Genomic DNA, 53,243 nt, shown 5'->3' with positions numbered 1-53,243 from the left:
TCGGCGTTCTTGTTTCTGTCTTTCCCGGGATTCCGTGAAGAACCAAAAAAAAGGGTGCCTCAAGGGCACCCTGTTTTGCGCACACAAACGTATTACTTGCGCTTCATCGACAAGAAGAACTCGTCGTTGGTCTTGGTCTGTTTCAGCTTGTCGACCAGGAACTCGATGGCGGCGATTTCATCCATCGGGTGCAGCAGTTTGCGCAGGATCCACATACGCTGCAGTTCGTCGTCGGCGGTCAGCAACTCTTCGCGGCGGGTGCCGGAGCGGTTGATGTTGATGGCCGGGAACACGCGTTTTTCGGCGATGCGGCGGTCCAGGGGCAGTTCCATGTTGCCAGTACCCTTGAACTCCTCGTAGATCACTTCGTCCATTTTCGAGCCGGTTTCAACCAGCGCGGTGGCGATGATGGTCAGCGAGCCGCCTTCTTCGATGTTTCGCGCCGCACCAAAGAAACGCTTCGGTTTCTCCAGGGCGTGGGCATCGACACCACCGGTGAGTACCTTGCCGGAGCTCGGGATCACGGTGTTGTAGGCACGGGCCAGACGGGTGATGGAGTCGAGCAGGATCACGACGTCCTTCTTGTGCTCGACCAGGCGCTTGGCCTTCTCGATCACCATCTCGGCTACTTGCACGTGACGGGTTGGCGGCTCGTCGAACGTCGAGGCAACCACTTCGCCGCGCACGGTGCGCTGCATTTCGGTCACTTCTTCCGGACGCTCGTCGATCAGCAACACGATCAAGTGCACTTCAGGGTTGTTACGCGTGATGTTCGACGCGATGTTCTGCAGCATGATGGTCTTGCCCGCCTTTGGCGGAGCAACGATCAGGCCACGCTGGCCTTTGCCGATCGGGGCGCACAGGTCGATCACACGACCGGTCAAGTCTTCAGTGGAACCGTTACCGGCTTCCATCTTCATGCGGACCGTCGGGAACAGCGGGGTCAGGTTCTCGAAGAGAATCTTGTTTTTCGCGTTCTCGGGACGGTCGAAGTTGATCGTATCGACCTTGAGCAGTGCGAAATAACGCTCGCCTTCCTTGGGAGGGCGGATCTTGCCAACGATGGTGTCACCGGTGCGCAAGTTGAAGCGACGGATCTGGCTCGGCGAGACGTAGATATCGTCCGGGCCGGCAAGATAGGAGGCGTCTGCAGAGCGGAGGAAGCCGAAGCCGTCCTGGAGAATCTCCAGCACGCCATCACCGGAGATTTCCTCACCGCTTTTTGCGTGCTTTTTAAGCAGGGAGAAAATCACGTCCTGCTTGCGCGAACGGGCCATATTTTCTATGCCCATGTCTTCGGCCAGCTGGAGCAGGTCGGTAATCGGCTTTTGCTTGAGTTCAGTCAGATTCATATAGGAATGACGTAATCATTTATGGAGGGGGAAATTAAGCTTTTGGCTTAATGAGGCCGCGCCGCAAAGAAGGCGACAGGATCGCGTACTAATCGAAAAGGAGTGCGTCGGCGACGGCTTGCAGGGGGCAGTGGAGAATCCAGTGCGGGGCCGAATGTACCACCTGAGTTTCGGAGCGTCTAGCCCTGTTTTACGAAAAAGCCCCGCGAATTTTGCGGGGCTTTTTTGACGACGTTAGATGTTCGCGTCGAGGAATGCAGCCAGTTGCGACTTCGACAGCGCACCCACTTTGGTGGCCTCGACGTTGCCGTTCTTGAACAGCATCAGCGTCGGGATACCCCGCACACCGTGCTTGGCAGGGGTTTCCTGGTTGTCGTCGATGTTCAGCTTGGCGACGGTCAGCTTGCCTTCGTACGTGCTGGCAATTTCGTCCAGGACCGGGGCGATCATTTTGCAAGGACCGCACCACTCAGCCCAGTAGTCAACCAGCACAGGGCCTTGGGCCTTGAGTACTTCTGCCTCGAAGGACGCGTCGGTGACGTGCTTGATAAGATCGCTGCTCATGGATGTCTCCGGATTGTAAGCAAAAAAAACGTGCTCCATCATAGCTGCCCTTCCCCCGTTCAGGAAGCGGCCACTGATTGAGTCTTGCTATGACGCGCAATGAGTTTGGGTATAACCCGGATCAGGGCGTGACCGGCGTTATAAAGGCGATACCCGTGCGCAAGGCCGCATTTCGTACGTGTTCCTGCATGGTTTTCTGCGCGGCGGCACTGGCGCGCCGGGCCAGGGCGCGAAGGATCTTGCGGTGCTCCTGCCAGGTTTCCATGGCGCGCTCCGGTCGGATGAACGGTAGTTTCTGGCTCTCCAGGAACACCTCGGCACTGGCGCTGAGAATACTGACCATCGCCTGATTGCCGCTGGCCAACAGGATGCGCTGGTGAAACTCGAAGTCCAGCCGGGCCGCCGCCTCGAAGTCGCCCGCTTTAAGCTCCCTGCGCATCGCTTCCACATTGTCTTCCAGGCTGTCCAACTCACCGGTGGTCAATGTCACCGCCGCCAACCCGGCCGCGAACCCTTCCAGCGCATAACGCAGTTGAAAGATATCCAGCGGCGTTGCCTGTGCGGTAAACGGCCAGGCGAGTGTTGAAGGCTCCTCACCTGCCTGTACGAAAACGCCTTTACCCGGCTGCACGCTGACCTCACCCAAGGCACTGAGGGACGACAAGGCTTCGCGCAACGACGCGCGGCTCACGCCCAATTGCTGTGCCAGGTCGCGCTGGGACGGCAACGCATCACCCGGCCCGAAGCCTTCTTCGGCGATGAGTTTGCGGATGGCCTGTAACGCCACCTCGGGTACGGCTTGGGCGATGGAATGCATAAAAACTCAAGTTTCCCGTTCACTGAGCGGCTAGTTGTAAAGCTATTCGCAACGCCCGGCAAGCCACGCCCCAAAGGGGCTCGCGGGGTTTTGGCAATGCGCCAAAAGGGTGCGATCGGCCCCTCAACTGTTCAGACCAGTAAGACCTGCGCAGCACAGCAAATCCCGGCCTTTCAGCCCACTATCAGCATGCTGGCATGGGCTGTGCACTGGCACTTTTCAGAAAATCCTTTCGCACTTCTCGGAGAGTTGCCATGACCAAGCGTTGCAGCGCACTGCTCACTGCCCTGTTTGCCAGCCTGATGCTGAGCCAGGTCCCCGCCCATGCCAACGGCCTGGATGACATCATCGCCCGCGGCACCCTCAAGGTCGCCGTGCCTCAGGACTTCCCGCCATTCGGCTCGGTCGGCCCGGACCTGAAGCCTCGTGGCCTGGACATCGACACCGCGAAGCTGGTAGCCGACCAACTCAAGGTCAAGCTGGAACTGACCCCGGTCAACAGCACCAACCGTATCCCGTTCCTCACCACCGGCAAGGTCGACCTGGTGATCTCGAGCCTGGGCAAAAACCCCGAGCGCGAAAAAGTCATCGACTTCTCCAACGCCTACGCGCCGTTCTACCTCGCTGTATTCGGCCCGCCCGACGCGCCGATCAGCACCACCAACGACCTCAAGGGCAAGACCATCAGCGTGACCCGTGGCGCCATCGAAGACATCGAGCTGACCGCTGTCGCCCCGGCCGACGCCACCATCAAGCGCTTTGAAGACAACAACTCCACCATCGCCGCCTACCTGGCCGGCCAGGTGGACCTGATCGCCAGTGGCAACGTGGTGATGGTGGCCATCAGCGAACGCAGCCCTAAACGTGTACCGGCGCTGAAAGTGAAACTCAAGGACTCGCCAGTCTACGTGGGTGTGAACAAAGGCCAGCCCGAGCTGCTGGACAAGGTCAACCAGATCCTGACAGCGGCCAAGGCCGACGGCAGCCTGGAAAAAAATTCGCAACTGTGGCTCAAGGCCCCGCTGCCGGCTGATCTCTGATTTGGCGTGACGAGGGTTACACATGGCCTATCAATTCGACTTTGTGCCGGTTTTGGCCAATACCGATCTGTTGTTGCGCGGTGCGTTGTTCACCCTGGAACTGACTGCCATCGGCGCTGTGCTGGGCGTGGCGCTGGGCGTCCTCGGCGCGGTGGTGCGGGCGTGGAAGATTCAGCCGTGGAGCTGGATCTTCGGGGTGTACGTCGAGTTGATCCGCAACACCCCGTTTTTGGTGCAGCTGTTTTTCATCTTCTTCGGCCTGCCGTCACTGGGGGTGAAGATCAGCGAATGGCAGGCAGCGGTGCTGGCGATGGTGATCAACCTGGGGGCCTACTCCACCGAGATCATCCGCGCCGGTATCCAGGCCGTGCCTCGCGGCCAACTGGAGGCGGCGGCCGCACTGGCAATGTCACGTTTCGAGGCGTTCCGCCATGTGGTGCTGATGCCGGCGCTGGGCAAGGTGTGGCCGGCGCTGAGCAGCCAGATCATCATCGTGATGCTCGGTTCGGCGGTGTGCTCGCAGATCGCCACCGAGGAGCTGAGCTTTGCCGCCAACTTCATTCAATCGCGCAACTTCCGGGCCTTTGAAACCTACGCCCTGACTACGTTGATCTACCTGTGCATGGCCTTGCTGATTCGCCAGTTGCTCAACTGGATCGGGCGGCGCTACGTGATGAGGAACAGTCGATGAGCGAGTTTTCCTTCTGGGACATTGTGAGCAACCTGCTGGTGGGTTTGCAGTGGACCGCCTTGCTGACCTTGGTAGCGTTTGTCGGCGGCGGCGTTATCGGCCTGCTGGTGATGACCCTGCGCATCAGCCAGAAGGCCTTCGCGCGCAACCTTGCACGAACCTACATCGAGCTGTTCCAGGGCACGCCACTGCTGATGCAATTGTTTCTAGTGTTCTTTGGCATCGCCCTGCTGGGCATTGATATCTCGCCGTGGCTGGCGGCCGCGATTGCCCTGACGCTCTTTACCAGCGCCTACCTCGCCGAGATCTGGCGCGGGTGTGTCGAGTCCATCGCCCACGGGCAATGGGAAGCCTCGGCCAGCCTGGCCCTTTCACCGTATGAGCAACTGCGCTACGTCATCCTGCCCCAGGCGCTGCGTATTGCCGTGGCGCCCACCGTGGGCTTTTCGGTGCAAGTGGTCAAAGGCACCGCCGTGACGTCGATCATCGGCTTCACCGAGCTGACCAAGACCGGCGGCATGCTTGCCAACGCCACCTTTGAACCCTTCATGGTCTACGGGCTCGTCGCGCTGGGTTACTTCCTGCTCTGCTACCCCTTGTCCCTCAGTACGCGCTACCTGGAAAGGAGACTGCATGCCTCTGCTTAGAATTTCCGCCCTGCATAAGTATTACGGCGATCACCATGTGCTCAAGGGCATCGACCTGAGTGTCGAAGAAGGCCAGGTGGTGGCGATCATCGGTCGCAGCGGCTCGGGCAAGTCCACCTTGCTGCGCACCCTCAACGGCCTGGAGTCGATCAACGACGGGGTGATCGAGGTCGATGGCGAGTACCTCGACGCCGCCCGCGCCGACCTGCGCAGCCTGCGGCAGAAAGTCGGCATGGTGTTCCAGCAATTCAACCTGTTCCCGCACCTGACGGTGGGCGAAAACGTGATGCTCGCCCCGCAAGTGGTGCAAAAAGTGCCCAAGGCCAAGGCCGCACAACTGGCGCGGCAGATGCTGGAGCGCGTGGGGCTGGGCGACAAGTTCGACGCCTTCCCCGATCGCCTCTCCGGCGGCCAGCAGCAACGGGTCGCGATTGCCCGCGCACTGGCCATGTCCCCCAAGGTGTTGCTCTGCGATGAAATCACCTCGGCCCTGGACCCGGAGCTGGTCAATGAAGTGCTCAGCGTGGTACGCCAACTGGCCAAGGACGGCATGACCCTGATCATGGTCACCCACGAAATGCGCTTTGCCCGCGAGGTCGGCGACAAGCTGGTGTTCATGCACCAGGGCAAGGTGCATGAAGTCGGCGACCCGAAGATCCTGTTCGCCAACCCGCAAACCGCTGAACTGGCCAACTTCATTGGCTCCACGGAACAGGCGGGCTGATCCACTCGAACGTACCCAGGCCTTCCAGCAGCATCTCGCGACGTACGGCCAACGCATCCGGCGCCAACTCGGCGTCAACCTCGACCTGGGCCGTCAAGTGGCGGCCCTTCACCGGCAACCCCGCGGCCTGGGCGAGTAACGTTTGCCCCGGTGCCAGGCGGGCATTCGCCGCACTTCCCGACAAATGCGCGCCCCCCCATTGCACCGCCTGCCCATCGACCCGGGCGTGCCTGAGGCTGAGGGTAAAGCGCCCCTGGTGTCCAAGCTGGAACCCCTGGGCATCCGCCGCCGGGCCGCTGAACCGCAGGGCCATGGCCGACGGGTCGGCGCAGAGGATATTCAGCTGCACGGTGCGGGTCCCCAAGGGCAGCGAGCCAAGGCGGACAAGACCGTAGTCCACCCGCGACTGGCTCAAAGACACCCGACAGTTGTCGGCGTGCGCTTCCCCGGCCATCAGCACCACCGACAGCAGCCAAGACAGCGACAGCGCCCGGCGCAGACGCTTGGCATTACGGGGCATGGCACACCGCCTTGGCCGTTTCATAAAGGGTGTCATCGTTGCGCTCAGGCTCGGGGGTCAGGTGAACTAGGCAGTTGCGTGCGCCCGGCAGTGAAACCTGCAGGGTTTGCGGCCCGTTCACGTTGTTGAGGAAGACTCGGCCCTCACCAACCACGCTGGTGATAAAGGCATTGTCCTTGCCAAATACGGGCGCACCTTGAGGCAATGGGCGGCCCTGTTCGTCTTCGACTTCCAGCAGCAGGCGGCGGACTTTCACCACCTCGAAGTCCACGGTGCTAAAGGAGCCACGCCCGGCCGTCAGGACTTTGCTGCCGTTTTTCAGGTCCACGCGTTTGGGCAGCGACGGGGTCTGCACCTCGACAAGGCTGCTGGTGTAGGCAGGCAACCCCGCGATCACGGCGTAGCCACGATAGTCGGTCCATACCGGGCCCTGGGACGTCGAGACTTTTGCAGCGCCAATATCCCCCACCGACAGCACGCCAAAGGTGTCCTGCACCGCATAGGGCGAGAACGTCAGCCCGTGCGCGTGCGCCACGATGCCGCCCTGCAACTGCCCGTTATACGTGGTGCCCAAGGGATCGCGGCTCACACCCAGCCCGACCCGGGTATAACGCGGCAACACGTCCACCTGACCGCGCAGGGTTTGCTGGCGATGGGTGAGGTCGCCTTCGACGCCGACTTCATAGTTCACGTAGTCGTTGACCCGTTCAGTGAGCGCGGCACCGGTATCAAGCCTGTCACCCCGGCGACTGACGTACGCACTGACGCGGCGGTTGTCCCCCCACGGGATGCTTACCTGCAGCCGAATCGACAGGCCGTCATCCAGCGGGTCTTCGCGCCGTCGCCGACCGGGCGTGCCCTGCCTGCGCGGCCGCGAGCCTCCCACCCGGGAATCGGCGATGAGCGCCACGTCGGCCCCGCCCACTGTCTTATTCCAGGAGGCGAACAAGTGCTCGGTGGAGCGCCCGTCAAACTGTGAGCTGCGGGTGAAGCTCAGGGAAAGGCCACCCAACGAAGGCTCAACCCAGTTCAAGCCCGCCGTGTACTGGCTCTTGAACCGCGCGTTGAGGTCATCACCCCTCGATGACAGGCCCGCCTCCAGCAACTCGCGATACCCGCGTGTCTGGTGGGTGACGCCAAGGTTCAGGTCAATGTCGGCGACCAGCGGGCTGCTCATCGACAGTGAACTGCGCCCTCCGGAAAGCTTGTCCAGGCCATCACGCGACTGGGTGTGGCGCACGCCCACGGAAACCCGGTGAAAGAACACCCGGCTCAAGGTGCCACCTGCCGCGTGATAGTCCTCGGTGCTCAACAGGCCGACACCCACCGACATGGCCTGCCCCAGGCCCCAGGTGCCACTGCCCATCACGACCGTCGGCTGGGCACTACCGTCGATCGAGCGCTCGCGCACCTTGCCGACCGACACGTGATAGCCGGGCGTGACCGGCACGCCTCCTCGAAAGGAGGCTGCCGGCACCACAAAACCGCGCTTTGCGCCCCGTGAATCAATCACGCTCACGTCCAGATCGTTGACGCTGTTGAGCAACGCCAACCCGGTCAACCGGAAGGGGCCGTCCGGCACCAGTGTGGTGTGGATCAACACACCGCCCTGACGCACCTCGACACGTGACTGGCCCCGGGCCATGCCTTCGACCACCACCGCATTGCCGCCAGGGGGCTGGCGCGATTGGCCATCGGGAAAAAACTGCACGCCCGACAACTGCACCCCACCAAACACCGGGTTATTGCTGGAGATCTGGCCCACCTGGAACGTCGAGCGCAGTGCCGCAATGTCGCGCTGGGCGTAAGCATGCACATGCTCGGTGCGGGTCTTGCCATTGTCGGACACATAGAACTGGCGACTGCGCACAATCCAGTTCCCCAGGTTGAACCCAGCCTCGGTGTACGCCGACACGTAGCGGCTTGGCGCCGTGCGCGAGCGCGTGTCGAGCCCCAGCACGTCGTAGTTGAACACGGCCGCCGTGCCCCCGCGGGAAAAACTCCCAGGCTCCCACTCGGGCGCCCGCAACGCCTGCGTGGGCACCACCAGCGTGACCTCATCACTGCTCGGGCGCAGCCTCACCAACGTGGCCGGGAACTCGCCAAGGAAGTCATGACAGGCCTGGCCCGGCGCAATGCCTTCACGGGTGATGCGGGCGGGCTGCACTAAACCGGCTTTTTCCAGCAGCGCCGGGGTAAAACACAGCTGCCCCTGATAGTCGAAACGCGCGTCCACCAGCCCTAGCGGGTTGCCGTTCACCCGCAACCCCACTACGTGCACACCCTCACGAAAACGCGCGGTGCTGCGAAAGTACTCGGAAACCTTGGGGTCGATCCCGTGCGTGGTCAGGGCGGCCAGATCGAAGCCTTCCCCCAGCCCTATCGCGACAACAGGGCCGGGCAACCCGAACAAGGTCGCCAGCCCCACCAACAAGGTGGAACGCGATGACAGGGCGCAACGGGTTTCGCACAGGGCCTTGCGGCTCATTTTTTTCATGGGCAGCTCAAGGCGCACTGGCGACGAGGGGGGCCTGGTAGCTGTCTACCGAAAACCCGTAGACCGTGGCCGGTTGGATTAGCACAGCGGTGACGCCCTCCAGAGGGCCTTGCAGCGCGGCGGCGAGGACCTCCCCCGGGAGGATGTACGTGCGCGGCAATTTGGCCTGGCCAGCCGTAGGAAACAGTTGCACGTCGGGCGCCAGCCGCACGACATAGGCACTGTCGTTATGCACCGTCAGGCGCTCCCCCTCCCGCTTCCACACCAGCAGTTCCCACGGTGCCTGATGCCGGGGCAAGCCTTGGGGGTGCAGGATCAGCGGCAGGTCCTGGCGCAGGGTGATACCGATGGTCGCACCCCCGGGCGAACGCGCCTGGGGAATGCCCTCGAACGACACCCGCTTCAGACGCTGCACCTTGAGGGGGGCTTTGAGGGTGCTGATGAAGCGCACCAGTTGCGTGTCGCCACCCTCCACCCGGGTAATGGGCGGCGTCACGATCAACAGGGGCTCAAGGTCCTCCGGCACGTTGTCTATCACCGAATGAAGAAGCGCCGGCCCTGTATCGGTATTCTTGATATTGATAGTGGCTTCACCGTCTTCTTCGTAAAGCACGACGACAGTTGTTTCCGGTTGCATACCATCTGCCCAAGTCGCCCCGGACACATTGGCCAACAACAGCAATACCGCCATTATTTTTGACAGAACACTCACCACACTTTCCCCACGATAATCAACAGTGATAATCGGCCAACAAAGTTCCACGTAAAAACAGCCGACAAGACACTAAAGCCCCCTGACTGCTAAAGCGTTCTTATCGGCTGCCTTTAAGGGTTTAGATGTAACTCAGGACTAACGTGGCGCGACCGTCCAACGTGATATCCCGGGAAAGGTCCAGGTCCTGCCCGCGGTTGATCACGGCCTTGACTGCAACCACACCCGTCAGCTGGGCGATCGATGCGGGGGTCACTGCCGTGCCGTTGCGCCACGAGTACTGGCTGGGGCTTTGCGTGACGACACCGTCGCTGTTCTGCCAGGCGCCGTTGCTGACCCGTACGATCGGGCTCAGCACCGTCCCGGACGACCTCAGGTCTTTGAGGGTGACCGAATAGCCCCCGGTGCGGCGGGTGCCGACGATGCCCAGGCCATAGTTCTGTGCCTCGGTGAAACCGCTGCCCAGGATACCCGCGACCTTGCTGCCGGCCTGAAGGTCGGTAAGGCTCAGCCCGAACTTGGCAGGCGTGGCGCCACAGTTGATGACAAGGGAGGTGCTGCGCTCTTCACGCGGGTTGAAGGCGGTCTGGGACAGCTCGCCGGAACGGATCGTGCCGTAGTCGATGATGCCCCCGGCGCCCAGGCTGAGGTTGCAGGCGGCCGGGACGATGGTGCCCCGTACGACCAGTTGCGCCACGGTAGTGGCCTGGGCACCGATACTTGCTGCCAGACACACAACACCCATTGTCAAACCCAATATCTTCTTCATGTTCAACCTGTCACTGAAAGTTATCAGGCGTTTTTCATTTATTGCCCGGGCACGTGCGGCCCGGCTGAATATCTTCCTTGACACACAACACAATAAATAAATAACACCACGGCAACATTGCCGGGTGACAGTCTCGCTGTTTGAGCCGGTTAAAAAGAATAAGACAACACGCCAATTACTGTCGGAGCGATATAAGTTGTTTGTCGCTTTAACCCGACCAACAGGTAGTCTTTAACCAACATCCCATGGGAAGAACAGAATGATTGGATGTAGGCTAATTCGGAGAGCCAAATCAAATCAATTATACGGACTCATTCTTACAACCCCCTAAGACCCATCGCCACACGGCCAGAGAATCGCCTTACATTTCCCACAGATACCGCCCCCCTCCCCCCATAGAAAAATTCCCAAAGCACTACGCGTTGGCGTCAGCGGTTGATCGTGGCACGATGGCGGGGTTATCGACCGAGACCCCTTAACCATGCCGCAATCCCAAGCCAAGAATCTGTCCCTGATCGCCGCCATCGACCTGGGCTCCAACAGCTTTCACATGGTCGTGGCCAAGGCCCAGAACGGCGAGATCCGCATTCTTGAGCGGCTCGGCGAGAAAGTGCAGCTGGCTGCCGGGATCGACGACGAGCGCCAGCTCAATGAAGAATCCATGCAGCGCGGGCTCGATTGCCTCAAGCGGTTTGCCCAGCTGATCAACGGCATGCCCACCGGCGCCGTGCGGATCGTGGGCACCAACGCCCTGCGCGAAGCGCGCAACCGCGCCGACTTCATTCACCGCGCCGAAGAAATCCTGGGCCACCCCGTGGAAGTGATTTCCGGCCGTGAAGAGGCGCGCCTCATCTACCTGGGCGTGTCCCACACCCTGGCCGATACCCCGGGCAAGCGCCTGGTGGCCGACATCGGCGGCGGCAGTACCGAGTTCATCATTGGCCAGCGTTTTGAACCGCTGCTGCGCGAAAGCCTGCAGATGGGCTGCGTCAGCTTCACCCAGCGCTACTTCAAGGACGGCAAGATCACCCCGGCCCGCTACGCCCAGGCGTACACGGCGGCGCGGCTGGAGATCATGAGCATCGAGCACGCCCTGCACCGTCTCACCTGGGACGAGGCCATCGGCTCGTCTGGCACCATCCGCGCCATTGGCCTGGCGCTCAAGGCGGGCGGCCATGGCAGCGGCGAAGTGAATGCCGAAGGCCTGGCCTGGCTCAAGCGCAAGCTGTTCAAGCTGGGCGATGCCGAAAAGATCGACTTCGACGGCATCAAGCCCGACCGCCGCACCATCTTCCCGGCGGGGCTGGCGATCCTTGAAGCGATCTTCGACGCCCTCGAACTGCAACGCATGGACCACTGCGACGGCGCCCTGCGCGAAGGCGTGCTGTACGACCTGCTGGGCCGTCATCACCATGAAGACGTGCGCGAACGCACGCTGACCTCGCTGATGGAGCGCTACCACGTCGACCTGGAACAGGCCGCGCGCGTCGAGCGCAAGGCGCTGCATGCGTTCGATCAGGTGGCCGAAGACTGGGACCTGGAAGACGGCGTCTGGCGCGAGTTGCTGGGTTGGGCCGCCAAGGTGCATGAAGTGGGCCTGGACATCGCTCACTACCATTACCACAAGCACGGCGCCTACCTGATCGAGCACTCGGACCTGGCGGGCTTTTCCCGCGAAGACCAGCAAATGCTCGCGCTGCTGGTGCGCGGCCATCGCCGTAACATTCCCAAGGACAAGTTCGCCGAGTTCGGCGATGACGGCATCAAGCTGATTCGCCTGTGCGTGCTGCTGCGCTTTGCGATTCTGTTCCATCACATCCGCGGCACCCAGGCCATGCCACAGGTGGAACTGCGCGCCGTGGGCGACAGCCTGGATGTGGTGTTCCCGCTGGGCTGGCTGGATGAAAACCAGCTGACCCAGGCGGATTTCGCCCAGGAAGCCGAGTGGCTGACACGGGTCGGTTTCGCGCTGAACCTGCGCTAAACACCCCCTCCAGCCCCATGTGAGAGCAGGCTTGCCCGCTCTCACATTTTTTAGAGCGGTGCCTGCCGTTAGTTCACCGCCAGGATCGGGCTGCCCAGCTTCTCCAGCAAGGCGGCCTGTGCACTGCGTGGGTTCTGGTTGCCGGTGGGCGTATTGCGCACGTAGCGGCCGTCCGACTGCAGGCTCCAGCTGTGGGTGTTATCGGTCAGGTAACTTTCCAGCTCTTTCTTGACCCGCATGATCAGCTTCTTGCCTTCCACCGGGAAACACGTCTCTACGCGCTTGTCGAGGTTGCGCTCCATCCAGTCGGCGCTGGAGAGGAACATCTGTTCTTCGCCGCCGTTGAGGAAGTAGAACACCCGCGTATGCTCCAGGAAGCGGCCGATGATCGAACGCACGTGGATGTTGTGCGACACCCCGGCAATGCCCGGGCGCAGGCAGCACATGCCGCGCACCACCAGGTCGATACGCACGCCGGACTGGCTGGCCTTGTACAGCGCACGGATGATCTTCGGGTCGGTCAGCGAGTTGAACTTGGCGATGATGTGCGCAGGTTTGCCGTCGAGGGCGAACTGGGTTTCGCGCAGGATCATGTCGAGCATGCCCTTTTTCAAGGTGAACGGCGCGTGCAGCAGCTTTTTCATGCGCAGCGTCTTACCCATGCCGATCAACTGGCTGAACAGTTTGCCGACGTCTTCGCACAAAGCATCGTCGGAGGTCAGCAGGCTGTAGTCGGTGTAGAGCTTGGCGTTGCCGGCGTGGTAGTTGCCGGTGCCCAGGTGAGCGTAACGCACGATCTCACCGGCTTCGCGGCGCAGGATCAGCATCATCTTGGCGTGGGTCTTGAAGCCGACCACGCCATAGATCACCACCGCACCGGCCGCTTGCAGGCGGCTGGCCAGTTGCAGGTTGGACTCTTCATCGAAGCGCGCGCGCAGTTCGATCACCGCCGTGACTTCCTTGCCGTTACGCGCGGCGTCCACCAGCGCATCGACGATTTCCGAGTTGGCGCCGGAACGGTACAGGGTCTGGCGCACGGCCAGTACATGCGGGTCCTTCGCGGCCTGGCGCAGCAGGTCGACCACCGGGGTAAAGGACTCGAACGGGTGCAACAGCAGGATGTCCTGCTTGCTGACCACGCTGAAAATGTTCTCGCTGTTTTGCAGCAGCTTCGGGATCTGCGGGGTGAACGGCTTGTATTGCAGCTCCGGGTGGCTGTCCAGGCCGGTGATGCTGAACAGGCGTGTGAGGTTCACTGGGCCGTTGACCTGGTACAGCTCCGTCTCGCTCAGGTTGAATTGCTTGAGTAGGTAGTCCGACAGGTGTTTGGGGCAGGTGTCGGCCACTTCCAGGCGCACGGCGTCACCGTAGCGGCGCGAGAACAGCTCGCCGCGCAGGGCCCGGGCCAAGTCTTCGACGTCTTCGGAGTCCAGCGCCAGGTCGGCGTTACGGGTCAGGCGGAACTGGTAGCAGCCCTTGACCTTCATGCCCTGGAACAAGTCATCGGCGTGGGCGTGGATCATCGACGAGAGGAATACATAGTTGTCGCCCGCGCCCCCCACCTCTTCCGGTACCTTGATGATCCGTGGCAGCAGGCGCGGCGCCGGGATGATCGCCAGGCCCGAATCGCGGCCAAAGGCGTCGATGCCTTCAAGCTCGACGATGAAGTTCAGGCTTTTGTTCACCAGCAACGGGAACGGGTGCGTAGGATCGAGGCCGATCGGGGTGATGATCGGGGCGATTTCATCGCGAAAGTAGCGGCGCACCCAGGTCTTGATCTTGGTCGTCCAGTGACGGCGACGGATGAAGCGGACCTGATGTTTCTCCAGCTCCGGCAACAGGATGTCGTTGAGGATCGCGTATTGGCGGTCTACCTGGCCGTGCACCAGCTCGCTGATGCGGGCCAGCGCCTGGTGCGGTTGCAGGCCGTCGGCGCCGGCCTGTTCACGGGCGAAGGTGATTTGCTTCTTGAGGCCGGCCACACGGATCTCGAAGAACTCGTCCAGGTTGCTGGAGAAGATCAGCAGAAACTTCAGCCGCTCCAGCAACGGGTAGGACTCATCCAGCGCCTGTTCCAGCACGCGGATGTTGAATTGCAGTTGCGACAGCTCGCGGTGGATGTACAGGCTGCTGTCATCCAGGTTGGTCACCACCACCTGTGGCGCCGGTGCAGAGGCAGGCGCCTCGGCTGCCACCACAGGTGGCGCGGGCGCAAGCTCCGGCGGGGTTTCGGTGACTTGTTCAACCACCGGGTGAGCGTCTTTTACGGCAACTTCGGAGAGTCCTTCGGTATTCATCGAGTGTTCCTGTGAGGGCTAGTGTTGCTCTCTAAGCAATTGGGCGGCGCGGGCGGCAAAATAGGTCAGGATGCCATCAGCCCCCGCACGTTTAAAGGCAGTCAGGGATTCAAGGATCACCCCTTCACTCAACCAACCATTCTGGATCGCGGCCATGTGCATGGCGTATTCACCGCTGACCTGATAGACAAAGGTCGGCACCTTGAATTCCTCTTTGACCCGCCAAAGGATGTCCAGGTACGGCATCCCCGGCTTGACCATCACCATGTCGGCGCCTTCGGCCAGGTCCGCTGCCACTTCGTGCAGCGCTTCATGGCTGTTGGCCGGGTCCATCTGGTAGGACGCCTTGTTGGCCTTGCCCAGGTTGGACGCTGAGCCCACCGCGTCGCGGAACGGGCCGTAGTAGGCGCTGGCGTACTTGGCCGAGTAGGCCATGATGCGCACGTTGACGTGCCCGGCCAGCTCCAGGGCTTCGCGGATCGCCTGGACGCGGCCGTCCATCATGTCCGAGGGGGCAACCACCTGGGCACCCGCGGCGGCGTGGGACAAGGCCTGCTTGACCAGCGCGTCAACGGTGATGTCATTTTGAACATAGCCGTCTTCGTCAAGAATGCCATCCTGGCCGTGGGTGGTGAACGGGTCCAGGGCCACGTCAGTGATCACGCCAAGCTCCGGGAACCGCGCGCGCAGGGCACGGGTGGCGCGCTGGGCGATGCCGTCCGGGTTCCAGGCCTCGGCGGCGTCCAGGGACTTGATCTCGGACGGCGTGACCGGAAACAGCGCCAGCGCGGGAATGCCCAGTTCGACCCAGTGCACCGCTTCTTCAAGCAGCAGGTCAATGGTCAGGCGTTCCACACCCGACATCGAGGCCACCGCTTCCCGGCGATTTTCACCGTCCAGCACAAAAACCGGCAGGATCAGGTCGTTCACGGTCAGGACGTTTTCACGGACCAGGCGACGAGAAAAATCATCACGACGATTGCGGCGCAGACGGGTGGCGGGAAACAGGCGATGGGCGGGGGTAAAGCTCACGGCAGACTCCTGAGCCCGGCTTGACGGGCGAGCATGGCAGTTATAAGCGGCCATTATGACGAAGGAATTACAGTTGTGCTTACGCATGCGACCTGTAGTCGCATTCGTCGTTTATGTAGGAATTGTTCACTTCGTGACACATCTCGATACTTTCATGAATGTTCACGAAGGCGTAGGCTGCGCGTTCATTTCGCCAGCATCCAGACAATGCTCCAACAATTCCTACATGACTTCGGCTACTTCGCCCTGTTCCTTGGGACGTTCTTTGAAGGCGAAACCATTCTGGTTCTCGCAGGCTTCCTGGCGTTCCGTGGATACATGGATATCAAACTGGTCATGGTCGTTGCCTTCTTCGGCAGCTACGCCGGTGACCAGCTGTGGTATTTCCTGGGGCGCAAGCACGGCCGCAAACTGTTGGCGCGCAAACCGCGCTGGCAGCTGCTGGGCGATCGCGCCCTGGAACATATCCGCAAGCATCCGGATATCTGGGTGCTGAGCTTCCGGTTTGTCTACGGGTTGCGCACGGTGATGCCGGTGGCCATTGGCTTGTCGGGCTACCCGCCGGGGCGTTATCTGTTGCTCAACGGCATTGGTGCGGCGGTATGGGCCGCAGCATTGGGTGCGGCCGCCTACCATTTTGGCGCCGTGCTGGAAGGCATGCTGGGCAGCATCAAGAAATACGAGCTCTGGGTGCTGGGCGCCCTGCTGGTACTGGGCCTGGGCCTGTGGTTGCGTCGTCGTATGAAAAACGCCCGCCTGACCCGTGAAGCCTGCGCAGCAGAAAAAATTCGCCAGGCCAGCGGCGAAACCTCCGACACGCCTAAGACGCCAGTCGAGTAAGCCCGCCCCTGCACCCATAGAGGCCGACCAGGCTGAGCAGGGTGTAACCGAAAAAGACCGGCCAGCTCACGCTGCTGGCCGGCCACAGCCCGATCAGCGGCGCCAGCCACACCAGTGGCCCATTCAACGCCAGGCGCAGCAGCTCGGCCTTCAGCGCCCACCGGCGGTTCTCCAGGGCGGCGCCCAAGGCGAACAACCCCAGCGCGATCACGCTCCAGCCTAAGGTCAGCGCCGCCGTCGAAAGCGCCGCGCTGATGTTCATCAGGTAGCTGCCAACACCTACGTACACGGCAAATTGCAGGGCGATGTATACCTGCTGACGCCCTGCCAGCGGCACCTCGAATTTACGGAACCGGCTCAGGTCGGGTTTAGCCAACGGGTATTTTGCCTTCACATCGGCAGGGCGCCATCCGGTGCGCATGAACCAGATTCGTAGCTTGTCCCACCCTTTTTCCGCCCGCCGCGCGTCACGCCACAACTGCGCATAAAACTGCACGTTCGCCCACAGCGGGTTCCAACTGGCCAATGGCGTGGTCACACCAAAGATCACCGGCTCGTTTTCGTCCTCTTCCTGGAAGGTTCCAAACAGCCGGTCCCAAAGAATGAACACCCCGCCGTAATTGCGATCCATGTAAAGAGCGTTCTGTGCGTGGTGGGCCCGATGATTGGACGGCGTGACGAAAAACCATTCCAGCCAGCCAAGCTTGGGCACATGACGGGTATGCACCCAGAACTGATACAGCAAGTTGAGCGACGCCACACTGACAAACACCACCAATGGCACGCCCAGCACGGCCAGCGGCAGGTAAAAAATCCAGCTCAGCAAAAAGCCGGTGCTGGTCTGGCGCAATGCAGTGGTGAGGTTGTACTCCTCGCTCTGGTGATGCACCGAATGCGCCGCCCAGAGGATGTTGCGCTCGTGACCACAGCGGTGCAGCCAGTAGTAACAGAGGTCGTAGACCACAAAGGCGAACACCCAGGTCCACAGGCTGTGCGGTGGCAGCTGCACGACTGCCAGGTGCTGGAGCGCAAAGGCGTAGGTGAGAACGCCCACGCCTTTGGTCAACAGCCCCGTGGTGGTGGACAGCACCCCGGTGCTCAGGCTGTTGATGGCATCGGCCACCCGGTAATTGCGCTGGCCGCGCCGGTAGTCGGCGAGCAGTTCCAACACAATCAGGACGATGAAAAACGGCACCGCGTAAGGCACGAAGTCCATGGGCTAGTCCGGTCAATTATTGTTACATCTAGACTAGGTGTAGCGGCTACCCCTCCCCTTGGCAACAGGTGAAAAATCCATAGACCGTTAACGCCATGACCCCAGGAGAAACATCCATGAGCAAAAAAATTGCAGTGATCCTTTCCGGCTGCGGCGTGTACGACGGCGCCGAAGTCCAGGAAAGCGTACTCACCCTGCTGCGCCTGGATCAGCGCGGCGCTCAGGTTCAATGCTTTGCCCCCGATATCGCCCAACTGCATGTGATCAACCATTTGACCGGCGAAGAAATGCCCGAATCGCGCAATGTGCTGGTGGAGTCGGCGCGCATTGCCCGGGGCCAGGTCAAGGACATTCGCCAGGCCAACGTCCACGACTTCGACGCGCTAGTGGTGCCGGGAGGTTTTGGTGCGGCGAAAAACCTCTCCAACTTTGCCGTGGCAGGCGCCGCGTGCAGGCTCAACCCGCAGGTGCTGGAGCTGGCCGAGGCCTTTGCCGAAGCGGGCAAGCCGGTGGGGTTGATCTGCATTTCGCCGGCCCTGGCCGCAAAAATCTATGGGCCGGGCGTGACCTGCACCGTTGGCAACGATGCCGACACCGTCGCCGCGATGGACAAGATGGGCGCCACCCACCAGGAATGCGCCGTCGATGAAATCGTCGAAGACAAGGCCCGCAGGCTGGTCAGCACCCCGGCGTACATGCTGGGCAAGCGCATCGGCGAAGTGGCCTCGGGTATCAACAAACTGGTGGACCGGGTGCTGGAACTGACCCACGAGAACGACTGAACAGGCACCGCGCCTCGGTGTGGGAGCGCCTCGCCCCCACACCGACGATGCCCGCCCGCGTCAGGCGCTGGCCCGACGCTTCTCGGCCAGGCGGCTGCGGCCGTACAGCACCACAATCGCCACGATGGCCACGGCTTGCGCGCTCAGCGAATAAGCGTCGGCGTGGATGCCCAGCCAGTCGAAGTCAAAGAACGCCACCGGCCGGGTGCCAAAGATGCCAGCTTCCTGCAAGGCCTTGACGCCATGCCCGGCGAACACCACCGACAAGGCGCACAACAGCGCCGCATTGATGCCAAAGAACAACGACAACGGCAGTTTTGCCGAGCCCCGCAGAATCACCCACGCCAGGCCCACCAGCAGCACCAACGCGGTGGCGCCACCGGCCAGCACCGCGTTGTGCCCGCCGGGGCCTGCCTGCAACCACAGGGTTTCGTAGAACAGGATCACTTCAAACAGCTCGCGGTACACCGAGAAAAACGCCAGCATCGCAAAACCAAAACGCCCGCCGCCGCCCACCAGGCTGCTCTTGATGTAATCCTGCCAGGCCGCCGCATGACGGCGGTCGTGCATCCACACGCCAAGCCACAGCACCATGACCGCGGCAAACAGCGCCGTGCAGCCTTCCAGCAACTCGCGCTGCGCGCCGCTCACGTCAATCACATACGCGGCCAGCGCCCAGGTGGCGAGGCCCGCCAGCAACGCCAGGCCCCAGCCCACGTTAACGCTGCGCACCGCCGACTGCTGGCCGGTGTTACGCAAAAACGCGAGGATCGCCGCCAGCACCAGGATGGCTTCCAGGCCTTCGCGCAGCAGGATCAGCAAGCCCGAAATGTAGCTCAGCGACCAGCTCAAGCCATCGCCGCCCAACAGGCCGGCCGACTCGGTGAGCTTGCCTTTGGCCAGGTCCAGGCGCTGTTGGACCTGCTCGATCGGCAAGCCGTCCTGCAATGACTGCCGGTAGGCCATCAGGGCTTTTTCGGTGTCCTTGCGCACATTGGCGTCGACGTTGTCCAGCGAGCTTTCGACCAGTTCGAAGCCTTCCAGGTAAGCGGCCACCGACAGGTCATAGGCCTGCTCGTGCTCGCCGTTGCGGAACGCGGCGAGGCTCTTGTCCAGGGTGGCGGCGGTGTAGCCGAGCAATTGCGCCGGTCCGCGCTTCACTTGAGGCGGTTGCGCACGCTGGGCGCGGAAAGTGGCGACGGCCTGCACGCCTTCGGCGGCAAGTACTTCGTTGGGGGTCTGACGGGCAAGATCGGCGAGGTTATAGGACTTTTCGCCTTTGCCAGCCGCCGGAGCGGCGGTGAAGCCCGCGATGTAGGTGGCCAGGTCCCAGCGCTGACGATCATCCAGCTGATCGGCGAAGGACGGCATGTCGGTGCCCTCCACCCCCAGCCCAAGGGTGTTGTAGATCGCGTAGAGGCTTAAACGGTCCAGGCGCGTGGCATCGCGCAGGTTGGCGGGCGGCGGCGTCATGCCGACGCTTGCAGGACCATCACCGGCCCCCGCCTCGCCATGGCACACCGAACAATGCTGGGCGTACAGCGGCGCACCGCGAGTCGGGTCGGGAGTAATAGCCGGGGCCTGGCTCACTTCATAAGCCACTGCCAACCGGGCGCCCAATTGCCGGGCCTGTTTGGCCACCGCAACGCCGTCGGCGTGAGCGGTGACGGCTGCGAGCAATTGATCGACACCGCTTGCCAGCTCGGCACGTTCGGGTTTTTCTGGCAAGTCGGCCACCAGGCCTTTCAACACCCCCAGAAATTCGACCTGCTCCTGATATTCGGACTCATCGACCACCTTTCCCGCCACCACCGTTGGCGGGTAGTCCGCGCCAATGTAATCCAGTAAATGCAGGGCTTGCGGGGCGCCCTCTGCAGTGGCCGCCAGCGCATTGAGGCTGCACGACATCAACGCCGGCAACATCAACCCGGCGAGAAAACGAAAAGGGGCGATCATGAATGAATCCAAAGGGTAACGAGAAGTAATACATTGTTTAACGTTACGCCGCCTGACTCAAGCCAAAGCGGGTTTATTGGGCCAATAAAAAACCCTGTGAGGCGGTGTGCCCGCGCTCACAGGGTTGGTTCGCAGCGGGTCAGGCGGTGGCGCGGTGCAGGCTGGCAAGGAACCCGGCGGCGCCCACGAACAGCCCGGCGAAGGTACGGTTCATGCGTTTTTGCTGTTTTGGCGTACGCAATAAACGCAGCACTTTAGCGGCCAGGCCGGTGTAGCCGGCCATCACGATCATGTCCACGCTGATCATGGTCGCGCCCAGAATCAGGTACTGAGCCAACAGCGGCGCCTGCGGGTTCACGAACTGCGGCAGCACCGCCAGCATGAACACCAGAGCCTTGGGGTTGCTGGCGTTGACCAAAAACCCACGGAAGATCATGGCCAACGGCTTACCGATAGGGCGGATCGATGCGTCGCCTGCCAGGTCGGCGGGCAGTGCGCGCCATTGCTTGATGGCCAGGTAAACAAGGTACGCCACGCCAAACCATTTGATGGCATAGAACGCGGTGGACGAGGTGGCGAGAATCGCACCCAGGCCACCGGCCACCACTGCGATTTGCAGCGCCAGGCCCAATTGCAGGCCCAGGGCGTTCCAGTAACCGCGCAGAAAACCGTATTGCAGGCCGCTGGACATCGAGGCGATAGCGCCCGCGCCAGGAGAGAGACTGATGATCCAGCTGGCCAGGAAAAAGGCCAGCCATGTGTCGAGCGCCATTGCACACCTCAGGGGGAGAGTTTGCCGATAGGCCTTAAGCTAACTCCGCCGGTCGAGTCATGGCTATAAATTTTTACAGGATGTGAATGCTAGCGGTCGCCCGAGAAACCATCGCTACCGCGCCAGCGGCGCACCGAGCGCTGGAAGAACAGGCTGTTGGGCACCTGCACCATTACCCCGCCGGTCCCCGCCTCTTCGACTTCGATGAGCGTGGTGTAAAGCAGGTTGATCGCGACCACCCGGCCTTTCACGCCTGGTTTTTCCACCGTGTCCACCAGCTCGACCACATCGCCCAGGCGGAAAGGCCCTACGGTAAAGATCAAAATTGCGCACAACAGGTTGGACAGCACCGACCACATGGCAAAAAACGCCACCGCCGCCACCGCCACAAACCCCGAGAGCGCCGTCCACAGCACCGTGGCGGAAACCCCCAGGCGCTCCAGCACAAAGATCAGCGCGCTGCCCATGATCAGCCAGCGCAGCACGCCGCGCAGGGGCATCAGCAGTTGCGGCGGGAACGGGTAGCGTTCACCCAGGCGGTTCAGGCATTTGGCGACGAAACGCTGGGCCACGTAGCCGCCCAGCAGGATCAACAAAATTTGCACACCGACCCACAGCGGCGCGATCCATTGCGCCGGCACCGGCAGTTGCAGCGCTTCCATCAGGACAGCGCCTCCAGCTCCGCCTGCATGGATTCGAGCAGTTCGAGGGCGTGCATCCAGCTTTCTTCCAACTGCGCCTCGCGCACCTTGAGCTTGGCTTGCTCGGCCAGCAGGTCGCGCAGTTCATCCTTGCGCGCGGCCTCGTACACGGCACTGTCGCCCAGGCTGGCTTCTATCTTGGACAGCCGCTCGTGCACCTTGCCCAGCTCGGCTTCCAGCTTGTCGGCCTCGCGCTTGTGCGGCGCCAGTTGCTGGCGCAGCGCAGCGGCGGCCTGGCGCTGGGCCTTTTTGTCGGTCTTGTCCGGGTTGACCGGCGTGTTGCTGACCGGGGCCTGGCGCAGGCGGTAGTCGGTGAGCCAGCGGGCGTAGTCGTCGAGGTCGCCGTCGAACTCATCGACCTTGCCGTCGGCCACCAGCAGAAAGTTGTCGGTGGTGCTTTTGAGCAGGTGCCGATCGTGAGACACCACCAGCACCGCGCCGCTGAACTCTTGCAAGGCCATGGTCAGCGCCAGGCGCATTTCCAGGTCGAGGTGGTTGGTCGGTTCGTCGAGCAGCAGCAGGTTGGGTCGACCCCAGGCGATCAGCGCCAGGGCCAGGCGGGCTTTTTCGCCGCCGGAGAAGTTCAACACCGGCTCGTCGAGGCGCGCGCCACGAAAATCGAAACCGCCAAGAAAGTCGCGCAGCGTTTGCTCACGCTCGGTCGGCGCCAGGCGTTGCAGGTGCAGCAGCGGGCTGGCCTTGGAGTCCAGAGAGTCCAACTGATGCTGGGCAAAGTAGCCCACCACCAGGTTCTCACCGCGCATCAGGTGGCCGGACAGCGGCTGCAATTCGCCCGACAGGTTCTTGATCAGCGTCGACTTACCCGCGCCGTTCGGGCCGAGCAGGCCGATGCGTGCACCGGGGGTCAGTTGCAGCTTGACCTTCTCCAGGACGGTCTTCTCGCCATACCCCAGACGGGCGTCGGACAAGCTGAGCAGGGGGCTGGAGATTTTCACCGACTCGCGGAACACGAAGTCGAACGGCGAATCGACGTGGGCCGCCGACAGTTCTTCCATGCGCTCCAGTGCCTTGATCCGGCTTTGCGCCTGACGGGCCTTGGTGGCCTGGGCCTTGAAGCGGGCGATGTAGCTTTCCATGTGCGCACGCTGCGCCTGCTGCTTCTCGAACGCCTGTTGCTGCTGGGCCAGGCGCTCGGCACGGGCGCGCTCGAACGCGGTGTAGCCGCCGCGGTAGAGGGTGATTTTTTTCTGTTCGACGTGGGCAATGTTGTCGACCACAGCGTCGAGGAAATCCCGGTCGTGGGAGATCAGCAACAAAGTGCCCGGGTAACTTTTCAGGAAGTCTTCCAGCCACAGGATCGCATCGAGGTCCAAGTGGTTGGTGGGTTCGTCGAGCAGCAACAGGTCCGAGGGGCACATCAGCGCCTGGGCCAGGTTGAGGCGCATCCGCCAGCCGCCGGAGAAGTCGGCGACCGGGCGGTCCATCTGTTCGTTGGCAAACCCCAGGCCGGCGAGCATTTTGCGCGCACGCGCATCGGCGGTATAGCCGTCGGCGCTGTCCAACTCGGCGTGCAGGCGGGCCAGGGCGGTGCCGTCCTGAGCCTTTTCGGCTTCGGCCAGGTCGTGTTGCACCTGACGCAGGCGCAGGTCGCCGTCGAGCACGTAGTCGATCGCGATGCGCTCGAGCGTGTCGATCTCCTGGCGCATATGGGCGATGCGCCAGTCGGCGGGCAGCTGACAGTCCCCGGAATCGGGCGTCAACTCGCCCAGCAACAAGGCGAACAACGTGGATTTACCGGCGCCATTGGCACCGATCAGGCCGGCTTTGTGACCGGCGTGCAGGGTCAGCTCGGCGTCTTCGAGGAGACGTTGCGGGCCACGCTGTAATGTTAGGCTTTGAAGTCGGATCATAATGGCGGCGGAGTCTACCAGCTTCGTTGGCCGCTGGCTTGGGTGTGAATATGTGTGCTGACCTGTGGAGCTTCGCCCTCTCGATCTATGCCCGCCCGGGCGTGGAGAGCACGTGCCTGCGCTTGCAGGAACACGGGGCCGATGTATGCCTGTTGTTGTGCGGATTATGGTTGGAGCAACGCGGCGTGGCGCCAGAGCCTGCGCGGTTTGAGGCCTTGCGACAGCTTGCGCGGCCTTGGCAGCACGCGGTGGTGGAGCCTTTGCGCAAGGTACGCACGCAGTGGCGTGACATGGCGCAGCAGGATGTGGAACTGGGGGCTTTGCGCGAGCGGGTCAAGGCTCTGGAACTGGAAGCCGAGCGGCAATTGTTGTCACGCCTGCAGCAGCTGGCACAGACATGGCCGACAGATGACGCGACGGCGCCAGGGACGTGGCTTGAAGGACTGGCGAGCGAAGCCGCCAACCTCGACCGCGACGCGCTGCATCAGCTACGCGTCGCGGCCACCGGCACTTAAGAAGCGCTGGTTGGGGTGACGCTTGGTGCTGCCGGGGCAGGCGTGCTGCTGGCCGGAGCGGTGGCAGCAGGTGCAGCAGCAGGTGCAGCCGGTTTAGCGGCCGCTGGCTTGGCTACGGCTGGTTTGGCAGCAGCAGGTTTGGCCGCGGGTTTTGCAGCCGGTTTGGCAGCGGCAGGTTTGGCGGCTGGTTTTGCAGCAACCGGTTTAGCGGCAGGTTTTGCAGCAGGCTTGGTGGCTGGCTTAGCAGCAACTGGCTTGGCTGCGGGTTTGGCAGCGGCGGTTTTTGCGGCCGGTTTTGCAGCTGCCTTGGTGGCTGGCTTAGCAGCAACTGGCTTGGCTGCGGGTTTGGCAGCGGCGGTTTTTGCGACCGGTTTTGCAGCAGCCTTGGCAGCAGGTTTTGCGGCGGCTGGCTTGGCTGCGGGTTTGGCAGCAGCAGGTTTAGCGGCCGGTTTTGCAGCCGGTTTTGCCGGTGCTTTGGCGGCAGGTTTAGCCGCGGCTTTGGCTGGCGCCTTCGCTGCAACCGCTTTGCTCGCAGGTTTTTTTGCGGTGCTGGAAGCGGCGGCTTTGACCGGAGCACGTGTGCTCAACAATTTGCCCACGGCGTCTTTCACACGACCAACGCCTTGGGCCAGTTTCAGGCTTTCCTGGGCATCGCGCTTGAGTTGCAGAATGTAGGCGCGGGTTTCGGATTGGCGACCCTGAAGCGCAACGAGCAGGTCTTCAAGTTCCTTCACACCGCTCTTGGCTTTGGCTTGTGCCTTGGCTTTGCCAGCAGTCGCGGCGTCTTGCAGTTTGGTGCGGGACTTGTGCAGTTTTTCTTGAGCTTTGCCGCGTTGTTTTTCCAGCTTGGCGAGCAACTTCTCAGCATCAGCCAAGGCTTGGGAACAAGCGTTTTCCAAATGCTCGAGCAGGCTGCCCGAGAGCTGTTGGAGCAAATGCAACGGAGTATTTACAGGCTTCTGTTTGGCCGACATGGTTTACCTCCTGGCTGACGTGGGTGCGGCTCATACTAGCCCTCTGCTCTTACCGCCGCTAGGGCATGTTGACAGTATCGAAGACGATGCGTTGCAGCGCACAGAATTTCTTATCGATATAACGAAAAACCTCTCCACTTTTTAAGCCTTCACGCTGGCATAATCCGTCGCACTTTCGGTTGGAGAACGCCCATGCCGCGTTACCTTTTTTTAGCATTGAGCCTGGCGATCTGCGCCGCCAATGCGAGCGAACCATCCCCCGACAAAGACCGTCACGACCTGGCCTACAGCCTGGGCGCAAGCCTGGGTGAACGCCTGCACCAAGAGGTGCCCGACCTTGAGATCCAGGCACTCCTCGACGGCCTGAAACAAGCCTATCAAGGCAAGCCGCTCGCCCTCGATGACGCACGCATTCAAGAGGTGCTTGCCCAACACGAAGCGCAGAACACACCGGACGATTCAACGCCGCAAAGTGAAAAATCACTCGCCGCCGAACAACACTTTCTTGCCTCGGAAAAAGCCAAGAGCGGTGTGCGCGAATTGGCCGGTGGCATTCTGGTGAGCGAGCTGGCACCCGGCACCGGAAAAAAGCCGGCGGCCAATGAGCGGGTCCAGGTGAAATACGTAGGGCGCCTGCCCGACGGGACGATCTTTGATCAGAGCACACAGCCCCAATGGTTTCGTCTGGACAGCGTGATCAGTGGCTGGCAGACCGCGTTGCAGCAAATGCCGGTGGGCGCGAAATGGCGCCTGGTGATTCCATCGGCCCAGGCCTACGGTGCCGAGGGCGCAGGTGAGTTGATCCAGCCGTATACACCGCTGGTGTTCGAGATTGAATTGCTCGGCACCGGCGCCTGACGCCCACAAAAAACGGCGCGCCATGCGCACCGTTTTTTTGCCTTGCACCGCCGATCAAACCTGAGCGGCAGACTCTTCTTTGTGCGCGTTGTGCAGCACTTCGATCAGGCAGTCTTCCAGCTCGAAACGCTCGTGGAGCAGGCCACCCAGCTCCTTGAATTTTTCGGCAACACACTGGCCGGCGTCGCACAGGTCATTGAAGGCCAGCAGCTTCTCGGTGATGACGTCGATGCGCGGGTAGATCGTTTCGGCCAGCTCCAGGCCACGCTGATCGTCGAAAGCCTCGGCTTCCTTGGTCAGTTGCTCGTAGATCCCAAAGTGCCCCGCAGACACATAGTCCACCAGCACGCCACAAAACTCCTGCAAGGGTTTGCGGTTTTCGGCCAGCGCTTGCGGCTTGGCGCCCAGTGCGTCGAAGGCCCGAACCAATTCCTGACGTGCTTTCAACCAGCCATCGATCAGCTTGTGCACACCACCCCAACGTTCCTGAGCATTCTGACAACTTTCCAGCATGATGATCTCTCTTCCCTATTGGGGCCGGGCCACCCTGCCCGTGCAACACTTCAAGAACAAAGCAGCAACCGGACAAAGCCGCATCAAACAGTCTCTTTCGATAACGCGTGCGGGCCAGATTATGCCCGCATGACTATGGCATCAAGGTACGCACCAGAGAAAGTTCATACAAGTGTTTAATCCTTTCCTACAACTTTCCAAGCCCTTTCACTGCCTCACCCATGGCAACGGCTGGCTCAGAAATACGCGCGAAAACTGCGTGGCCCCCAGGATAAGCATCGCGATAAAGAACAACAGGCTCCACTCCGGCAGGCTCAGGTCGAACAGCGTCCAGTTGATTTCCACGCAGTCGACGGTGCCCTTGAATATCGGTTTCAATGCTTCTTGCAGCGGCAGGTGTTCGATCATGTATTGCAGGCTGGGCCAGCAGTCAGGCACTTGGTCGGGCGGGATATTTTGCAGCAGTACTTGGCGTATCGCGGTAATGGCGCCCAGCAGCGCGCACCCCATGCTGGCCAGCCAATACAGGTAAATGCCGGATCGCGCGGGCCCGTGAATGGCCGCGACCAGGTTGATAAGCGTGAAGGCAGCCAGCAGGCCGCGTTGCACCAGGCACAGGAAACAAGGGCGCAAGAGAACCCCGTACTCCAGGTAAAAGGAGGCGCCCAATGTCAGCGCACCCGCCATGAATGCCAGGAGGAACAAGGAACGTGAAGGGGCCAAGGACATTGTTTATCCGCAACGCAAAAGACAGGTGGCTACGGTAGAGGAAACGCCTTACCCCTTTCAATACGCGTTGCAGCAGACGATTCCGCGAGATCATAGGGATATCCCGTAAAGAACGGGAGGAATAAGCGAAATAGCGCGTAGGACTTTGCTGCGACCCTCTCTGCATCAGGTTATCGAGCGGTATTCAGCGGCTGGCTGTGGACAATTCCGAGCCAACCGCTGTGATATTTCCCACATTACGCCCGGGCAGGTACGGGCAACGGCGACGCCAGCAAACGCTTGTCCAGCAACCCCAGGCCTTCCTGGAACAACTGGTTGCTGCGCTCGGTGTCGCCCAGTTGGGCCAACAGGCGCGCCAGCTCGGCGCAGGCTTCGGGGTTGCGCTGTACCTGCAAGCTGCTTTCCAGGTAGTCCCGGGCCTTACCCCACAGGCTGTTTTGCAGGCACAGGCGGCCCAAGGTCAGCAGCAGGCTGGCATCGTCCAAGTGGTCCTTGAGCCAGCCCTCGGCAAACTTCAACTGTTTGGCCGGGTCGCTGCCGCGCAGCAGGCCATAGAGCCTGATCAGGTGGCTGTCGTACTCACGCTTGATCGCGCCCCGCAGCACTTCTTCGCCTTGGGCATCGGCGCCCAGCTGGCGCAGCTGTTCGGCGTAGGCCAGCACCAGTTGCGGCTCCTGGCGCTGGGCGCTGGTCAACTGCTGCCAGGCCCGCTCCAGCGACTGCTGGCCAGCCTCGCCGTGCGTTTCACGCTGCACGGCCAAACTCAGGTTTTCGCCCCAGGCGCGGCGCTCCAGGTCAGCCAGCTCGGCGGCCGGCAGGACTTTGTCCTTGCGCAACTCGGGCAACAAGCGAATCACCGAAGACCAGTCGCCCCGCTGCTGGTGCAGGCGCTGCAATTGGCGCAAGACCTGAACGTTGTGCGGGTGACGCTCATGCATGGCCTGCAAGGTAATCAGCGCCGCATCAGTGTCGCCACGGTCCATCTGCAGTTGCGCATGGCTCAGGGCAATCGCCAGTTCCGCCTGGGGCTGGCGCTCCAACGCACGCTCCAGGAGGCCATCGGACGCTTCATAGCGCCCAAGTTCATTGGCCGCACGGGCAGCGCCGAGGTAGTACAACAGCGGCTGGCGCTCCGCCTCGGCGGCACGGTGCAAGTGACGCTCGGCACTGGCCCAGCGCCCTTCGGCAAGGTCCATCTGGCCTTGCTCGATCGCGATCTGCACACGTCGGCTGCGGTTACGCCGCGACCACGGGTTGACCACGCCGGTAGACGCCATCACCAAACCCAGCAGCACGCGAACCAGGTAGATCGCCAGGCCGACGACAAACAACCCCACCAGCGACGACCACAACCCCGACTCGTAATTGAGCACATGGGGATAGGTGATCAACACGTAGCCTGTGTGCTTCGAAATACCCACGCCCAGCGCCAGGGCGATCGCAATTGCCAGCACCAGAATCACGTAGAAACGCTTCATAGGCTTTATTCCTGGGCCGCCGGTTTGCCAGCGGAAGCCTTGGCTTCGTCCGCAGACAAGTGGCGACGGTCAAGGTACGCCTGCACGGCCGCTAGGCTGGCGGCCAAATCCGGCGTCACCACCGAAACGGCCTTGGGCTCAAGCTCGCCGATACGGGCCAGCATGGCTTTGCTTTGCGGGTTGTCCTGGTTGAAGTTGTCTTGCAGCACGCTGCGCGCTTCGCTCAACGAGCGGCTGTACACCGCAGACTCGCCATTGAGCGCCGCCCATTGTGCCTGCTCGAGCGTCAGGCTCAAGGCCAGGCGCACCTGGTTCAGACCCTGGCCTGCCAGCAATGGGCGGATGTTGTCGTCCGGGTTGAAGTCGATGCGGAAATAGCGGGAGATCTGCGCCCACCATTGGCTCCAGCGGTTGTCGGTGTCGGTGGTCGGGCGCCCTTCGCTCGCGGCCTCCGTCAGCTGGTACTCCGGCGCGACGGCCGCCAACTGCACCACCTGGTCGCGCAGGGCGGCCAATTCCAGGTACAACCCGGTGCGGTCCGGTTGCTCGAGGCTGCGCAGCGCGACAAGGCTTTTGGCCAATTGCTCGCGGGCGGCATAGGCACCCGGATCACTTTGTTCACGCAGGATCTCGTCTGCGCCCTGGACCAGTGCCAGCGCGCTGTTGATGTCTTGCAACGCCGACAAGCGCAAGCTCGCCAGACGAATCAAGTGTTCGGCTTCGGCCAGGCGCCAATCCTGGCGGCTGGCGCCCAGCACGGTTTCCAGGCGCTGGCTCAGGCGCTGTTGGTCGCCCTGCAACTGCGCGACCAGGCGACGACGCTCTTCCAGCTCGTCAGCCCCCGGTAACTGGCCCAGGCGCGTGGCCAGTTGTTGCTGGCCCTGCTTGAGGCTCTGGGATTGGTCGTCCAGGGTTTGCACCTGACTCGACTGTTGCTGGCTGCTGGCTTGCAGCGCGCGGACCTGCCAGATCCCCCAACCACCGGCCGCAACACCTGCGGCGCCGAGCAGCAAGGCCACGATGGCCAGGCCATTACCCCGGCGTGGAGCGGGGGCAGGTGTCTCACGCGGCGCATCAAGCGCGGGCTGAGCTTCATCTTTAGGCAAGGCTGTTTCGCTCACGTATCCATCCTTCGCGTATCAGAGAGTGGGAACGGTATGACTCCGTAGCGCCACTAACAAAGCCGCGGCATTCGCGCCGCGACAATCCACAACAGTTTGCGCACCCGCCGCCCGCGCTATCTCGGCCACTCGCGGGCTGGGCACGAACAGCGGCAACCGTGCCACTTGGGGCCAGTCGGCACCCGCCAGGGCGTGCAGGTGAAAAAAACCCTGCCCACTGCTGACCACCAGGCCGTTCAAGCGTTCCACGTTTATGCGTTGGCTCAGCGCTGCCGGGGCGTATTCGGGCATAAATCGCCGGTACAGTTCCAGGTAGTCGACACTAGCACCTCTCTGGCGTAAACGCTCTGCCAGCAGGCCCCGGCCACCTTCACCCCGCAGGATCAGCACCCGGGCATTGGGCCGCGCGATAGCCTCGCGCAAGGCGGGCAGTTCAAGCAAGGCTTCACTGTCATCGGCCTGGGGCGGGTAGCGGACGTCCAGCCCATGATCCGCCAGCACCTGAGCCGTCGCGGCGCCGACGCTGAACCACGACAACCCGGGCGGTTGCGGCCAGTGTTGGGCCAGCAGTTGCACGCACTGCCGCGCCGCAGGTTTGCTCACCACGATGACTGCACAGTAGCGGTCCAGGTCGCGAAACGTGGCGTGCTGCTCGGCCGTGGTGGGCAATGCTTCGATGCCCAGCAACGGCAGGCTGCTGCTGAAGATGCCAGCGTCGGCCAAGGTGGCCGCCAGCGCCGCCGATTCCTCGGCGGGCCGCGTCAACAGCACACGCCAGCCCGTCACTGCGGGCCAGCCTCGCCGTAGACTTTTTGCAAGATGGCGCCGGCGCCTTTTGCCAGCAGTTCTTCAGCTACCATAATACCCAGGCTGACCGCCTCGCCACGCGGCGCGCGGCGCTCGGCGGTGAGGAGCAGACCGCCCTGCGGGTCACCCACCAGGCCGCGCAGCCAGAGGTTTTCACCCTCAAGCACCGCGTAACAGGCGATCGGCACCTGGCACCCGCCGTTGAGGCGCTTGTTAAGGGCACGTTCGGCAGTCACACGGGTGTCGGTGTCGTGGTGGTCCAGCGGCTTGAGCAAGGCGTGAATTTCGTGGTCTGCGGTGCGGCACTCGATGCCGACCGCGCCCTGGCCGCCCGCTGGCAAACTGTCTTCGACGCTGATCGCCGAGGTGATGCGGTCTTCAAAGCCCAGGCGGATAAGACCGGCCGCCGCAAGGATAATGGCGTCATATTCGCCCGCGTCCAACTTGGCCAGCCGCGTGTTGACGTTGCCCCGCAGGAAGCGGATTTGCAGGTCCGGGCGACGGGTCAGCAGTTGCGCCTGGCGCCGCAGGCTTGAAGTGCCCACGATGCTGCCCTGCGGCAGTTCTTCGAGCGACGCGTAGGTGTTGGACACAAACACGTCACGCGGGTCTTCACGCTCGCAGATGCAGAACAGGCCCAGGCCTTCGGGAAAGTCCATCGGCACATCTTTCATTGCGTGCACAGCGATGTCGGCTTCGTTTTCCAGCAGAGCGTTTTCCAGCTCCTTGACGAACAAGCCTTTGCCGCCGATTTTCGACAGTGGTGAATCAAGCAACTTGTCGCCGCGACTGACCATCGGCACCAACGACACTGTAAGGCCGGGGTGGGCCTGCTCCAGGCGTGCCTTGACGTATTCGGCCTGCCACAGGGCCAGGGCGCTTTTGCGGGTGGCAATGCGAATTTCGCGAGAGGACATGGATCAACCCGTACTGATATAGAGACGGCAGATCATAACAGCTCAGGTCAATGCGCTTTGATTTGAATCAGTAATCGCAAGGGCCTGCCTGGCCCTATCGCATCGGGACCAGAGACGCGAGCCGCCCCGCCCACGGGCTAGAGCTGCTGCATCATCTTGCGCACGCCGGCGACATGGCGCCGGCTGACGATCAGGGCGTCGCCATTGAGCCCCTTGAGGTACAGCTGAAAGTGCCCAAGCGGGGTGCGCTGCAACTTTTCGATACGCTCGCGGGCCACCAGGGCGTTGCGGTGGATGCGTACAAAGCGGTCGCCGAATTCGTCTTCAAGTGCCTTGAGGGGCTCATCGAGCAGCACCTCACCAGCCTCATGGCGCAAGGTCACGTACTTGTGATCGGCAATGAAGTAGACCACCTGGTCCAGCGGAATCAGCTCGATGCCTTTGCGGGTACGTGCACTGATATGGCTGCGCGGGCCGTTGCCGCTTTGCGCCGCGGGCAGGGTCAAGGCCGCGAGTTGCACGCGGTTGGGCCGCTCGGCCTTTTTGACCGCACGCAACAGGGCGTCCGCGCTCGCAGGCTTGACCACAAAGCTCGCGCCGCTGGCTTCAAGGGCCTCGAGGGAAAATTCGTCTTGCCCGACGCACAACACCACCGCAGGCGGTGATTCTCGCTCGCTCAAGCGGGCCGCCACCTGCAAGCCGTCAAGGCCGGGCATGCGGATATCGAGTAACACGACATCCGGCTTGAGGCTGTCGATCAAGGCCAGGGCTTCCTCGCCACTGGTGGCGCTGGGCTCAAGGACTGTGTACCCCTCGAGTTCGCCGACCAATCGGGTCAGCCGCTCGCGGGCTTGGGGTTCGTCATCAACGATCAGGACATTCATATTGCGCTGGATTCCTGCGTGAGTCTCGCACAAGGATAGCGTAGACAGGTGCGGTGACTTACGTCACGGCGATCCACGCTAAGACTGGCGCAAGCGGCAAAAAGTGCCCCAAAAGCGGCACCAATATTTACCCGGACCTGTTCAATCGTGCCAGAGGCCTGCTGCCCTCGGACATCGTCGTAGGGTTTGCTGATACACAATACGAACACCCCCCTCTACAAATGAATAGCCTGGAGTTCGACCGCACGGCCCGGCATTGGTGCACCGAGCAACGCTCTATCAGTGCAACTGTAGACGCTCACGAAGACGATATTGCTCAATTGACAAATATCGTTCCAATTAACCCCACTTTATTACCTCAAGGGCTCGCCGCTTTAAACCTCCTGCCCTCAAGTCTCGTCCTGCACGCGGTCGGCGGCAAGGCACTTGGCCACTTCGCAAACAAATAAAAATGCCCGACCGCCGTTCCATCGCCTCCCAGGGCAACCCTGTTATGATCGGCGCCACACTTTCACGCCTCTTTCCAGCCCATCACGAGCACATTCATGAGCACCGACAAGACCAACCAGTCCTGGGGCGGCCGCTTCAGCGAACCCGTCGACGCCTTCGTCGCCCGCTTCACCGCCTCCGTCACTTTCGACCAGCGCCTGTACCGCCACGACATCATGGGCTCCATCGCCCACGCCACGATGCTGGCCAAGGTCGGCGTGCTGACCGACGCCGAGCGCGACAGCATCATTGACGGCCTGACTACCATCCAGGGCGAAATCGAAGCCGGCACCTTTGACTGGCGCGTCGACCTGGAAGACGTGCACATGAACATCGAGGCTCGCCTCACCGACCGCATCGGCGTGACCGGCAAAAAGCTGCACACCGGCCGCAGCCGTAACGACCAGGTGGCCACCGACATCCGCCTGTGGCTGCGCGACGAAATCGACCTGATCCTGGCCGAGATCACCCGCCTGCAAAAAGGCCTGCTGGAGCAAGCCGAGCGCGAGTCCGGCACCATCATGCCCGGCTTCACCCACCTGCAAACCGCGCAGCCGGTCACGTTCGGCCACCATCTGCTGGCCTGGTTCGAAATGCTCAGCCGTGACTACGAGCGCCTGGTGGACTGCCGCAAACGCACCAACCGCATGCCGCTGGGCAGCGCCGCGCTGGCGGGCACCACGTACCCGATCGACCGCGACTACACCGCACAACTGCTGGGTTTCGACGCCGTGGGCGGCAACTCGCTGGACAATGTCTCGGACCGTGACTTCGCCATCGAATTCTGCGCCGCCGCCAGCATTGCGATGATGCACCTGTCGCGTTTCTCCGAAGAGTTGGTGCTGTGGACCAGCGCGCAATTCCAGTTCATCGACCTGCCGGACCGCTTCTGCACCGGCAGCTCGATCATGCCGCAAAAGAAAAACCCCGACGTGCCGGAGCTGGTTCGCGGCAAGAGCGGCCGGGTGTTTGGCGCACTGATGGGCCTGCTGACCCTGATGAAAGGCCAGCCGTTGGCCTACAACAAGGACAACCAGGAAGACAAAGAGCCGCTGTTCGACGCCGCCGACACGCTGCGCGACTCGCTGCGTGCGTTTGCCGACATGATCCCGGCGATCAAGCCCAAGCACGCCATCATGCGTGAAGCGGCGCTGCGCGGGTTCTCCACCGCGACCGACCTGGCCGACTACCTGGTGCGTCGTGGCCTGCCGTTCCGTGACTGCCACGAAATCGTCGGCCACGCCGTGAAATACGGCGTGGACACCGGCAAGGACCTTGCCGAAATGAGCCTGGAAGAACTGCGCACATTCAGCGACCAGATCGAGCAGGACGTGTTCGCCGTACTGACCCTGGAAGGCTCGGTAAACGCTCGCAACCACGTGGGCGGCACCGCACCGGCGCAGGTCAAGGCCGCCGTGGTGCGCGGCCAGGCACTGCTGGCCAGCCGCTAAAACGCCTCGCAGGCAAGCCAGGTGACGCTGGCCTGCCTACTTCTTGGCCGCAATCATCGCCATGAACGCCGGCATCGCCGCGTCCTTGTCTGCCGCTACTCGCCGGGCATTAGGCAACGCGTGCAAGCGCTCGAGCAGCGCCTTGGCCGCTGGCAGCTCGGCTAACAGGTCCAGCTCAACAGGTTTCGGGCCACGCCGCACGCGTTGTCCACGCTGTACATGAAGTACAGGTCTGCCAGGGTAAAACGCTCCCCCGCCACATAGGGCGCAAACCTGCCGTGCCGCTTCAAGGCACCGATGCCCAGCAGCAATTCAGTCCTGGATTTGTCCTTGATCGCCTCGGGCACCTGCATGCCAAAAAACGCCTCGGCAAAGCACGCCCGCGCGGGCAGCTCAATGTACAGCTCGATTTCCCGGCACAGCGCCAGCACCTGGGCACGCTGGAAGGGATCGCCCGGCAGCAGTGACGGCCCTTCCTGAGTCTGCTCAAGGTATTCGAGGATCACGCTGGTTTCATTGATAAAACCCTGACCGACGCCCAGCACCGGCACTTTGCCACGAGGGCTCACCGCCAACACTTCGGCGGTCTGGCCCGCGTAAAACGGGACCTCTTCAAAGGGCAATCCTTTCTCCAGCAGCGCCAGCTTGACCATGTTGTAGTAGTTGCTGACCGAAAAACCATAAAGTTTGAGCATCACGTGCCTCCTGGCCGGACGAGGGGTTGGCAGGGGCCAGTTATAGAACGCACGGCGGGATCTGGCCAGCGCCATCAGTGTGCTGAATGGGCGTAGACTGGCACCCTTTCCTTCAGGAGCCCCGCCATGAGCGAGCCAACCGACATCGACAACGACGAAGAAGCCTTCACCGAAACCACCTTGATCGACGCGATCGAAAACCAGATCGAAAGCGACAACCCGCCTGCGGCCAAAGCCACGTTCAACAAGCTGACCCTGGTGGGTTACGAGCGCGACGACATCCTGAACATGATGGCCCATGTGCTCGCCATCGAAATCGACGCCCTGCTTGAAGAAGACCGCGCGTTCGACACCCAATGGTACGAAACCGCCTTGCGCGCCCTGCCCGAGCTGCCACCGGAAAAGCCATAAGCACCGACTACGTCTGACTGGACAGCTCGGCAAAGTGGGTCCACCTTATGGACTGCTTGCGCCTAACAATTCCTAGAAAGTCTGGAGTCCTTATGTCGTATACCCCTGAGTTGGTTGCCGAACTGGAAATCCTTGCACTGTTTAACCTGGGCAGCTCCCAGGAAGGCCTGAAGGTTCATCAGACCGCCGCTCCTTCTGCCATCGCGGCTGCCCATCGCCTGTTCGACAAAGAATTGATCACCCAGCCAGACGGAGGCTACCTGACCAGCCTCGGTCGGGACGCCGCCGAACACGCACAAAGCCTGCTGACTATTCTGTCCACGCAAACCGAAGCCGCCTGACACACCGTATCGCCCACGGGGTCCCTGTTCCGGGGATTTCGCGGGCCTCTGTGTGCCAGTGATAAAATTTTGACGTCAAAAACAAATTCCCTCTAAACGTCCTACGCTACTGGCTGTAAACTCCTACGCGGCCGCCCATGTCGGGCCCTGCAAGCCAACGAGTTCGACATGCCCCTCACCCATGAAATACGCCCCGACCTGGACGAAGGCATCGACCGCAAGGTGCTGGCCCGGTTGCGCGCGCGATTCATGGCCCTGAACGAAGGCCGCATGGCCCGGGCACTGGAAGGCCTGACCCCGCGCCAACAAAGCGTGCTCACGCTGTTGCCGCTGTTTTTTCACGTCAATCACCCGTTGCTGCCCGGCTATGTGTCGGGCAGCACCCCGGCCGGGCTGTCGAATTTCGAGCCCGACGCCCAAGCCTTGACCGACGCTCAGCGGTTGACCCGCACCTTTTCCTACAAACCCCGGCGCGGGAACCCGCCCACGCCGATCCACGGCCTGTTCCTGATGGGCAGCCTGGGCACCCTGGCCCAGGCGGATCAGAGCGACATGGACGTGTGGGTCTGCCACGCCGCCGACCTGGGCGACAACGAACTGGCCGAGCTGCGCAAGAAATGCCAATTGCTGGAGGCCTGGGCCCTGACCATGGGCGCCGAGGCGCATTTTTTTCTGATCGAACCGACGCGGTTCGTGCTCGGCGAGCGCGACGCCCAGTTGAGTTCCGAAGACTGCGGCACCAGCCAGCATTACCTGTTGCTGGACGAGTTCTATCGCACCGCCATCTGGCTCGCCGGGCGCACGCCGATCTGGTGGATGGTGCCGGTGTACGAAGAAACCCGTTACGCCGAGTTCACCCACGCGCTGATTTCCAAACGGTTCATCCCCGCCGACGAAACCCTGGACCTTGGCCACTTGGCCCACATCCCGCCCGGCGAATTCATCGGTGCAGGCCTGTGGCAACTGTTCAAGGGCATCGAATCGCCCTACAAATCGGTGCTAAAACTCCTGCTGACCGAGGTGTACGCCAGCGAACACCCGCACGTGCAATGCCTGAGCCTGCGCTTCAAGCGCGCGGTGTTCGCCAACCAGGTGAACCTGGACGAGCTGGACCCGTACATCGTGGTGTACCGCCGGATCGAGGAATACCTCAAGGCCCGCAATGAACCCGAACGCCTGGAACTGGTGCGGCGCAGCCTGTACCTGAAGGTCAATCGCAAACTCACCACCGGCCAGCGCGGCGCCAGCTGGCAGCGCCTGCTGCTGGAGCGACTGGCCAACGAATGGGGCTGGGACCAGCGCCAGTTGGCCCTGCTGGACAGCCGCAGCCAGTGGAAAGTGCGCCAGGTGGCCTCCGAACGGCGCGCGCTGGTCAACGAGCTCAACTACAGCTATCGCTTCCTGACCCAGTTTGCCCGCACCGAGCAGACCGTCAGCCTGATCAACAAGCGCGACCTCAACGTGTTGGGCCGGCGCCTGTACGCGGCCTTTGAGCGCAAGGCCGGCAAGGTCGAGTTCATCAACCCGGGCATTGCCCCGGACTTGGCCGAAGACACCCTGACCCTGGTGCAATCGCCCAACCGCAAAGAGCCGGGCCAGCACCACTGGGGCCTGTACAACGGCAGCCTCACGGCCCTGGAATGGGAGCACTTCGCGCCGATCAAGCGCAGCCGCGACCTGCTGGAAATGCTCACCTGGTGCCATCGCAACGGCGTGATCGACAGCAGCACCCGCCTGGCCTTGCACCCCGGCACCAGCGACATGACCGAATTCGAGCTGTTCAACCTGCTGGGCAGCCTGCAACACACCATCAGCCTGCCGCTGGCAAGCGTGGATGAGGAAGCGCTGCTGCGCCAGCCAGTGCCCGAAGAGGTACTGATTCTGGTCAACGTGGGCATCGACCCGCTCAAGCATCATCGCGACCTCAACATCCTGATGACCACCGAGCGCACCGACTCCCTGAGTTACGCGGGCGTGCGCGAAAACCTGGTGCTGACCCTGGACCAGGTCACGCTCAACAGCTGGAACGAGGTGCTGACCAGCCGCTACGACGGCCCCTACGCCCTGCTCGACTGCCTGCGCGACTACCTCAACCAACTGCCCCCCAACCACCTGCCGCGGCTGAAGGTGCGCTGTTTCTGCCACAACCGTGCGCAGTTCATTGCCCGGCGCGTGGAAGAAATCTTCGACACGGTGCAAAACCTGCTGCTGGGCCAGGCCAATCACCGCTACCTGCTGCAAGTGCAGCAGCACTATCACGTGATGGAATTGACGCCCGGCCAAGCCAACCATGTGCCCCTGGCGACCCAGGACGCGTTGATCGCCTACCTCAGCGAAGAACTGGCCAGTTACAGCCCGCTGCACCTGGACGCCATGGCCCTGGAAGACCACGACCTGGCGCTGCTGCTGCCGATGGGCCTGCCCGATTGCGTGCAGGTGTTTTATCGGATCAACGAGGCGTTTGCCGAGCTGTACGTGCTCGATGAGTTCAACGCCCTGTGGCAACAACGGCTGCCGTTTCACGACGAACACAGCCTGCTGGTGCCGTTGCAGCGTTTCCTTCAATCGATCATTTACCGCCGCGAAGCGCTGTCGCCGCTGGACCCGCACCAGCCGTTGGGCGGGGTGCAGACTCTGTATTACCAGCTATTGCCGTCGGGCAGCGGTCGCGTGCGCCGAGCCGAACCGCGCCCCGCCCCGCAAACCCCGGCCAACAAGCCGTTCTACGATGTGCAGGCGATCATCGGCAAAGCCGCGGCAGGGCTGGTGGGCATCACGCTGTATTGCAATCAGCGCGAGTTTTCCGAGCTGGAATTTGGCGACCAGCTGTTTGCCGTGGTCGCCCGGGAAATCGTCGGGCAACGCCGGGAAACCGAGCGCTACCGCTGCTACATCACCGACCTGGACCTGTCCGGCCTGCTCGGCGATGTGCAGAGCCCTAGCAATCTGTACCTGCGCTACAAGGCCGAGCTGGAACAGGCGCTCAACGCCGCGCTGGCGCAGATTTAAAGCGGGAAGTCGCCGCCGTCTTTCGGCTGGCCATCCACACTGAGCAATTGCAGCTTCAGCGTTTTGCCACCCGGCGCTGGCCAGTCGATGTGCTGGCCAACCTGCAGGCCCAGCAGTGCGCTGCCCACCGGGGCCAGGATCGAGACTTTGCCTTCATCGGCATTTGCGTGCTTGGGGTACACCAGCGTCAGGTGGTAGTCCTTGCCGCTGCTTTGCTCGCGGCAATGGACGCTGGAGTTCATGGTCACGACACCCGCAGGTACTTCCTCGTGGCCGACCACGTCTTCGGCGCGGTCGATTTCGGCTTGCAACGCCAGGACACCGGGAGCGTCATCGCCCAGGCGGTCGATCAGTTGCTCCAGGCGCTGCACGTCAAGGCGGGTGAGAATGATGGACGGTGCGGTGGTCATGATTCAGGCAGACTCCTTTTTTCTGCACAAAAAAAGCAAAACCCCGCCAGGAAAAGGCGGGGTTCTCACAGACCTCGATGAGTTGAGGCGTAACCGGACACTACCACAGCGCAATAAATAAACAAGACGACCTCAGACGCAGGCCTTGCGCTCTGCGGCCTGGGCCACGATCACACGGCGGCGCTGATCGTCCGCCGAGCGCCATTCGCGGATGTCTTCAACGTGCCGGAAGCACCCCAGGCAGACTCTGTGTTCATCCAGCCGACACAAACTGACACAAGGTGACGGCACCGCCGGGCTCACGTTACTGAACAGCGGCTTGGGCGGGCGCGGGGCGACGGGCTCGGTCACGGCTCAGATCTCGTCGAAATCCAGCTCGACGCCGGCTTGTTCCAGGGTGATGCGCGCCAGCATTTCGCTGAGCAGCTCGTCGCTGGTGTCGTTGGCCCAGCGCTTTTCTTCTTGGTCGTAGTCAAAGTGAAAACCACCGGAGCGCGCGGCCAGCCACAGCTGGCGCAGGGGTTCCTGACGACTGAAAATCAGTTGGGTGCCGTTTTCGAACTTGACGGTCAGCACACCGGCCGAGTTTTCCAGGTCCACGTCCAGGCCGCTGTCGTCGAAAATATCTTCCAACGCTTGCTGGGTGGCATCCACCAGGTCGTGAAAACGGGCTTCGGTCAAACTCATTGTGGCAACCTCGAAAAGTGTCTGGTTCTGCTCAGGCGGCGCACGATACGGGCGCGCCTTGAGGATTGCAAAGGATACCGATTTCATCACCGGCAGCCGCATGAAATATCCTCAATCAACGTAGTCTAATTCACGGCCAACTCGGCAAAGCCCCGCCGGACGGGTATTTCATCGCATAGGCAAGCTGGCGGGTGGTGGGTATACTCGGGCGCAATTAATGCCTATTCAAGGATTTCGCCATGAAGCGCCTGATCTCTTCCTTAGCTGCGCTCGTCGCGGTCGCCTGCCTCGTTAGTGCCTGTGGTCAAAAAGGCCCGCTGTACCTGCCCGATGACAGCAAAGACCCGAACGAACAGGCGCAATCGTCGCAAACCAAAGCGCACAAGCACGACTCTTACTAAGGGAACTCCATGGACGCTTTTAACTACCGCAACGGCGAGCTGTTCGCGGAAGGCGTAGCCCTGTCCGCCATCGCCGAGCGCTTTGGCACCCCCACTTACGTGTACTCCCGCGCCCACATCGAAGCCCAGTACCGCAGCTTCGCCGACGCGCTGGAAGGCACGCCGAGCCTGGTGTGCTACGCGGTCAAGGCCAACTCCAACCTGGGCGTGCTCAATGTGCTGGCGCGCCTGGGCGCAGGTTTCGACATCGTGTCCCGTGGCGAGCTTGAGCGTGTGCTGGCCGCTGGCGGCCAGGCTGAAAAAATCGTGTTCTCCGGCGTAGGCAAGAGCCGCGACGACATGCGCCGCGCGCTGGAAGTGGGCGTGCACTGCTTCAACGTCGAATCCACCGAGGAGCTTGAGCGCCTGCAACAGGTGGCCGCCGAGATGGGCGTGCGTGCGCCGATCTCCCTGCGCGTCAACCCGGACGTCGACGCGGGCACCCACCCGTACATTTCCACCGGCCTTAAAGAAAACAAGTTCGGCATCGCCATTGCCGACGCCGAAGAAGTCTATGTGCGCGCCGCCCAACTGCCGAACCTGGAAGTGCTGGGCGTGGACTGCCACATCGGTTCACAACTGACTACCCTGGCACCGTTCCTTGATGCACTCGACCGCCTGCTGGCGCTGGTCGATCGCCTGGGCGAATGCGGCATCTACCTGCACCACATCGACCTCGGTGGCGGCGTGGGCGTGCGTTATCGCGATGAACAGCCGCCGCTGATCGCCGATTACATCCAGGCTGTGCGCCAGCGTATCGAAGGCCGCGGCCTGACGCTGATGTTCGAGCCGGGCCGCTACATCGTCGCCAACGCCGGCGTGCTGCTGACCCAGGTCGAGTACCTCAAGCACACCGAGCACAAGGATTTCGCCATCGTCGACGCGGCGATGAACGACCTGATCCGCCCGGCGCTTTACCAGGCCTGGATGGACGTCACCGCCGTGCAGCCGCGCGAAGGCGAGGGCCGCCCGTACGACATCGTCGGCCCGATCTGCGAAACCGGCGACTTCCTGGCCAAGGACCGTCAGCTAGCGCTGGAAGAAGGCGACCTGCTGGCCGTGCATTCGGCCGGTGCCTACGGGTTTGTCATGAGCTCCAACTACAACACCCGCGGGCGTGTCGCCGAGGTGCTGGTGGACGGTGATCAAGCGTTCGAAGTGCGTCGCCGCGAGACGGTAGCCGAGTTGTATGCTGGCGAAAGCCTGCTGCCGGAGTAAGCCATGCTGCTGCGTTTTACCAAGATGCACGGGCTGGGCAATGACTTCATGGTCTTGGACCTGGTCAGCCAGCACGCGCATATCCTGCCCAAACACGCCAAACTGTGGGGCGACCGGCACACAGGGATCGGCTTCGACCAGCTGTTGCTCGTCGAAGCGCCGAGCAACCCGGAGGTGGACTTCCGCTACCGGATCTTCAACTCCGACGGCTCCGAAGTGGAACAGTGCGGCAACGGTGCGCGCTGTTTCGCCCGCTTCGTGCTGGACAAGCGCCTGACCGCCAAACGCCAGATCCGGGTCGAAACCAAAAGCGGCGTGATCGAACTGGACATCCGCAGCGACGGCCAGATCGCCGTCGACATGGGTGCCCCGCGCCTGGTGCCCGCAGACATTCCCTTCCAGGCCAGCGAACAGGCCCTGAGCTACTCGGTGGACGTGGACGGCCAGCCCGTCGAACTGGCCGCCGTGTCCATGGGCAACCCGCATGCGGTGCTGCGCGTCAGCGATATCAACAGCGCGCCGGTTCACGCACTGGGGCCGAAGATCGAACACCACCCGCGCTTTCCGGCGCGGGTCAATGTGGGCTTCCTGCAGGTCATCGACCGTTCCCGTGCGCAACTGCGCGTGTGGGAACGCGGTGCCGGTGAAACCCAGGCCTGCGGCACCGGTGCCTGCGCCGCCGCCGTGGCCGCGATCAGCCAGGGCTGGATGGACTCGCCCCTGTTGATCGACCTGCCCGGCGGACGCTTGTCCATCGAATGGGCAGGCCCCGGCCACCCGGTGAAAATGACCGGCCCGGCCACACGCGTATACGAAGGACAGGTTCGTCTATGAGTGAGCGAAGCCAATGACCGACAAGCCTCAAGCCCCCGCCCCAGCATCCCCGAGCGACAGCCTGGAGGCCGCTGCCGTCGCGGCGTACCTTGAGGCTCATCCAGACTTCTTCGTCGAGCACGAAGAACTCTTGCCCGCCTTGCGCATTCCCCACCAGCGCGGCGACACCGTGTCGCTGGTGGAGCGGCAGATGAAGATCCTGCGCGAGCGCAACATCGAAATGCGCCACCGGCTCTCGCAGCTGATGGACGTGGCCCGCGACAACGACCGCCTTTTCGACAAGACCCGCCGCCTGGTGCTGACGTTGATGGACGCCAGCAGCCTGGAAGAAGCGGTGATTGCCGTGGAAGACAGCCTGCGTCAGGACTTCCAGGTGCCGTTCGTGAGCTTGATCCTGTTCAGCGACAACCCGATGCCGGTGGGTCGCTGGGTCAGTGGCAGCGAAGCGCAGACCGCCATCGGCGGGCTGTTGTCGGAAGGCAAAACCGTGAGCGGGATCTTGCGCGAGCATGAACTGGACTTCCTGTTCGGCGCCGAACAACGCAAGCAAATCGGCTCCACCGCCGTGGTCGCCCTCAGCCATCAAGGCCTGCACGGCGTGCTGGCCATCGCCAGCCGTGACCCCGCGCACTACAAAAGCTCGGTGGGCACGCTGTTCCTGAACTACATCGCCGAAGTATTGGGCCGCGTGCTGCCCCGCTTCACCAGCGCCCTGCGCGCGGTGCGCTAGCCATGGAACGGCAACTGGACGCCTACTGCGCGCACCTGCGCAGCGAGCGCCAGGTGTCGCCCCACACGCTGGACGCCTACCGGCGGGACTTGAACAAAGTCCTGGCGTTTTGCGAAAAACAACAGATCGCCAGCTGGCAGGCCCTGGACATCCAGGGCCTGCGCAGCCTGGTCGCGCGCTTGCACCAGCAAGGTCAATCGTCGCGCAGCCTGGCGCGGCTGCTGTCGGCCGTGCGCGGCCTCTATCACTACCTGAACCGCGAAGGCCTGTGCGACCACGACCCGGCCAACGGCCTGGCCCCGCCCAAGGGCGAGCGGCGCCTGCCCAAGACCCTCGACACTGACCGTGCCCTGCAACTGCTCGACGGCGCGGTAGAGGACGACTTCCTGGCCCATCGCGACCAGGCCATCCTGGAGCTGTTTTATTCCTCAGGCCTGCGCCTGTCGGAGCTGACCGCCCTCAACCTGGATCAACTGGACCTGGCAGACGGCCTGGTGCAAGTGCACGGCAAAGGCAGCAAGACCCGCGTCTTGCCCGTGGGCCGCAAGGCCCGCGACGCCTTGCAGCTGTGGCTGCCGTTGCGCGCCCTGAGCAACCCGCCGGACGAGGCGGTGTTTGTCAGCCAGCAGGGCCGACGCCTGGGGCCGCGGGCCATTCAGTTGCGGGTGAAAGCGGCGGGCGCGCGCGAGCTGGGGCAAAACCTGCACCCGCACATGCTCAGGCATTCGTTCGCCAGCCACTTGCTGGAGTCGTCCCAGGACCTGCGCGCGGTGCAGGAACTGCTCGGCCACTCCGACATCAAGACCACGCAGATCTACACCCATCTGGACTTCCAGCACCTGGCAACGGTGTACGACAGCGCCCATCCACGGGCCAAACGCAGTAAGGGCGACGACTCATGAGTATCAAGCTGATCACCTTCGATTTGGACGACACCCTCTGGGACAACGTGCCCGTCATCATCAGCGCCGAAGCGTCGATGCGCGAATGGCTGGCCGTCAACGCCTCAAAAGTCGGCGACCTGCCGCTGGAGCGCTTCGCCGCGTTGCGCCAGCAGACGGTGCAACGCCATCCAGAGCTCAAATACCGCATCAGCGTGTTGCGCCACCGGGTGTTGATGTACGCGTTTGAAGAGGCCGGTTATCCACAGCCCCTGGCGACGGAAATGGCAGACGCAGGCTTTGAAGCGTTTATCCAGGCCCGCCACCAACTGACGGTGTTCCCCGAGGCCGAACCGATGCTGCAAGCGCTGCGCCAGCACTACCTGCTGGGGGTGATCACCAACGGCAACGCCGACGTGCAACGGGTGGGCCTGGCTCACCACTTTCACTTCGCCCTGCGCGCCGAAGACCTGGGCATCGCCAAACCCGATGCACGGCTGTTCCAGGAGGCGCTGCAACGCTCGGGTGTGGAGGCCCAAGAGGCAGTGCACATTGGCGACCACCCGGGGGACGATATCGCTGGCGCCCAGCAGGCGGGGTTGCGTGCAGTGTGGTTCAACCCCGGCGGCAAAGCCTGGACAGCGGACCACCGGCCGGACGCCGAGATTGGCAACCTGAACGAACTGCCCGACCTGCTCGCCCGCTGGAACGGCTGAGCAAACGCCGCCCATGAAAAAGCCCGCAGCGACGGCGGGCTTTTTCGGCAAGCGGGCAGCGGGCCTCAGATAGGGCGGCTGCCGTACTTGTTATCGGGCTTCTTCGGTGGATCGGCCACCACGTTGGCCTCGACTTCCTGCACTTTGCCGCCTTTAGCGAGGAATTCTTCCATCGCACGGGCCAGCGCATCGCGCTCTTTGTTCTTGGCTTCAACGCTTGGCAGCTCATCCACCGAAACGGCAGCCTTGGCCTTGCCCTTGGCGGTCGGCGCCGGGGCGTCATCACCACCGTCGTCCTCGGCCACGTCTTCGGCGGCGGCCTCAAGGCCTTCTTCAGCTTCGTCTTCGTCGCCTACTTCGAGGTCGTCGTTTTCCAGATCATCGTCGCTCATGTTCTACCTCATGACTTGCGAAAAGCAGATTAGTTATAGCCCAGCTTCGCCGACTGTCGAAGGCTGCCGGGAAAAAATCAACGTCCACGAGAATAACCCGTGGCTTATGCCTCTTCACCGTGCAAGGTGGCGAGGACTTTACGAGCACCGCCATGATCACGGTGCTCGCCCAGATAAACACCTTGCCAGGTCCCCATCGCCAAGCGGCCGGCCCTTACCGGCAAACTCAGCTGGCAGCCCAGGAGACTGGCCTTGAAGTGCGCCGGCAGGTCATCGGGGCCTTCGTCGTTGTGTTCAAACCCCGCCTTGCCTTGCGGCACCAGCGTGTTGAAAAACCGCTCGAAGTCACGGCGAACCGCCGGGTCGGCATTCTCGTTGATGGTCAACGAGGCCGAGGTATGTTGCAGCCATAAATGCAACAGGCCCACCCGGCAGGCCTGCAGTTGCGGCAGGCCGGCGAGCAACTCGTCCGTTACCAGATGAAAGCCCCGGGGCTTGGCCCGCAGGGTTATCACGGTCTGTTGCCACATACAGATCTCCTGCCATCGGCGCGCATTCTAGCGCGCTCTGGAAAAAAACAAAGTGCCGAATACGCCCACATGGCTGTAAGACATTCGCACGCTCAAAAGTGCCGCGCCGATCCCATCACAAACGCGGCCAAAAAACCCATACACCTTTAGCCGCAGACAAACGCCAGACAAAAAAATGCCCGGCAAGCCGGGCATTTTTTTAACGCAGGCTTACAAGTTGTAACCGCGCTCGTTGTGTTCGGCCAGGTCCAGGCCAACCGCTTCTTGCTCATCGCTCACACGCAGACCCATGACGGCGTCCAGTACCTTGAGGATGATAAAGGTCACGATCGCGGTGTAGATCACCGTGAAGCCCACACCTTTGACTTGAATCCAGACTTGCGCACCGATGTCGGTGGTCGCGGCGTTGAAGCCACCCAGCGACGGGGCGGCGAACACGCCGGTCAGGATCGCGCCGAGGATACCGCCGATACCGTGCACGCCAAAGGCGTCCAGGGAGTCGTCGTAGCCCAGTTTGCGTTTGAGGGTGGTGGCGCAGAAGAAGCACACCACGCCTGCCGCCAGACCGATCACCAGCGCGCCCATCGGGCCCACGGTGCCTGCGGCCGGGGTGATGGCGACCAGGCCTGCAACCACGCCCGACGCAATTCCCAGCGCGCTTGGCTTACCGTGTGCGATCCACTCGGCGAACATCCAGCCCAGCGCGGCCGCGGCGGTCGCGATCTGCGTGACCAGCATCGCCATGCCAGCGGTGCCGTTGGCGGCTGCGGCCGAACCTGCGTTGAAGCCAAACCAGCCGATCCACAGCATGGCAGCGCCGATCAGGGTGTAACCCAGGTTGTGCGGGGCCATCGGGGTGGTCGGGAAGCCTTTGCGCTTGCCCAGTACCAGGCACGCCACAAGGCCTGCTACACCGGCGTTGATGTGCACCACGGTGCCGCCCGCGAAGTCCAGCACGCCCCAGTCGCCCAGCAACGAGCCCGGACCGCCCCACACCATGTGGGCGATCGGTGCGTAGACCAGGGTGAACCACACGCCCATGAAGATCAGCATCGCGGAGAACTTCATGCGCTCGGCGAACGCACCGACGATCAGCGCCGGGGTGATGATCGCGAAGGTCATCTGGAAGGTCACGAACACGGCTTCAGGGAACAGTGCCGCCGGGCCTGTGATGCTGGCAGGGGTCACGCCCGAGAGGAACAGCTTGGACAAGCCGCCGACAAACGAGTTGAGGTTGACGACGCCCGCTTCCATGCCCGTGGTGTCGAACGCCATGCTATAGCCGTAGACGAACCACAAGATAGTGATCAGACCGGTGATGGCGAAGCATTGCATCATCACCGACAGAATGTTTTTGGAGCGCACCATGCCGCCGTAGAACAGCGCCAGGCCCGGGATGGTCATAAACAGCACCAACGCGGTGGAGGTAAGCATCCAGGCCGTGTCACCCGAATTGAGGACGGGCGCCGGGGCTGGATCCGCCGCCATGGCCAGGGCGGGCATTACGAGGGACAACAGGGCTCCTAGCCCTGCGAATTTACGCAGAGTCATATTGTTTTCTCCTGGGGCTTGGGGGTTTGGCGGCTTAGATTGCGTCGGTATCGGTTTCGCCGGTACGGATGCGAATAGCCTGTTCCAGATTGACTACAAAGATCTTGCCGTCACCGATCTTGCCGGTGTTGGCGGCCTTGGTTATCGCCTCGATAACCCGGTCAAGATCCTTGTCGTCAATGGCGACATCAATCTTCACCTTTGGCAGGAAATCGACCACATATTCCGCGCCGCGATAAAGCTCGGTGTGGCCTTTCTGCCGACCGAAGCCTTTGACCTCAGTAACGGTAATGCCCTGCACGCCGATCTCGGACAACGACTCGCGTACATCGTCCAACTTGAACGGCTTGATGATGGCAGTGACTAGCTTCATGAAAACTCTCTCCCGAATTGGTGGACTTGCCCCAGGAAAACAAACCCGTCTCAAGTCTAAGCGCAGTGCCTGGCTTTGTAACGCTTCGTCGCCTTGGCCATTGCCATCGCGACGCTCGCTAACCACTGGTGACGAAACATGTACCCGGACCAACGGCGCACTGCATTCGTCACAGCGACTGCATCAGTGCATGGGTCATGATCGTCTAAGCAGAAACCTTGCCAGCTCCGCAAAAACCATTGAAATCAGGTGTTTGCCCTGCACCGCCCAGCGACGGGGCGCGTGGAACGCCAATTCGCGCACAAAAACGGTGCGCACCCGCCAACCCCCCTGCGCGAAAAACGTGCGCGGGCGAATGGAAAAAGTCGATAAATGCCCCGTGATACACTGCGGCCCGATTGTTTTTCCGGACTATTGCCCATGCTCGCGCCCAAAGATCTTCTCGACACCCTCAGCGGCCACGCCTCGCGCCTGTTCAACGGCGACACCGCGTTGCCCCGCCATGAAATCGAAAGCCAGCTCAAGGCCCTGCTGCAAAGCGGCTTCAGCAAACTGGACTTGGTCAGCCGGGAAGAATTTGATAGCCAGATGGTCGTACTGGCCCGCACCCGCGCGCGCCTGGAGAGCCTGGAGGCCAAGGTGGCGGAGCTCGAAGCGCGCCTGGCGCCTGCCGCCGAATGACCCCGGCAGGGGCAACGACGGTGTAACCCGCCTGCCCCGTTACGTACCGTTGTCAGCTCACCCGCTGATAACCGCCCACCAGGCCTTTTTTTGACAACACCCACTGCCACAGCTGGATATCCCGCGCACGAAAGGCCCCCGCGCAGGACAGCAGGTAGTAACGCCACATGCGGTAGAACCGCGTGCCAAACATCTGGGCGAACTCAGGCCACGCCGCCTCGAAGTTTTCACACCAGGCCATCAACGTCTTGTCGTAGTCGGCACCGAAGTTGTGCAGGTCCTCGGCCACGAACAAACCATCCAGGGCATCGCCAATCTGGCCGATCGACGGCAGGTCGCCATTGGGAAAGATGTACTTGTCGATCCACGGGTCCGGCGCGCCGCTGCGCTGGTTCTTGCCGATGGTGTGCAGCAGGAACAGGCCATCGTCCTTCAGGCAACGGTGCGCCACTTCCATATAGGCCCGGTGATTCTTGCGCCCCACGTGTTCAAACATGCCGACGCTGGCAATGTGGTCGAATGGCTCGTCCACATCGCGATAGTCCTGCAGGCGGAACTCGATCGGCAGGTGGGCGTATCTCAAGCGCCCCCAGTCGGCCTGCTCCTTGGAGATGGTCACGCCCACACACTCCACACCGTAGTGCTCGGCCGCGTGCGACATGAAACTGCCCCAGCCGCAGCCGATGTCCAGCACGCGCATGCCGGGCTTGAGCCCAAGCTTCTTGCAGATCAGGTCCAGCTTGGCGAACTGCGCCTGCTCAAGGGTGGTGGCGTCTTTCCAGTAGCCGCAGGTGTAGGTCATGCGCGAGTCGAGCATGCGCGCATAAAAGTCGTTGCCCAGGTCGTAGTGTTGTTCGCCGACCTGCCAGGCGCGCTTGCGGTTTTGCAGGTTCAGGAAGCGGGAGCAGAACGCGTGAAACAGCAACGTGGCGGGGTTGGCCTGCTCGACCACCCCGGAGCGCAGCAGCCGAAAAAAGAAGTCATCCAGTAGCTCGGCGTCCCACCCGCCGTCCATGTAGTCCTCCCCAAGGCCCAGATTGCCTTTGGCCAGGGCCAGGTCGAGCGTGCCGTTGTGGTGCAATTGCATATCGGCGGCCGCCGGGCCGTTGACCTCGATCTGTGCCTGCGCCAGCAACTGCCTTACAAACCGCTCCCCCTGGGACAGCTCATCGGTATCGGAAAAAGATTGATGTGTCTTGTTAAGCACGATTGCTCTCCACCCATGGTGTTGCCTTTCATACCCGCGAGAAGTCTGGCCACTTGGTCTTGAGCTGGGCCTTTCACATTAACTCCGGTACTGCCCCCGAACAGATGTAACAAATCTTATCCAGCCGATTTTTAAAGATATAATGAATTAATATTATCGAAATCATGCAAAATCGGAATGAATGATGGACATCAGGGCCCTGCGTTATTTCGTCGAAGTGGTGGACCAGCAGAGCTTCACCAAAGCCGCTGCCCAACTGCACCTGACCCAGCCGACCGTCAGCAAAATGGTGCAGCAACTGGAATCGAGCCTGGGCCTGACACTGCTCGACCGCGTGGGCAAAAGCTTCACCCTGACCGACGCCGGCCTGATCGTGCTCAAGCGCGCCAAAGAAATGATCGCGCTGCACGACGACATGAACACGGAGCTCAAAGACCTGCAGCAAGTGGAGCTCGGTGCCCTGCGCATGGGCTTGTCGCCCTCCACTCACGTCGCGTTGGCGCCCGTCTTTGCGGCGTACCACGCGCGCTATCCCAAGATCGAGCTGAAGCTGTTCGAGATCGGTGGCAGCACCACCATTCAGGACTTGCGCCAGGGCACCCTGGAGTTCGGCACCATCCTGGACTCGCCCCGCGTCGCTGACATCTGGGAGGAATTCGATTCAATGCTGCTGTTTGAATCGCCGATGTGCCTGCTCGCCCCCTACGACTCACCCTGGAAAAGCCGCCGCGCGGTGGACCTGTGCGAACTGCGGCACAGCGAATTCATCTTTTACGGCGACACCTTCACCCTCAACCAATTCGTGCTCGATGCCTGCGCCCAGGCGGGCTTCGAGCCACGCATCAGCGGGCGCAGCGGCCAATGGGACTTCATCGCCTCACTGGTACGGCTCGGGGTAGGCATCACCTTGCTGCCCATGGCGTTCTGCGAAACCCTGGACCCGAGCCAATTCACCATCGTCCCGGTAAAATCCCCCAGCCTGAACTGGCGCTTGATGCTGGCATGGCGGCGACACGGCAAACTGTCGTTTGCAGCGCAGGCGTGGTTGACGCTGGCCAAGGAACTGATGACGGCGCCGCCGGGGGCGAGTCGCTAGTAAGCGCCAAGTGGCAAACTCCGGCCATTGCCGGAAGGCGTTGCGTGCTTGGGCACTTTAAGCCCAAATCTTAAGTTATTGACTCATTAACACCGTCTTCCAGCACCCAGCCTGCGATAGCTTCTGCAAAACCTGCGCCCTCAACTACCCTTGAGCCACCGCAGGAAGCGGCCCGCCACTTCAAGGAACCGGCTAATCCCAGCTGAAACGGGGCCCGCCATGGTTGGGAGCGCCCTAAAACGTGGGTACGATCAGTGGAAATGGTGATTCAGCGTTGACGCCACGGCATGAAACGCTCGAAAACAAAACCGATAGCAATGGATTTTTGCGGATCAATCATGTTGGAGCCGCATAGCTGGAATCAGCTAATTACTGCCCCTTTCGGGCCGCTGGCAATCAGCGCAGCACCACAGGCGGTTTTCATGCCGTCAAGCGCGATGGGCACGCCATCGACGGTGTAGGTGCTACTGCCCTCCGCAATCGGGAAAATCCCCTTACACAGCGGGCAGCTAACCTTGTGACCGACCCCGGCAATCGGCTTGCCGTTGAGGTCGGTTCGGGAGAATGCTTCGAGCACTTTGCCACCGTGGGTGGTGGAGTCGCCCAAGCGTATGGCGTCTTTCATGTCGTCACTCCTTTGAGTTGTGAGCGGATGGCATTACTCCTCGCGTGTTGCTTCCGGGATAAAGCTGTCGAACCAAGCGATTAAAAGCATTTGAACAGCCTTGCAATCTGGCTTCTTTTATCATCGAATCGGGAGTAAAGCACTTGTACGTTTCATGCACTGCCTTCTTTGCTATGTCACCAAAACGCTTATTATCAAAATCACACTCAACAGTTGAAATCATATAGGAACTTTTTTTGGATCGCTGACCAAATCTTATTACGATCCTTTTGTCAAAAATCAGTGCACCTTCACTTTTATCTTCGGAAAAATAGAAAAAAATCCGATTATCGCCTATATGTCTCGCCGCTGTAGCAAATGGTTGCTTTCTTAAAAGAGAAGTCAGCCTCACCCCACATGCAACACCAAGGCCGCTCCCTAATTTCTCGCTCACAAAAAAATATTGCTTAAATACAACCTCTATTTTTCGACGTAAATAAGGAGCATTGTATGCCTTCTCGAAAAAATGAAAATCGTCCAGATCCCCGACCAACTCAAAATCTGCATTTATAAATTCCACCTCAGATAAACCCTTCAACCCAAAAATATTTGGCTGAAGATTACCCGCCCCGTCTAAAAACAGCGCAATCAACTTATAAAAATCAGTAGAAATCATATATTCCCTTATTTACGCGCTACCGGGTTCGTTCCAGCGGCATGGTGCCCACTCAGAATGGTACCGACCTGTTTCAGTTCCGGCACACGTGCAGAACTTGGATTTGCGTCGACTCCAGCCTGTGCAGCTTTGGTAAGCCGATAGGTTTGCCGAGGTATTTTAGAACACACTCACATGCCCTCTCCCATTGGGAATTGGGCATGCTGAAGTTGCCTTGTCGGCCGGTCCAAGTACAACACGGGTTCCCTCAGAGTTCGGTTGAACATCAATGTGACCACCGGCGGGAGGCAAGCCAGACGCGTTCACGTTAACGTGAACACCTCGAGCCAACACGTATAGATTTTTTGAACTACCCACTCAGAAAACAAGTTTACGCCTGCTCCAGTCCCGACTCTCGAAGAGTTATTGAGCGCTGATCCAAGCGGAAATTTTTTCCTTTATTTCGTCCAGTAAGGCTAGGTTGCCGATTACAACAAGCTCACATCCTGCCTCCTTGTCACGATATGAGCAAAGCTCATGAACATCCTCATCTAATACAACCCTAAGAATCTGTCCACTTACTTCATTTTTCGCGGAAAATATTGGATTACCATCCATAAATGGTAGTCCATTTGAAAAAAAAGTATTGTAACAAGGAGCCTTAAATACTTCGACGGCAGTTTTGCTCGCCTGAACCTTCAATCGGAAATAATCATAAAAACTCCGCTCCAATTCAAAATAGCAATCTTTATTAGTTAAATATTCATTAAACACTTTACTACTCCACAAAAGCTTTACCAGCTATTACTTCAATATCCACACGCTCACTTTTTGTGTCTTTTACCATGAACGTCCGACTGATGTGCGCATCTGCCCCGCCACACTTAACCGCATTGTCAATATATCTATCTGCTTTCTTAAAGGCATCCTGACGGGCGGCAAGATCCTTTTTATTTAGTTTTCCTTTTAACTCCTCGAGCTTTATCTTGGCATCGCTAGCGGTCAAAGGCGTGTCCTGGTTCCATGCTACCGACTCTTCAAGCTTGGCACCTTGAGCTTGAATACGTCCCCGATGCGCTGCCAACCCCAAAGGGTCGATCCAGCCCAAAGGATTAGGGGCATATTGATAGATATTTATACCACCCTCATAACTTAAGGGATCCTTACTGATGAACCGACCAACCCCCGGATCATAGTACCGATACCGGTTGTAATGCAGCCCCGTCTCATGATCGTGATACTGCCCCTGAAACCGTATCGGA

General features: G+C 61.4%; 56 protein-coding genes and 1 pseudogene. 22 read left to right on the top strand and 35 right to left on the bottom strand.

What is annotated here, in order from left to right; all coding sequences use genetic code 11:
* Positions 1-92: 92 nt before the first annotated feature.
* The 3 genes from rho to ACW9H9_RS21565 form a co-directional block, all read right to left on the bottom strand.
* On the bottom strand, positions 93-1,352 hold the full coding sequence (gene rho, locus ACW9H9_RS21575) for a transcription termination factor Rho (protein ID WP_457345116.1): 1,260 nt from the start codon (positions 1,350-1,352) through the stop codon (positions 93-95).
* Between the two features lie 234 nt (positions 1,353-1,586).
* Positions 1,587-1,916: a thioredoxin TrxA gene (gene trxA, locus ACW9H9_RS21570; protein WP_457345117.1), complete on the bottom strand. Its 330-nt coding sequence runs from the start codon at positions 1,914-1,916 to the stop codon at positions 1,587-1,589.
* A 121-nt stretch (positions 1,917-2,037) separates the two neighbouring features.
* Complete coding sequence (locus ACW9H9_RS21565; protein ID WP_457345118.1) at positions 2,038-2,733, bottom strand: FadR/GntR family transcriptional regulator; 696 nt, start codon at positions 2,731-2,733, stop codon at positions 2,038-2,040.
* A gap of 254 nt (positions 2,734-2,987) precedes the next feature.
* On the opposite strand from ACW9H9_RS21565, the gene ACW9H9_RS21560 reads away from it, so the two are divergent.
* From ACW9H9_RS21560 to ACW9H9_RS21545, 4 genes are read left to right on the top strand one after another with little or no spacing between them, the layout of a single operon-like run.
* On the top strand, positions 2,988-3,773 hold the full coding sequence (locus ACW9H9_RS21560) for a transporter substrate-binding domain-containing protein (protein ID WP_457345119.1): 786 nt from the start codon (positions 2,988-2,990) through the stop codon (positions 3,771-3,773).
* Positions 3,774-3,795: 22 nt separating this feature from the next.
* The gene (locus ACW9H9_RS21555) at positions 3,796-4,464 is read left to right on the top strand and encodes an amino acid ABC transporter permease (protein WP_457345120.1); all 669 of its coding nucleotides are present in this window, start codon (positions 3,796-3,798) and stop codon (positions 4,462-4,464) included.
* The gene (locus tag ACW9H9_RS21550; RefSeq protein WP_457345121.1) at positions 4,461-5,111 is read left to right on the top strand and encodes an amino acid ABC transporter permease; all 651 of its coding nucleotides are present in this window, start codon (positions 4,461-4,463) and stop codon (positions 5,109-5,111) included. Before ACW9H9_RS21555 ends, ACW9H9_RS21550 begins: the two co-directional genes overlap by 4 nt.
* Positions 5,098-5,835, top strand: coding sequence for an amino acid ABC transporter ATP-binding protein (locus ACW9H9_RS21545; protein ID WP_457345122.1), 738 nt, complete (start codon positions 5,098-5,100; stop codon positions 5,833-5,835). Before ACW9H9_RS21550 ends, ACW9H9_RS21545 begins: the two co-directional genes overlap by 14 nt.
* On the opposite strand, the gene ACW9H9_RS21540 is transcribed toward ACW9H9_RS21545, so the two are convergent.
* The 4 genes from ACW9H9_RS21540 to ACW9H9_RS21525 form a co-directional block, all read right to left on the bottom strand.
* Positions 5,807-6,355 carry a hypothetical protein gene (locus ACW9H9_RS21540; protein ID WP_457345123.1) on the bottom strand — a complete coding sequence of 183 codons (549 nt, stop codon included), beginning with the start codon at positions 6,353-6,355 and terminating at the stop codon, positions 5,807-5,809. The genes ACW9H9_RS21545 and ACW9H9_RS21540 overlap by 29 nt on opposite strands.
* Positions 6,345-8,852, bottom strand: a complete 2,508-nt coding sequence (locus ACW9H9_RS21535) for a fimbria/pilus outer membrane usher protein (RefSeq protein ID WP_457345124.1) — start codon at positions 8,850-8,852, stop codon at positions 6,345-6,347. The genes ACW9H9_RS21540 and ACW9H9_RS21535 overlap by 11 nt, the downstream gene beginning before the upstream one ends.
* Before the next feature lie 7 nt (positions 8,853-8,859).
* Positions 8,860-9,543: a fimbria/pilus chaperone family protein gene (locus ACW9H9_RS21530; RefSeq protein WP_457345178.1), complete on the bottom strand. Its 684-nt coding sequence runs from the start codon at positions 9,541-9,543 to the stop codon at positions 8,860-8,862.
* A gap of 142 nt (positions 9,544-9,685) precedes the next feature.
* A complete protein-coding gene (locus ACW9H9_RS21525; protein ID WP_457345125.1) occupies positions 9,686-10,333 on the bottom strand; it encodes a DUF1120 domain-containing protein in 648 nt (215 codons plus the stop codon).
* Between the two features lie 481 nt (positions 10,334-10,814).
* Between ACW9H9_RS21525 and ppx the strand changes: the two genes are divergently transcribed.
* Positions 10,815-12,317 (top strand): exopolyphosphatase, encoded by a 1,503-nt coding sequence (gene ppx / locus ACW9H9_RS21520; protein ID WP_457345126.1) that lies wholly within the window; start codon positions 10,815-10,817, stop codon positions 12,315-12,317.
* 68 nt (positions 12,318-12,385) lie between these two features.
* Here the strand turns inward: ppx and ppk1 are convergent, their stop codons facing one another.
* Both ppk1 and hemB read right to left on the bottom strand, forming a co-directional pair.
* Complete coding sequence (gene ppk1 / locus ACW9H9_RS21515) at positions 12,386-14,614, bottom strand: polyphosphate kinase 1 (protein ID WP_457345127.1); 2,229 nt, start codon at positions 14,612-14,614, stop codon at positions 12,386-12,388.
* Between the two features lie 18 nt (positions 14,615-14,632).
* Complete coding sequence (gene hemB, locus ACW9H9_RS21510) at positions 14,633-15,646, bottom strand: porphobilinogen synthase (protein ID WP_457345128.1); 1,014 nt, start codon at positions 15,644-15,646, stop codon at positions 14,633-14,635.
* A gap of 207 nt (positions 15,647-15,853) precedes the next feature.
* Between hemB and ACW9H9_RS21505 the strand changes: the two genes are divergently transcribed.
* On the top strand, positions 15,854-16,486 hold the full coding sequence (locus ACW9H9_RS21505; RefSeq protein WP_457345129.1) for a DedA family protein: 633 nt from the start codon (positions 15,854-15,856) through the stop codon (positions 16,484-16,486).
* Here ACW9H9_RS21505 and ACW9H9_RS21500 read toward each other — a convergent pair.
* Positions 16,467-17,702 (bottom strand): sterol desaturase family protein, encoded by a 1,236-nt coding sequence (locus ACW9H9_RS21500; RefSeq protein ID WP_457345130.1) that lies wholly within the window; start codon positions 17,700-17,702, stop codon positions 16,467-16,469. The genes ACW9H9_RS21505 and ACW9H9_RS21500 overlap by 20 nt on opposite strands.
* Positions 17,703-17,818: 116 nt before the next feature.
* Here ACW9H9_RS21500 and elbB point away from each other — a divergent pair, with 116 nt between their 5' ends.
* Entirely contained in the window at positions 17,819-18,484 is a 666-nt protein-coding gene (elbB, locus tag ACW9H9_RS21495) for an isoprenoid biosynthesis glyoxalase ElbB (RefSeq protein WP_457345131.1), read from the top strand.
* 60 nt (positions 18,485-18,544) lie between these two features.
* Here the strand turns inward: elbB and ACW9H9_RS21490 are convergent, their stop codons facing one another.
* The 4 genes from ACW9H9_RS21490 to ACW9H9_RS21475 all read right to left on the bottom strand — a co-directional run bounded on the left by ACW9H9_RS21490 (position 18,545) and on the right by ACW9H9_RS21475 (position 23,784).
* Positions 18,545-20,440, bottom strand: a complete 1,896-nt coding sequence (locus tag ACW9H9_RS21490) for an FTR1 family protein (RefSeq protein ID WP_457345132.1) — start codon at positions 20,438-20,440, stop codon at positions 18,545-18,547.
* A 139-nt stretch (positions 20,441-20,579) separates the two neighbouring features.
* Positions 20,580-21,212: a LysE family transporter gene (locus ACW9H9_RS21485; RefSeq protein WP_457345133.1), complete on the bottom strand. Its 633-nt coding sequence runs from the start codon at positions 21,210-21,212 to the stop codon at positions 20,580-20,582.
* Between the two features lie 89 nt (positions 21,213-21,301).
* A complete protein-coding gene (locus ACW9H9_RS21480) occupies positions 21,302-21,874 on the bottom strand; it encodes a mechanosensitive ion channel domain-containing protein (protein WP_457345134.1) in 573 nt (190 codons plus the stop codon).
* Positions 21,874-23,784: an ATP-binding cassette domain-containing protein gene (locus tag ACW9H9_RS21475; RefSeq protein WP_457345135.1), complete on the bottom strand. Its 1,911-nt coding sequence runs from the start codon at positions 23,782-23,784 to the stop codon at positions 21,874-21,876. Before ACW9H9_RS21475 ends, ACW9H9_RS21480 begins: the two co-directional genes overlap by 1 nt.
* A 50-nt stretch (positions 23,785-23,834) precedes the next feature.
* Here ACW9H9_RS21475 and ACW9H9_RS21470 point away from each other — a divergent pair, with 50 nt between their 5' ends.
* Positions 23,835-24,299, top strand: a complete 465-nt coding sequence (locus ACW9H9_RS21470) for a TIGR02444 family protein (protein ID WP_457345136.1) — start codon at positions 23,835-23,837, stop codon at positions 24,297-24,299.
* Here ACW9H9_RS21470 and ACW9H9_RS21465 read toward each other — a convergent pair.
* Positions 24,296-25,273, bottom strand: coding sequence for an AlgP family protein (locus ACW9H9_RS21465; protein WP_457374540.1), 978 nt, complete (start codon positions 25,271-25,273; stop codon positions 24,296-24,298). The two genes, ACW9H9_RS21470 and ACW9H9_RS21465, sit on opposite strands and share 4 nt — an antisense overlap.
* A 192-nt stretch (positions 25,274-25,465) precedes the next feature.
* Between ACW9H9_RS21465 and ACW9H9_RS21460 the strand changes: the two genes are divergently transcribed.
* On the top strand, positions 25,466-26,131 hold the full coding sequence (locus ACW9H9_RS21460) for an FKBP-type peptidyl-prolyl cis-trans isomerase (protein WP_457345139.1): 666 nt from the start codon (positions 25,466-25,468) through the stop codon (positions 26,129-26,131).
* A 54-nt stretch (positions 26,132-26,185) separates the two neighbouring features.
* Here ACW9H9_RS21460 and rsd read toward each other — a convergent pair whose 3' ends face one another.
* The 7 genes from rsd to ACW9H9_RS21425 form a co-directional block, all read right to left on the bottom strand.
* Complete coding sequence (gene rsd / locus ACW9H9_RS21455; RefSeq protein ID WP_457345141.1) at positions 26,186-26,644, bottom strand: sigma D regulator; 459 nt, start codon at positions 26,642-26,644, stop codon at positions 26,186-26,188.
* A gap of 207 nt (positions 26,645-26,851) precedes the next feature.
* Positions 26,852-27,373 (bottom strand): disulfide bond formation protein B, encoded by a 522-nt coding sequence (locus ACW9H9_RS21450; protein WP_457345142.1) that lies wholly within the window; start codon positions 27,371-27,373, stop codon positions 26,852-26,854.
* 236 nt (positions 27,374-27,609) lie between these two features.
* Positions 27,610-28,851, bottom strand: a complete 1,242-nt coding sequence (locus tag ACW9H9_RS21445) for a heme biosynthesis HemY N-terminal domain-containing protein (RefSeq protein ID WP_457345143.1) — start codon at positions 28,849-28,851, stop codon at positions 27,610-27,612.
* A 5-nt stretch (positions 28,852-28,856) separates the two neighbouring features.
* The gene (locus ACW9H9_RS21440; protein WP_457345144.1) at positions 28,857-29,972 is read right to left on the bottom strand and encodes a uroporphyrinogen-III C-methyltransferase; all 1,116 of its coding nucleotides are present in this window, start codon (positions 29,970-29,972) and stop codon (positions 28,857-28,859) included.
* Between the two features lie 18 nt (positions 29,973-29,990).
* The gene (locus tag ACW9H9_RS21435) at positions 29,991-30,758 is read right to left on the bottom strand and encodes a uroporphyrinogen-III synthase (protein WP_457345146.1); all 768 of its coding nucleotides are present in this window, start codon (positions 30,756-30,758) and stop codon (positions 29,991-29,993) included.
* Positions 30,755-31,696, bottom strand: coding sequence for a hydroxymethylbilane synthase (gene hemC, locus ACW9H9_RS21430; RefSeq protein ID WP_457345147.1), 942 nt, complete (start codon positions 31,694-31,696; stop codon positions 30,755-30,757). The genes ACW9H9_RS21435 and hemC overlap by 4 nt, the downstream gene beginning before the upstream one ends.
* A 137-nt stretch (positions 31,697-31,833) precedes the next feature.
* Positions 31,834-32,580 (bottom strand): LytR/AlgR family response regulator transcription factor, encoded by a 747-nt coding sequence (locus ACW9H9_RS21425; protein WP_457345149.1) that lies wholly within the window; start codon positions 32,578-32,580, stop codon positions 31,834-31,836.
* 53 nt (positions 32,581-32,633) lie between these two features.
* Here ACW9H9_RS21425 and ACW9H9_RS21420 point away from each other — a divergent pair, with 53 nt between their 5' ends.
* Positions 32,634-33,029, top strand: a complete 396-nt coding sequence (locus ACW9H9_RS21420) for a hypothetical protein (protein WP_457345150.1) — start codon at positions 32,634-32,636, stop codon at positions 33,027-33,029.
* Positions 33,030-33,125: 96 nt separating this feature from the next.
* Entirely contained in the window at positions 33,126-34,520 is a 1,395-nt protein-coding gene (gene argH, locus ACW9H9_RS21415; protein ID WP_457345152.1) for an argininosuccinate lyase, read from the top strand.
* Between the two features lie 36 nt (positions 34,521-34,556).
* On the opposite strand, the pseudogene ACW9H9_RS21410 reads toward argH, so the two are convergent.
* Positions 34,557-35,215, bottom strand: a pseudogene (locus ACW9H9_RS21410) (glutathione S-transferase family protein).
* 126 nt (positions 35,216-35,341) lie between these two features.
* On the opposite strand from ACW9H9_RS21410, the gene ACW9H9_RS21405 reads away from it, so the two are divergent.
* The 3 genes from ACW9H9_RS21405 (at position 35,342) to ACW9H9_RS21395 (ending at position 38,976) form a co-directional block, all read left to right on the top strand.
* A complete protein-coding gene (locus ACW9H9_RS21405) occupies positions 35,342-35,626 on the top strand; it encodes a hypothetical protein (RefSeq protein WP_457345153.1) in 285 nt (94 codons plus the stop codon).
* A 92-nt stretch (positions 35,627-35,718) separates the two neighbouring features.
* Complete coding sequence (locus ACW9H9_RS21400) at positions 35,719-35,967, top strand: TIGR02647 family protein (protein ID WP_457345154.1); 249 nt, start codon at positions 35,719-35,721, stop codon at positions 35,965-35,967.
* 168 nt (positions 35,968-36,135) lie between these two features.
* On the top strand, positions 36,136-38,976 hold the full coding sequence (locus ACW9H9_RS21395) for a class I adenylate cyclase (protein WP_457345156.1): 2,841 nt from the start codon (positions 36,136-36,138) through the stop codon (positions 38,974-38,976).
* On the opposite strand, the gene rnk is transcribed toward ACW9H9_RS21395, so the two are convergent.
* From rnk to cyaY, 3 genes are all read right to left on the bottom strand, one after another.
* Positions 38,973-39,386: a nucleoside diphosphate kinase regulator gene (gene rnk, locus ACW9H9_RS21390; protein WP_457345157.1), complete on the bottom strand. Its 414-nt coding sequence runs from the start codon at positions 39,384-39,386 to the stop codon at positions 38,973-38,975. The two genes, ACW9H9_RS21395 and rnk, sit on opposite strands and share 4 nt — an antisense overlap.
* Before the next feature lie 132 nt (positions 39,387-39,518).
* On the bottom strand, positions 39,519-39,737 hold the full coding sequence (locus ACW9H9_RS21385) for a DUF1289 domain-containing protein (RefSeq protein WP_457345158.1): 219 nt from the start codon (positions 39,735-39,737) through the stop codon (positions 39,519-39,521).
* 3 nt (positions 39,738-39,740) lie between these two features.
* The gene (gene cyaY, locus ACW9H9_RS21380) at positions 39,741-40,073 is read right to left on the bottom strand and encodes an iron donor protein CyaY (protein ID WP_457345159.1); all 333 of its coding nucleotides are present in this window, start codon (positions 40,071-40,073) and stop codon (positions 39,741-39,743) included.
* A gap of 239 nt (positions 40,074-40,312) precedes the next feature.
* On the opposite strand from cyaY, the gene lptM reads away from it, so the two are divergent.
* Genes lptM through ACW9H9_RS21350 form a run of 6 tightly spaced genes read left to right on the top strand, consistent with a single transcriptional unit; the run spans position 40,313 to position 44,892 of the window.
* Positions 40,313-40,474 carry an LPS translocon maturation chaperone LptM gene (lptM, locus tag ACW9H9_RS21375; protein ID WP_322148315.1) on the top strand — a complete coding sequence of 54 codons (162 nt, stop codon included), beginning with the start codon at positions 40,313-40,315 and terminating at the stop codon, positions 40,472-40,474.
* Between the two features lie 9 nt (positions 40,475-40,483).
* Positions 40,484-41,731 carry a diaminopimelate decarboxylase gene (gene lysA, locus ACW9H9_RS21370; RefSeq protein ID WP_457345161.1) on the top strand — a complete coding sequence of 416 codons (1,248 nt, stop codon included), beginning with the start codon at positions 40,484-40,486 and terminating at the stop codon, positions 41,729-41,731.
* A 3-nt stretch (positions 41,732-41,734) separates the two neighbouring features.
* Positions 41,735-42,565: a diaminopimelate epimerase gene (gene dapF, locus ACW9H9_RS21365; protein ID WP_457345162.1), complete on the top strand. Its 831-nt coding sequence runs from the start codon at positions 41,735-41,737 to the stop codon at positions 42,563-42,565.
* Between the two features lie 13 nt (positions 42,566-42,578).
* Complete coding sequence (locus ACW9H9_RS21360) at positions 42,579-43,295, top strand: DUF484 family protein (RefSeq protein WP_457345163.1); 717 nt, start codon at positions 42,579-42,581, stop codon at positions 43,293-43,295.
* Between the two features lie 2 nt (positions 43,296-43,297).
* Complete coding sequence (gene xerC / locus ACW9H9_RS21355; protein WP_457345165.1) at positions 43,298-44,197, top strand: tyrosine recombinase XerC; 900 nt, start codon at positions 43,298-43,300, stop codon at positions 44,195-44,197.
* Positions 44,194-44,892 carry an HAD family hydrolase gene (locus ACW9H9_RS21350; protein WP_457345166.1) on the top strand — a complete coding sequence of 233 codons (699 nt, stop codon included), beginning with the start codon at positions 44,194-44,196 and terminating at the stop codon, positions 44,890-44,892. Before xerC ends, ACW9H9_RS21350 begins: the two co-directional genes overlap by 4 nt.
* A 65-nt stretch (positions 44,893-44,957) precedes the next feature.
* Here the strand turns inward: ACW9H9_RS21350 and sutA are convergent, their stop codons facing one another.
* From sutA to glnK, 4 genes are all read right to left on the bottom strand, one after another.
* A complete protein-coding gene (sutA, locus tag ACW9H9_RS21345; protein ID WP_457345168.1) occupies positions 44,958-45,284 on the bottom strand; it encodes a transcriptional regulator SutA in 327 nt (108 codons plus the stop codon).
* Positions 45,285-45,388: 104 nt separating this feature from the next.
* The gene (locus ACW9H9_RS21340) at positions 45,389-45,814 is read right to left on the bottom strand and encodes a secondary thiamine-phosphate synthase enzyme YjbQ (protein ID WP_457345169.1); all 426 of its coding nucleotides are present in this window, start codon (positions 45,812-45,814) and stop codon (positions 45,389-45,391) included.
* Positions 45,815-46,024: 210 nt separating this feature from the next.
* The gene (locus ACW9H9_RS21335; protein WP_457345170.1) at positions 46,025-47,365 is read right to left on the bottom strand and encodes an ammonium transporter; all 1,341 of its coding nucleotides are present in this window, start codon (positions 47,363-47,365) and stop codon (positions 46,025-46,027) included.
* A 34-nt stretch (positions 47,366-47,399) separates the two neighbouring features.
* Entirely contained in the window at positions 47,400-47,738 is a 339-nt protein-coding gene (gene glnK, locus ACW9H9_RS21330; RefSeq protein WP_002555808.1) for a P-II family nitrogen regulator, read from the bottom strand.
* Between the two features lie 420 nt (positions 47,739-48,158).
* Between glnK and ACW9H9_RS21325 the strand changes: the two genes are divergently transcribed.
* Positions 48,159-48,419 (top strand): accessory factor UbiK family protein, encoded by a 261-nt coding sequence (locus ACW9H9_RS21325; RefSeq protein WP_457345171.1) that lies wholly within the window; start codon positions 48,159-48,161, stop codon positions 48,417-48,419.
* A 52-nt stretch (positions 48,420-48,471) separates the two neighbouring features.
* Here the strand turns inward: ACW9H9_RS21325 and cfa are convergent, their stop codons facing one another.
* Positions 48,472-49,584, bottom strand: a complete 1,113-nt coding sequence (gene cfa / locus ACW9H9_RS21320) for a cyclopropane fatty acyl phospholipid synthase (RefSeq protein ID WP_457345179.1) — start codon at positions 49,582-49,584, stop codon at positions 48,472-48,474.
* 226 nt (positions 49,585-49,810) lie between these two features.
* Between cfa and ACW9H9_RS21315 the strand changes: the two genes are divergently transcribed.
* Positions 49,811-50,722, top strand: a complete 912-nt coding sequence (locus ACW9H9_RS21315; protein WP_457345172.1) for a LysR family transcriptional regulator — start codon at positions 49,811-49,813, stop codon at positions 50,720-50,722.
* A gap of 361 nt (positions 50,723-51,083) precedes the next feature.
* Here the strand turns inward: ACW9H9_RS21315 and ACW9H9_RS21310 are convergent, their stop codons facing one another.
* The 4 genes from ACW9H9_RS21310 to ACW9H9_RS21295 form a co-directional block, all read right to left on the bottom strand.
* Complete coding sequence (locus ACW9H9_RS21310; RefSeq protein WP_025113301.1) at positions 51,084-51,347, bottom strand: PAAR domain-containing protein; 264 nt, start codon at positions 51,345-51,347, stop codon at positions 51,084-51,086.
* A 4-nt stretch (positions 51,348-51,351) separates the two neighbouring features.
* Positions 51,352-52,002, bottom strand: coding sequence for a hypothetical protein (locus ACW9H9_RS21305; protein WP_457345173.1), 651 nt, complete (start codon positions 52,000-52,002; stop codon positions 51,352-51,354).
* Positions 52,003-52,404: 402 nt separating this feature from the next.
* Positions 52,405-52,755 (bottom strand): hypothetical protein, encoded by a 351-nt coding sequence (locus tag ACW9H9_RS21300; protein ID WP_457345175.1) that lies wholly within the window; start codon positions 52,753-52,755, stop codon positions 52,405-52,407.
* 4 nt (positions 52,756-52,759) lie between these two features.
* On the bottom strand, positions 52,760-53,243 hold a 484-nt coding region (locus ACW9H9_RS21295), incomplete at its 5' end, for an RHS repeat-associated core domain-containing protein (protein WP_457345177.1).

Source organism: Pseudomonas sp. SDO5215_S409 (assembly GCF_054071325.1).
The sequence above is the reverse complement of the archived record's forward strand: the minus strand, read 5'-3'. Positions and strand labels throughout refer to the sequence as shown.

Excerpts from the sequence above, each read along its gene's own strand:
- ACW9H9_RS21470 (WP_457345136.1), top strand. The coding sequence starts at position 23,835 with ATGTGTGCTGACCTGTGGAGCTTCGCCCTCTCGATCTATGCCCGCCCG.
- lptM (WP_322148315.1), top strand. The coding sequence starts at position 40,313 with ATGAAGCGCCTGATCTCTTCCTTAGCTGCGCTCGTCGCGGTCGCCTGC.
- ACW9H9_RS21475 (WP_457345135.1), bottom strand. The coding sequence starts at position 23,784 with ATGATCCGACTTCAAAGCCTAACATTACAGCGTGGCCCGCAACGTCTC.
- ACW9H9_RS21445 (WP_457345143.1), bottom strand. The coding sequence starts at position 28,851 with ATGAAGCGTTTCTACGTGATTCTGGTGCTGGCAATTGCGATCGCCCTG.
- ACW9H9_RS21315 (WP_457345172.1), top strand. The coding sequence starts at position 49,811 with ATGGACATCAGGGCCCTGCGTTATTTCGTCGAAGTGGTGGACCAGCAG.
- ACW9H9_RS21545 (WP_457345122.1), top strand. The coding sequence starts at position 5,098 with ATGCCTCTGCTTAGAATTTCCGCCCTGCATAAGTATTACGGCGATCAC.
- ACW9H9_RS21360 (WP_457345163.1), top strand. The coding sequence starts at position 42,579 with ATGACCGACAAGCCTCAAGCCCCCGCCCCAGCATCCCCGAGCGACAGC.
- cyaY (WP_457345159.1), bottom strand. The coding sequence starts at position 40,073 with ATGAGTTTGACCGAAGCCCGTTTTCACGACCTGGTGGATGCCACCCAG.
- sutA (WP_457345168.1), bottom strand. The coding sequence starts at position 45,284 with ATGAGCGACGATGATCTGGAAAACGACGACCTCGAAGTAGGCGACGAA.
- ACW9H9_RS21395 (WP_457345156.1), top strand. The coding sequence starts at position 36,136 with ATGCCCCTCACCCATGAAATACGCCCCGACCTGGACGAAGGCATCGAC.
- ACW9H9_RS21450 (WP_457345142.1), bottom strand. The coding sequence starts at position 27,373 with ATGTCCTTGGCCCCTTCACGTTCCTTGTTCCTCCTGGCATTCATGGCG.
- rsd (WP_457345141.1), bottom strand. The coding sequence starts at position 26,644 with ATGCTGGAAAGTTGTCAGAATGCTCAGGAACGTTGGGGTGGTGTGCAC.
- trxA (WP_457345117.1), bottom strand. The coding sequence starts at position 1,916 with ATGAGCAGCGATCTTATCAAGCACGTCACCGACGCGTCCTTCGAGGCA.
- rho (WP_457345116.1), bottom strand. The coding sequence starts at position 1,352 with ATGAATCTGACTGAACTCAAGCAAAAGCCGATTACCGACCTGCTCCAG.
- ACW9H9_RS21480 (WP_457345134.1), bottom strand. The coding sequence starts at position 21,874 with ATGGAAGCGCTGCAACTGCCGGTGCCGGCGCAATGGATCGCGCCGCTG.
- ACW9H9_RS21310 (WP_025113301.1), bottom strand. The coding sequence starts at position 51,347 with ATGAAAGACGCCATACGCTTGGGCGACTCCACCACCCACGGTGGCAAA.
- ACW9H9_RS21525 (WP_457345125.1), bottom strand. The coding sequence starts at position 10,333 with ATGAAGAAGATATTGGGTTTGACAATGGGTGTTGTGTGTCTGGCAGCA.
- ACW9H9_RS21335 (WP_457345170.1), bottom strand. The coding sequence starts at position 47,365 with ATGACTCTGCGTAAATTCGCAGGGCTAGGAGCCCTGTTGTCCCTCGTA.
- ACW9H9_RS21305 (WP_457345173.1), bottom strand. The coding sequence starts at position 52,002 with ATGATTTCTACTGATTTTTATAAGTTGATTGCGCTGTTTTTAGACGGG.
- ACW9H9_RS21485 (WP_457345133.1), bottom strand. The coding sequence starts at position 21,212 with ATGGCGCTCGACACATGGCTGGCCTTTTTCCTGGCCAGCTGGATCATC.
- ACW9H9_RS21465 (WP_457374540.1), bottom strand. The coding sequence starts at position 25,273 with ATGTCGGCCAAACAGAAGCCTGTAAATACTCCGTTGCATTTGCTCCAA.
- ACW9H9_RS21350 (WP_457345166.1), top strand. The coding sequence starts at position 44,194 with ATGAGTATCAAGCTGATCACCTTCGATTTGGACGACACCCTCTGGGAC.
- ACW9H9_RS21555 (WP_457345120.1), top strand. The coding sequence starts at position 3,796 with ATGGCCTATCAATTCGACTTTGTGCCGGTTTTGGCCAATACCGATCTG.
- ACW9H9_RS21405 (WP_457345153.1), top strand. The coding sequence starts at position 35,342 with ATGAGCGAGCCAACCGACATCGACAACGACGAAGAAGCCTTCACCGAA.
- ACW9H9_RS21505 (WP_457345129.1), top strand. The coding sequence starts at position 15,854 with ATGCTCCAACAATTCCTACATGACTTCGGCTACTTCGCCCTGTTCCTT.
- glnK (WP_002555808.1), bottom strand. The coding sequence starts at position 47,738 with ATGAAGCTAGTCACTGCCATCATCAAGCCGTTCAAGTTGGACGATGTA.
- ppk1 (WP_457345127.1), bottom strand. The coding sequence starts at position 14,614 with ATGAATACCGAAGGACTCTCCGAAGTTGCCGTAAAAGACGCTCACCCG.
- ACW9H9_RS21540 (WP_457345123.1), bottom strand. The coding sequence starts at position 6,355 with ATGCCCCGTAATGCCAAGCGTCTGCGCCGGGCGCTGTCGCTGTCTTGG.
- ACW9H9_RS21560 (WP_457345119.1), top strand. The coding sequence starts at position 2,988 with ATGACCAAGCGTTGCAGCGCACTGCTCACTGCCCTGTTTGCCAGCCTG.
- argH (WP_457345152.1), top strand. The coding sequence starts at position 33,126 with ATGAGCACCGACAAGACCAACCAGTCCTGGGGCGGCCGCTTCAGCGAA.
- xerC (WP_457345165.1), top strand. The coding sequence starts at position 43,298 with ATGGAACGGCAACTGGACGCCTACTGCGCGCACCTGCGCAGCGAGCGC.
- ACW9H9_RS21500 (WP_457345130.1), bottom strand. The coding sequence starts at position 17,702 with ATGGACTTCGTGCCTTACGCGGTGCCGTTTTTCATCGTCCTGATTGTG.
- ACW9H9_RS21535 (WP_457345124.1), bottom strand. The coding sequence starts at position 8,852 with ATGAAAAAAATGAGCCGCAAGGCCCTGTGCGAAACCCGTTGCGCCCTG.
- ACW9H9_RS21425 (WP_457345149.1), bottom strand. The coding sequence starts at position 32,580 with ATGAATGTCCTGATCGTTGATGACGAACCCCAAGCCCGCGAGCGGCTG.
- dapF (WP_457345162.1), top strand. The coding sequence starts at position 41,735 with ATGCTGCTGCGTTTTACCAAGATGCACGGGCTGGGCAATGACTTCATG.
- ACW9H9_RS21325 (WP_457345171.1), top strand. The coding sequence starts at position 48,159 with ATGCTCGCGCCCAAAGATCTTCTCGACACCCTCAGCGGCCACGCCTCG.
- ACW9H9_RS21550 (WP_457345121.1), top strand. The coding sequence starts at position 4,461 with ATGAGCGAGTTTTCCTTCTGGGACATTGTGAGCAACCTGCTGGTGGGT.
- rnk (WP_457345157.1), bottom strand. The coding sequence starts at position 39,386 with ATGACCACCGCACCGTCCATCATTCTCACCCGCCTTGACGTGCAGCGC.
- elbB (WP_457345131.1), top strand. The coding sequence starts at position 17,819 with ATGAGCAAAAAAATTGCAGTGATCCTTTCCGGCTGCGGCGTGTACGAC.
- ACW9H9_RS21565 (WP_457345118.1), bottom strand. The coding sequence starts at position 2,733 with ATGCATTCCATCGCCCAAGCCGTACCCGAGGTGGCGTTACAGGCCATC.
- ACW9H9_RS21400 (WP_457345154.1), top strand. The coding sequence starts at position 35,719 with ATGTCGTATACCCCTGAGTTGGTTGCCGAACTGGAAATCCTTGCACTG.
- ACW9H9_RS21340 (WP_457345169.1), bottom strand. The coding sequence starts at position 45,814 with ATGTGGCAACAGACCGTGATAACCCTGCGGGCCAAGCCCCGGGGCTTT.
- ACW9H9_RS21460 (WP_457345139.1), top strand. The coding sequence starts at position 25,466 with ATGCCGCGTTACCTTTTTTTAGCATTGAGCCTGGCGATCTGCGCCGCC.
- ppx (WP_457345126.1), top strand. The coding sequence starts at position 10,815 with ATGCCGCAATCCCAAGCCAAGAATCTGTCCCTGATCGCCGCCATCGAC.
- ACW9H9_RS21530 (WP_457345178.1), bottom strand. The coding sequence starts at position 9,543 with ATGGCGGTATTGCTGTTGTTGGCCAATGTGTCCGGGGCGACTTGGGCA.
- hemC (WP_457345147.1), bottom strand. The coding sequence starts at position 31,696 with ATGTCCTCTCGCGAAATTCGCATTGCCACCCGCAAAAGCGCCCTGGCC.
- lysA (WP_457345161.1), top strand. The coding sequence starts at position 40,484 with ATGGACGCTTTTAACTACCGCAACGGCGAGCTGTTCGCGGAAGGCGTA.
- ACW9H9_RS21490 (WP_457345132.1), bottom strand. The coding sequence starts at position 20,440 with ATGATCGCCCCTTTTCGTTTTCTCGCCGGGTTGATGTTGCCGGCGTTG.